The sequence below is a fragment of the Paenibacillus sp. GCM10027626 genome (genome assembly GCF_042676285.1).
In the GTDB taxonomy this organism is placed as follows: domain Bacteria; phylum Bacillota; class Bacilli; order Paenibacillales; family Paenibacillaceae; genus Paenibacillus_Z.
Window position 1 is genome coordinate 173015 of sequence record NZ_JBHTHC010000007.1, and the last position, 57671, is coordinate 230685.

The 57671-nt window shown below is 48.8% G+C and carries 46 protein-coding genes (1 of these 46 cut by a window edge); 13 read left to right on the top strand and 33 right to left on the bottom strand.

Features of this window, described 5'->3' with window-relative positions; genetic code table 11:
• From ACFQ0N_RS15505 to ACFQ0N_RS15530, 6 genes are all read left to right on the top strand, one after another.
• On the top strand, window positions 1–779 hold the 3' portion of the coding sequence (locus tag ACFQ0N_RS15505) for an endospore germination permease (protein ID WP_379327618.1). 322 nt of this gene lie to the left of the window's left edge; only the last 779 of its 1101 coding nucleotides appear in the window; its start codon lies beyond the left edge, outside the window; the stop codon is at window positions 777–779.
• The gene (locus ACFQ0N_RS15510) at window positions 769–2220 is read left to right on the top strand and encodes a spore germination protein (RefSeq protein WP_379327620.1); all 1452 of its coding nucleotides are present in this window, start codon (window positions 769–771) and stop codon (window positions 2218–2220) included. Before ACFQ0N_RS15505 ends, ACFQ0N_RS15510 begins: the two co-directional genes overlap by 11 nt.
• Window positions 2217–3368, top strand: a complete 1152-nt coding sequence (locus ACFQ0N_RS15515) for a Ger(x)C family spore germination protein (protein ID WP_379327622.1) — start codon at window positions 2217–2219, stop codon at window positions 3366–3368. Before ACFQ0N_RS15510 ends, ACFQ0N_RS15515 begins: the two co-directional genes overlap by 4 nt.
• A 179-nt stretch (window positions 3369–3547) precedes the next feature.
• Window positions 3548–3991, top strand: coding sequence for an aminoacyl-tRNA deacylase (locus ACFQ0N_RS15520; protein ID WP_379327624.1), 444 nt, complete (start codon window positions 3548–3550; stop codon window positions 3989–3991).
• 108 nt (window positions 3992–4099) lie between these two features.
• Window positions 4100–4816, top strand: a complete 717-nt coding sequence (locus ACFQ0N_RS15525; RefSeq protein WP_379327626.1) for an ABC transporter ATP-binding protein — start codon at window positions 4100–4102, stop codon at window positions 4814–4816.
• On the top strand, window positions 4800–6416 hold the full coding sequence (locus ACFQ0N_RS15530; RefSeq protein WP_379327628.1) for a hypothetical protein: 1617 nt from the start codon (window positions 4800–4802) through the stop codon (window positions 6414–6416). Before ACFQ0N_RS15525 ends, ACFQ0N_RS15530 begins: the two co-directional genes overlap by 17 nt.
• Window positions 6417–6479: 63 nt before the next feature.
• On the opposite strand, the gene ACFQ0N_RS15535 is transcribed toward ACFQ0N_RS15530, so the two are convergent.
• From ACFQ0N_RS15535 to ACFQ0N_RS15545, 3 genes are all read right to left on the bottom strand, one after another.
• Window positions 6480–7910 (bottom strand): PAS domain S-box protein, encoded by a 1431-nt coding sequence (locus tag ACFQ0N_RS15535; RefSeq protein WP_379327630.1) that lies wholly within the window; start codon window positions 7908–7910, stop codon window positions 6480–6482.
• 134 nt (window positions 7911–8044) lie between these two features.
• Complete coding sequence (locus tag ACFQ0N_RS15540; protein WP_379327632.1) at window positions 8045–9781, bottom strand: SulP family inorganic anion transporter; 1737 nt, start codon at window positions 9779–9781, stop codon at window positions 8045–8047.
• A 166-nt stretch (window positions 9782–9947) separates the two neighbouring features.
• On the bottom strand, window positions 9948–10274 hold the full coding sequence (locus tag ACFQ0N_RS15545; RefSeq protein WP_379327634.1) for an ArsR/SmtB family transcription factor: 327 nt from the start codon (window positions 10272–10274) through the stop codon (window positions 9948–9950).
• A gap of 136 nt (window positions 10275–10410) precedes the next feature.
• Between ACFQ0N_RS15545 and ACFQ0N_RS15550 the strand changes: the two genes are divergently transcribed.
• Complete coding sequence (locus tag ACFQ0N_RS15550; protein ID WP_379327636.1) at window positions 10411–10974, top strand: hypothetical protein; 564 nt, start codon at window positions 10411–10413, stop codon at window positions 10972–10974.
• Window positions 10975–11066: 92 nt separating this feature from the next.
• Window positions 11067–11846 (top strand): protein-glutamine gamma-glutamyltransferase, encoded by a 780-nt coding sequence (locus tag ACFQ0N_RS15555; protein ID WP_379327638.1) that lies wholly within the window; start codon window positions 11067–11069, stop codon window positions 11844–11846.
• A gap of 279 nt (window positions 11847–12125) precedes the next feature.
• On the opposite strand, the gene ACFQ0N_RS15560 is transcribed toward ACFQ0N_RS15555, so the two are convergent.
• The 7 genes from ACFQ0N_RS15560 to pcp all read right to left on the bottom strand — a co-directional run bounded on the left by ACFQ0N_RS15560 (window position 12126) and on the right by pcp (window position 17378).
• Window positions 12126–12746, bottom strand: coding sequence for a TVP38/TMEM64 family protein (locus tag ACFQ0N_RS15560; protein WP_379327640.1), 621 nt, complete (start codon window positions 12744–12746; stop codon window positions 12126–12128).
• Window positions 12747–12753: 7 nt separating this feature from the next.
• The gene (locus tag ACFQ0N_RS15565) at window positions 12754–14070 is read right to left on the bottom strand and encodes a hemolysin family protein (RefSeq protein ID WP_379327642.1); all 1317 of its coding nucleotides are present in this window, start codon (window positions 14068–14070) and stop codon (window positions 12754–12756) included.
• Window positions 14071–14221: 151 nt separating this feature from the next.
• Window positions 14222–14647, bottom strand: coding sequence for an Rrf2 family transcriptional regulator (locus ACFQ0N_RS15570; RefSeq protein ID WP_379327644.1), 426 nt, complete (start codon window positions 14645–14647; stop codon window positions 14222–14224).
• Window positions 14648–14714: 67 nt separating this feature from the next.
• Window positions 14715–15035, bottom strand: a complete 321-nt coding sequence (trxA, locus tag ACFQ0N_RS15575) for a thioredoxin (RefSeq protein WP_379327646.1) — start codon at window positions 15033–15035, stop codon at window positions 14715–14717.
• 24 nt (window positions 15036–15059) lie between these two features.
• Complete coding sequence (locus ACFQ0N_RS15580) at window positions 15060–15440, bottom strand: RrF2 family transcriptional regulator (RefSeq protein WP_379327648.1); 381 nt, start codon at window positions 15438–15440, stop codon at window positions 15060–15062.
• A 31-nt stretch (window positions 15441–15471) separates the two neighbouring features.
• Window positions 15472–16380: an NAD(P)/FAD-dependent oxidoreductase gene (locus tag ACFQ0N_RS15585; protein WP_379327650.1), complete on the bottom strand. Its 909-nt coding sequence runs from the start codon at window positions 16378–16380 to the stop codon at window positions 15472–15474.
• Window positions 16381–16730: 350 nt separating this feature from the next.
• Window positions 16731–17378: a pyroglutamyl-peptidase I gene (pcp, locus tag ACFQ0N_RS15590; RefSeq protein WP_379327652.1), complete on the bottom strand. Its 648-nt coding sequence runs from the start codon at window positions 17376–17378 to the stop codon at window positions 16731–16733.
• Window positions 17379–17997: 619 nt separating this feature from the next.
• On the opposite strand from pcp, the gene ACFQ0N_RS15595 reads away from it, so the two are divergent.
• Window positions 17998–18351, top strand: a complete 354-nt coding sequence (locus tag ACFQ0N_RS15595) for a helix-turn-helix domain-containing protein (protein ID WP_379327654.1) — start codon at window positions 17998–18000, stop codon at window positions 18349–18351.
• 270 nt (window positions 18352–18621) lie between these two features.
• On the opposite strand, the gene ACFQ0N_RS15600 is transcribed toward ACFQ0N_RS15595, so the two are convergent.
• From ACFQ0N_RS15600 to ACFQ0N_RS15610, 3 genes are all read right to left on the bottom strand, one after another.
• A complete protein-coding gene (locus ACFQ0N_RS15600) occupies window positions 18622–23976 on the bottom strand; it encodes a discoidin domain-containing protein (RefSeq protein ID WP_379327656.1) in 5355 nt (1784 codons plus the stop codon).
• 52 nt (window positions 23977–24028) lie between these two features.
• Entirely contained in the window at window positions 24029–25321 is a 1293-nt protein-coding gene (locus ACFQ0N_RS15605; protein WP_379327658.1) for an SGNH/GDSL hydrolase family protein, read from the bottom strand.
• Window positions 25322–25549: 228 nt separating this feature from the next.
• Window positions 25550–25771, bottom strand: a complete 222-nt coding sequence (locus ACFQ0N_RS15610; RefSeq protein ID WP_379327660.1) for a bacteriocin immunity protein — start codon at window positions 25769–25771, stop codon at window positions 25550–25552.
• A gap of 423 nt (window positions 25772–26194) precedes the next feature.
• Between ACFQ0N_RS15610 and ACFQ0N_RS15615 the strand changes: the two genes are divergently transcribed.
• Window positions 26195–31696, top strand: a complete 5502-nt coding sequence (locus ACFQ0N_RS15615; protein ID WP_379327662.1) for a discoidin domain-containing protein — start codon at window positions 26195–26197, stop codon at window positions 31694–31696.
• A 592-nt stretch (window positions 31697–32288) separates the two neighbouring features.
• Here ACFQ0N_RS15615 and ACFQ0N_RS15620 read toward each other — a convergent pair.
• The 8 genes from ACFQ0N_RS15620 to ACFQ0N_RS15655 all read right to left on the bottom strand — a co-directional run bounded on the left by ACFQ0N_RS15620 (window position 32289) and on the right by ACFQ0N_RS15655 (window position 42569).
• Window positions 32289–33266, bottom strand: a complete 978-nt coding sequence (locus ACFQ0N_RS15620) for a hypothetical protein (protein WP_379327664.1) — start codon at window positions 33264–33266, stop codon at window positions 32289–32291.
• Window positions 33263–34492, bottom strand: a complete 1230-nt coding sequence (locus tag ACFQ0N_RS15625) for an alpha/beta hydrolase family protein (RefSeq protein WP_379327666.1) — start codon at window positions 34490–34492, stop codon at window positions 33263–33265. The genes ACFQ0N_RS15620 and ACFQ0N_RS15625 overlap by 4 nt, the downstream gene beginning before the upstream one ends.
• A 105-nt stretch (window positions 34493–34597) precedes the next feature.
• Window positions 34598–36940 (bottom strand): family 78 glycoside hydrolase catalytic domain, encoded by a 2343-nt coding sequence (locus ACFQ0N_RS15630; RefSeq protein ID WP_379327668.1) that lies wholly within the window; start codon window positions 36938–36940, stop codon window positions 34598–34600.
• 30 nt (window positions 36941–36970) lie between these two features.
• Window positions 36971–37936 carry a zinc-dependent alcohol dehydrogenase gene (locus ACFQ0N_RS15635; protein WP_379327670.1) on the bottom strand — a complete coding sequence of 322 codons (966 nt, stop codon included), beginning with the start codon at window positions 37934–37936 and terminating at the stop codon, window positions 36971–36973.
• A gap of 54 nt (window positions 37937–37990) precedes the next feature.
• On the bottom strand, window positions 37991–38977 hold the full coding sequence (locus ACFQ0N_RS15640; RefSeq protein WP_379327672.1) for a hypothetical protein: 987 nt from the start codon (window positions 38975–38977) through the stop codon (window positions 37991–37993).
• Between the two features lie 22 nt (window positions 38978–38999).
• Entirely contained in the window at window positions 39000–40688 is a 1689-nt protein-coding gene (locus ACFQ0N_RS15645) for an ABC transporter substrate-binding protein (protein WP_379327674.1), read from the bottom strand.
• A gap of 29 nt (window positions 40689–40717) precedes the next feature.
• Window positions 40718–41623, bottom strand: coding sequence for a carbohydrate ABC transporter permease (locus ACFQ0N_RS15650; protein WP_379327676.1), 906 nt, complete (start codon window positions 41621–41623; stop codon window positions 40718–40720).
• Window positions 41624–41642: 19 nt separating this feature from the next.
• Window positions 41643–42569, bottom strand: coding sequence for an ABC transporter permease (locus ACFQ0N_RS15655; RefSeq protein WP_379327993.1), 927 nt, complete (start codon window positions 42567–42569; stop codon window positions 41643–41645).
• Window positions 42570–42793: 224 nt separating this feature from the next.
• Here ACFQ0N_RS15655 and ACFQ0N_RS15660 point away from each other — a divergent pair, with 224 nt between their 5' ends.
• A complete protein-coding gene (locus ACFQ0N_RS15660) occupies window positions 42794–43660 on the top strand; it encodes an AraC family transcriptional regulator (RefSeq protein WP_379327678.1) in 867 nt (288 codons plus the stop codon).
• Window positions 43661–43727: 67 nt separating this feature from the next.
• Here the strand turns inward: ACFQ0N_RS15660 and ACFQ0N_RS15665 are convergent, their stop codons facing one another.
• The 4 genes from ACFQ0N_RS15665 to ACFQ0N_RS15680 form a co-directional block, all read right to left on the bottom strand.
• Entirely contained in the window at window positions 43728–45764 is a 2037-nt protein-coding gene (locus tag ACFQ0N_RS15665) for a Na+/H+ antiporter (protein WP_379327680.1), read from the bottom strand.
• 210 nt (window positions 45765–45974) lie between these two features.
• Window positions 45975–46457 carry a hypothetical protein gene (locus ACFQ0N_RS15670; protein WP_379327682.1) on the bottom strand — a complete coding sequence of 161 codons (483 nt, stop codon included), beginning with the start codon at window positions 46455–46457 and terminating at the stop codon, window positions 45975–45977.
• Window positions 46450–47196 carry an SDR family NAD(P)-dependent oxidoreductase gene (locus ACFQ0N_RS15675; protein WP_379327684.1) on the bottom strand — a complete coding sequence of 249 codons (747 nt, stop codon included), beginning with the start codon at window positions 47194–47196 and terminating at the stop codon, window positions 46450–46452. The genes ACFQ0N_RS15670 and ACFQ0N_RS15675 overlap by 8 nt, the downstream gene beginning before the upstream one ends.
• Window position 47197: 1 nt before the next feature.
• Window positions 47198–47779 carry a GNAT family N-acetyltransferase gene (locus ACFQ0N_RS15680; RefSeq protein ID WP_379327686.1) on the bottom strand — a complete coding sequence of 194 codons (582 nt, stop codon included), beginning with the start codon at window positions 47777–47779 and terminating at the stop codon, window positions 47198–47200.
• 187 nt (window positions 47780–47966) lie between these two features.
• Here ACFQ0N_RS15680 and ACFQ0N_RS15685 point away from each other — a divergent pair, with 187 nt between their 5' ends.
• Together ACFQ0N_RS15685 and ACFQ0N_RS15690 are read left to right on the top strand one after the other, a co-directional pair.
• Entirely contained in the window at window positions 47967–48725 is a 759-nt protein-coding gene (locus ACFQ0N_RS15685; RefSeq protein ID WP_379327688.1) for a phytanoyl-CoA dioxygenase family protein, read from the top strand.
• Between the two features lie 33 nt (window positions 48726–48758).
• Window positions 48759–49568: a helix-turn-helix transcriptional regulator gene (locus tag ACFQ0N_RS15690; protein WP_379327690.1), complete on the top strand. Its 810-nt coding sequence runs from the start codon at window positions 48759–48761 to the stop codon at window positions 49566–49568.
• A gap of 36 nt (window positions 49569–49604) precedes the next feature.
• On the opposite strand, the gene coaW is transcribed toward ACFQ0N_RS15690, so the two are convergent.
• From coaW to ACFQ0N_RS15730, 8 genes are all read right to left on the bottom strand, one after another.
• Window positions 49605–50402 carry a type II pantothenate kinase gene (gene coaW, locus ACFQ0N_RS15695; protein ID WP_379327692.1) on the bottom strand — a complete coding sequence of 266 codons (798 nt, stop codon included), beginning with the start codon at window positions 50400–50402 and terminating at the stop codon, window positions 49605–49607.
• A 184-nt stretch (window positions 50403–50586) separates the two neighbouring features.
• The gene (locus ACFQ0N_RS15700) at window positions 50587–51273 is read right to left on the bottom strand and encodes an MIP/aquaporin family protein (protein ID WP_379327694.1); all 687 of its coding nucleotides are present in this window, start codon (window positions 51271–51273) and stop codon (window positions 50587–50589) included.
• 43 nt (window positions 51274–51316) lie between these two features.
• Entirely contained in the window at window positions 51317–52081 is a 765-nt protein-coding gene (locus tag ACFQ0N_RS15705; protein ID WP_379327696.1) for an alpha/beta fold hydrolase, read from the bottom strand.
• Between the two features lie 481 nt (window positions 52082–52562).
• Window positions 52563–53327, bottom strand: a complete 765-nt coding sequence (locus ACFQ0N_RS15710) for a class I SAM-dependent methyltransferase (protein ID WP_379327698.1) — start codon at window positions 53325–53327, stop codon at window positions 52563–52565.
• 27 nt (window positions 53328–53354) lie between these two features.
• A complete protein-coding gene (locus tag ACFQ0N_RS15715; RefSeq protein WP_379327700.1) occupies window positions 53355–54530 on the bottom strand; it encodes a chromate transporter in 1176 nt (391 codons plus the stop codon).
• 138 nt (window positions 54531–54668) lie between these two features.
• Window positions 54669–55547 (bottom strand): hypothetical protein, encoded by an 879-nt coding sequence (locus ACFQ0N_RS15720; RefSeq protein ID WP_379327702.1) that lies wholly within the window; start codon window positions 55545–55547, stop codon window positions 54669–54671.
• Between the two features lie 198 nt (window positions 55548–55745).
• Entirely contained in the window at window positions 55746–57227 is a 1482-nt protein-coding gene (locus ACFQ0N_RS15725) for a protein adenylyltransferase SelO (protein WP_379327704.1), read from the bottom strand.
• 111 nt (window positions 57228–57338) lie between these two features.
• On the bottom strand, window positions 57339–57488 hold the full coding sequence (locus tag ACFQ0N_RS15730) for a hypothetical protein (protein WP_379327706.1): 150 nt from the start codon (window positions 57486–57488) through the stop codon (window positions 57339–57341).
• Between the last annotated feature and the right edge of the window lie 183 nt (window positions 57489–57671).

Below are 57671 nucleotides of genomic sequence, written 5' to 3' on the forward strand. Positions count from 1 at the left end.
TCTGGACCATCTCCAATTATTTGCCTGCAACACCCCAATCTCTTTTAATTCTCGTTTTAGTTGCCGTCTGCTTTTATGCGGCCATAGCAGGGCTCAACACAATTACAGTAGGAGCGGGCATTCTGCTGCCTGTCGTTGTTGTCCTCGGGTACCTAGTCTCTTTTGCCAATATGCCGCACAAAGATTGGATGCTGTTGAAGCCCTTTTTGGAAAACGGCTGGAAGCCCGCCATTAACGGCATGGTCTATGCCGGCGGCGCCTTTGTTGAAATTTTTTTGTTGCTGCTGCTTCAGCACCGGGTAAAAAAGAAAATAAAAGCATGGCAGATCATACTGCTCGGGCTGGTGCTTGTCTATATTACGCTTGGCCCGATTGTTGGCGCAATTACAGAATTCGGCCCCAGTGAAGCGGCTAAACAAATGGTATCGCCATACGAGCAATGGCGGCTTGTCAAGCTGGGCAACCATATTGAGCATGTCGATTTTTTATCGGTGTTTCAATGGCTTGCCGGAGCGACGGTGCGCATCAGTCTGGCTCAATTTTTATTGGCTGATCTGTTTCCTTTCCGTAAGCGGCATTCGCGAAATTGGTTTATTTTCGCAGTAAGCATAAGCTATATCGTTTTAGCGATCAGCTCTATTTATTTCAACTCTTTTTACTTAGGAATATTTGAGAAGTATCTGACAATCTCTTTGTTCGTCACTTTAATTTTGACTTTCGTTTGGTTCGTAATCGCCTGTTTAGCAAAGCCCGCTAGGAGGGAGCATAATGAGCGTTAAATCGTGCAATGAGGAATGGACAGAACAAAAGCTGCGCCAATTGTTCGAAAAGTCCAGCGACGTGCAAATACATATGTTTCATTCTCTGATGCTGCTTTACGCTGAGGGACTCTGCGATAGCTCGCAGCTGTCAAAAGTTATTTATCCTGAGTTAAATCGCATCTTTCAGGAAAATAAAGTCGAGTCTATTGTGTGCGAGCAATTGCTCGGCCCTTTACCCATCCATCGTTTCGAGCAAGAAACCGAAGAAGAGATTATTAAATCCGTGTTTCAAGGTGATCTAGTCATTTTATGTACGACCGAAAATGTTCTTTTTAAACTTCACATCAACAATCGGCCAGAGAGATCGCCGGAGGAGTCAAGCATAGAAATATCCATTAAAGGACCTAGGGATGGCTTTGTTGAAGACATAGCTATTAATGTTGCTTTGATTCGGAAAAGAATTCGCAGCACCTCCCTTTGCTGTGAACCGTTCCTGCTGGGCAAAAGAACCCAGACGAAAGTACGCTTGCTGTATATCGATGATATTTTGGCTCCCGCCATTTTGCAAGAGGTCCGTACACGATTAAATAACATTGATGTCGATGGGCTATTCAGTATAAATCAGCTTGAAGAAGCGCTTGGTGATATCAAGTATCCATTGTTTCCGCTGCTCGATTCTACCGGCAGACCGGACTTTGCCGTCAACAGCTTGCTGGCTGGGCGTTTTGTAATCATCATCGACGGCAACCCATTAGTGCTGGTCGGACCCGCTACGCTTGGGCTTATTTTAAAATCTCCTGAAGATATTCATTTCAGTTTCCAATATATTTCCTTTGCCCGGCTCATTCGCTTGTTCAGCTTTTGGTTTGCTATACTGCTTCCGGGGCTGTGGGTAGCTTTAACCGCCTTTCACCAGGATCAAATTCCTTTCCGGCTCATGGCGACCATGGCAGTATCGCGATTAGGGCTCCCATTACCGGCACAATTAGAAATGTTTGTGCTGCTGCTGCTCTTGGAAATATTCAGGGAAGCTGGCGTCCGTCTGCCCAGTTCCATCGGACAAACGCTTACCGTTATCGGCGCTCTGGTAATCGGCGATGCCGCGATTCGCAGCGGCTTCATCTCTCCTTCGGTCGTCGTAGTCGGTGCTATCACTGCCGTTATGGGGGTCACACTGGTTAACCAAACGCTAAGTACGATCGTCAGTGTACTCCGCTTCTCCATCTTCCTTCTTTCATCTATTCTGGGGATGTATGGGCTAATACTTGGTTTAATTTTGCTCCTCTTTTATATGGCGAGGCTCCGCTCCTTTGGCGTTGCTTATTTCGTGCCGCTATCCCCTCTCAACATTAAAGAATTACCATGGGCATACTTGCGGCTGCCATGGAGTTGGCTCAAATATCGTCCGGAATCCCTGAATCCGACTGATCCGGATCATAAAGGGGATGAAGAGCATTGAAAAAAGTTCTGTTTCTACTTGGGAACATGATGCTGCTCTTATCGCTGACTGCCTGCTGGAATTCAAAGGATTTGCAAAATATGGCCTATGTTACTGCATTAGGTCTGGATTACGAAGATGGAAAGTACGTTACCTATGTTCAAGTGTTAAATTTCACCAATGTCGCCAAAGGGGAAAAGACAGAGGTCGGAAAAAACGTCCCTACCTGGATCGGCAGAGGGGAAGGTGTCACCTTGACGGAATCCTTCAATTCCATCTATGCTACTGCTCAGCTGCGCGTATTTTGGGGGCATGTCAAAGCAATCGTAGCAACTGAACGTTTCTTGCGTAACGGCCAGCGCTTTACGGAAGCATACGATAAAATAAATCGTACTCGCGAAATCCGTTATAATGTGCTCGTTTATGGAACCAAAGAGTCCATGCGCGACGTTTTCAGTCAAAAATCGAATTTGAATATGTCTCCGCTCGAAACATTACTGGATACACCGAGGCAGGCATATTCCCAACGCTCACATATCTTGCCTAGATATGGATTCAAGCTGATCGCCCAATTCCGTGAACCTGAAGGAACGACTCTGGTGCCTTCAATTGCGCTTGACAAGCACGCTTGGACCGAAGATAAAACTCCGAAGTCAATGTTTAAAATTAATGGCGTGTACTTTTATCACAAGCGGCAGTATCAAGGCTGGCTGCCAGAACACGATATGGAAGGCTATCGCTGGGTGCAAGAGAGTTTAGAAGAGTCGCCGATCGATATCAAGAACAACAATTCACCTGCCGCTGCAATTTCCCTTCTGAAACCAAAAGCGCGGATTCAGGTTGTGCCCCAAAACGGAAACGCCGTTTTCAATCTTAAAGTGTCCATGCAAGCGTACGTCTCCGAGCTCGTCAGCGACTTGAGCAAAAAGGAAATTGAACGGCTAGCGGCGCAAGCTGTCGAGAAACAAATTAGAGCAACCTACGAAAAGGGGGTAACGATTAAAGCAGATATTTTCAATCTTAGCAACCGGCTGTATCGGGATCATCCCAAGCTATGGCGCGATTTGCATAAAAAAGAGGATTTTATTTTGGATAAGGCTTCTTTGAACCGGATTGTTGTGAAGGTCAATTTGAAACATACCGGCAAATACAAGCTTAGAGTGGAATGAATCAGTTGAAAAAGCGGACTGCACCTTGAAATCGATGCGCAGTCCGCTGACAGTTATTTTGCTGAATATCCTCCATCGACTGGCAGCTCTATCCCCTGTTTATAATTTACACAAATTTGAAAACAATTATAATAAACATAGGGCTAATTATTTTTTATGTTCAAGGAGCGTAGTACTTAATGGATCTATTAAAAACAATTTTACTAGAAAAAGATATTCCATTTGAAATTATCCATCACGAAAAACCGATACGCACTGCACAGGAAGGCGCAGACTACTTTGGGATTGAATTAGGCCAGACCGCACCCACTCTAATTGTCAAGGCAGATGAAGGATATTTTGCAATTATTATTTCTGGACAACGCAAGCGTGTAAATTTAGAAGAAACGGCAGAAATATTAGGATGCAGTCAATTGACAATGGCAAGCCCAAAGGAAGTGCGGCAAGTAACTGGCTATGCCATTGGCAGTGTCGCTTTAGCCGTTTCTTTGCCTTGCATCGTGGACAGAGCCCTTTACAGCTATCCATTTATTTATGGCGGTACGGGAGAAGCGGCGTCGACATTGAAAATTTCTCCAGATGCTTTAGAAAAGCTGAATCAAGTTGTCGCTTACTTGGATTAGACAACGCTTTTCGGCTTCCAGAGCGCCCCTAACTTGGGTTATTGCTGCGACCTTTTCCGGCCAATTGCGTATCATACCTATGACGATTGCCTATGGGAGGGGTATAGTTTGCAGCTGATCTTGCAACAAATTACGAAGCAATTTGACTCTAAGCAGGTGCTGCAAGGCGCCGAATTTACATTTGAACAGGGGAAAATTTATGGACTGCTGGGGCGCAATGGAGCAGGCAAAACGACTTTATTTAATTGCCTCAGCGGGGAAATGAGCATGGATAGCGGCCAAGCACTTCTTGTGGAGAATGGAAAAACACGGTCGATACATACCACAGACGTTGGCTACGTATATTCTTTGCCAATTTTGCCGGAGTTTCTGACAGGCTACGAGTTTGTAAAGTTTTTTATTGACATCAATCAGGAATTGCTGAAAATCGACAGGTCGGCAGACGAATATTTCGACCTGATGAGCATGTCCAGGGAGGATCGGCATAAGCTCATTAAAGGCTACTCGCACGGCATGAAAAACAAGCTGCAAATGCTGCTTTTTCTAATTACAAAGCCGCCGGTTATTTTGCTGGATGAGCCTTTGACCTCCTTTGATGTGATCGTTGCGCTGGAGATGAAAAATTTGCTGCGCGAGATGAAATCCGATCATATTCTTATTTTCTCTACCCATATTTTGCAGCTGGCGTCCGATCTTTGCGACGAACTGGTCGTACTGAACAAAGGACTGCTCTCCGCTGTTCCATCAGATCTGCTGCGCAGTGCGGACTTTGAGCAGAGCGTCATACATTTGCTGAAGGATGATAGCCATGCTGAGAACGCTTAGTACACTGCAGTCGATCAAAACATCAACGGCCATCAATCTTTTCATTTACTATTTGCAAAATCTGCCGCTGCTCAATAAAATCATTACCGATGGGCTTTATTCTAATATCGCTATGAAAAAGGCTTTAGCTGTCGTTGTTCGTATCATTAGTATCGTATGGAGATTTATGCTTAGGGTGCTTTACATCGGAGCAGGCATATATTTGCCGGTCGTTTCGCTTGGGGATTCATTGTTGAAAGAAGAGCAGCTGCAGCATTTTATTCATATCTTTTTTATGTTCAGCTTTGTTGTCGGTGCTGTAAGCAGCGCTGCCATACTTGAACCGAAGCGGGAAAAATATGTGGCGATCAAGCTGTTCCGGATCGAGCCTAACCGTTATATGAGAACAACACTTACGATGCGTTATATAGCATTTTTTGTATACCTGCTGCCGGTACTGCTCTTTTTCGGCCTGCGGCTTGAAGCTTCAGCCGCACAAATGACCGTACTAGCCGTTTCTGTTACGCTTTGGCGCATATTTAGCGAATATTTGCATCTGAAGCTGTTCGAAAAAACAGAAATTATTTTAATAAAGCAACTCGTATTGGTATGGCTTGTCATTGGCGGCGGATGCATTGCAGCGTATGCACCTCTCGTGCTTAAATGGCTCCCTGCTACCAGCCAGCTTCTACTCAGTTTGCCAGCCGTAATTATTTGTTGTGCAGTTGGTCTGTTGGCGGCGCTTCAGCTTATGCGCTATCCCAGCTATAGAAACGTTGTAGATGCGGCAACAAAGCGCGATGATCCGCTGCTAGACCTGGGGCGCATGGTGTCCGAGGCGCAAAAAACAAGTGTGTCCATGAAGGATAGCGACTATGCCGTGCAAACTGACAGAGCAGCAAACGACGCAAAAGTTCAAGCCAAGCAAGGCTATGCTTATTTGAATGCTTTATTTTTCGCCAGACACCGGAGTATCATCAGGCAGCCATTTATAAAGCGGCTTGCCATGATTGCAATAGTCGGCGCACTGGGCACGGCTGCAGCTCTCATTTTTGAGTCGAAGCTGGCCAACATGAACTTGGCCTTCCGACATCTGCTGCCCTATCTGTTTATTTCAATGTACTTTCTGACAATGGGAGAAAAGTTATGCAGGGCGATGTTTTACAACTGTGACATTAGCTTAATGCGTTACAGCTTCTACCGCGGCGCCGCTTATAAGCATTTTCGTATCCGGCTAGTCAAAATAGTGGAACAAAATCTAGTGTTAGCAGCTTTGCTATGCGCTGTACTGAGTATGATCGGAGCCGCGGCGGGCATAACGATATGGAGCCAGGACAGCCTATTCTTATGGATCAGCGTGTTCTCGCTGTCGCTGTTCTTCTCGGTCCACCACTTATTTCTTTATTATATTTTTCAACCTTACTCGACAGAGCTTCATGTGAGAAACCCGCTTTATCATTTTGTGAATTCTGCTGTTTCAGCGCTAAGCGGCTTATCAATCTTCCTTCGCGTTCAACCGTTTATCTATGCAATTATCGCTTTATCCCTGACGGTCTTTTACTTTATACTGGCGGGCTATCTGGTAAAAAAGCATGGGCCGCGGACTTTTTGCGTGAAATAATCCCGGCATAGACGTGCAGCTACGCCAAGCCGCCGGCGATTTGGCGTAGCTTGCTTCCCTGCTTCAAGCCTTGCAGGGCAAAAGCACATCAAACGTTGTCCCTTGGCCTATGACGCTGCTAATATTGATGCTCCCTTTATGGTCGTCAATGATTTTATAGCACATCATCAGTCCTAGCCCTGTCCCTTCATCCTTTGTAGTGAAGAAGGGCTCGCCAAGCCTTGGGAAAAATTGTTTGTCGATCCCGATACCCTGATCAATAAAGCGAATGAGAATATTGTCCTTTTGAATAGCGGATACGATACGGATAATCCCCCCAGCAGGCATTGCTTCAATCGCATTTTTCAAAATATTTACAAAAACCTGCTTGATCTCCATTTCGGAACTTTGTACTAAAGGGAATCCCTCTTCTATTTCAAGCTCAATCTGGATATTTTTCAGCGCTGCCTGAGCCTCCAATAAAGTGACCACGCTGTGCAAAATGCTTGCCATATTGTTTTTCTGGAAGTTGGAAGCGTGCGGCTTCGCTATAAGCAAAAACTCATTGACGATGGCGCTGATCCGCGCCACTTCGGATAACATGATGCCGCAATACTCTGAATTTTTATTAGAATCGGAACGCATCAATTGCAGAAAACCGCGCAGAGAGGTTAACGGATTGCGGATTTCATGTGCAAGCCCTGCCGCTAATTGGCCGACGACATTCAATTTGTCCGCTTTTCTATAAAAGTCCTCCGACCGCTTCCGCTCAGAGATATCCCGGGAAATACTGGTCATGGCGACAACAGTGCCACCCGCGTCCTTTATTGGCGATACGGTTAAACTCACATCGATCATTTCGCCATCCTTTCTTTGTTCCGTCGTTTCAAAGCTTAACACCCTCATTCCGTTTTGCAGCTGATCATATATTCTGTTAAGGCCGTTTCTGGAGACTAATGAACAGATAGGCACCGGTTTACCGATAAGTTCCTCCTCCAGCCAGCCATATATTTTTTCAAACGCCAAATTAACCCGGATGACCTTACCTGCTATATCTGTCACGCATATGCCGTCAACCGAGTTTTCAATTAACGATTCCAGTAATTCTTTCGTTGCCCTTAATTCCTCTTCGGCTTTCTTCCGTTCCGTAATATCCACGCAGGAGGCGATGACCTCGATCACTTTGCCAAATCGTTTAATGGGCCTTAATGAGGCCACATAAAAAACGCCTTCCAGCTCCCCTTCATAGATAATCCCTTCCTTTCCTTGCCATGCCTCGCTATAATACGATTCCTTGTATTCCGCCAGCTCTAGGGGAAGAAAATCCTTTAGCTCGCTTCCGACGACCACTTGTGAGGACAATCCAATTTTTGAAATTAATTGCCCGGCACAAAATGTATGAATAAACCGCCCCTTTACTTTCTTGAATTTGAAAGTCATGCCTTGCTGTTCCTGCAAAGTCTCTTCAAGCTCTTGATGCGGGAATTTCAGGATTTCATTTGGCGGTCTCTTCATCTATATAATCACTCCTCTATCGGTCATCGAATTCTAACAATACATTCGACGCAGCGCCCTCCCTTCCTTCCATATTCAAGTCATGAAGAAAATGACGCCTGCTGTACACAGGCGCCATTTTTTTCATTCATTTATCATCCTTTGCTTGGAGCGTCAACCGCGACCTGCTGCTGCAGCGCCGCGCATTCACGAAAAGCAAACTGCTTGCAGCCTGCACATCTCATGTAGTCCAAATGGGCTAACGAATAGTGTATCGCTTCGCCGGTATGCTCGAAGAAATGCTCTGCTCCGATAAGCTGCTCCAACCCATTCTTCCTTAAGTGCGCCCGCGGCTGCGGCTGAATGCCCGAAATAAGAACTGTTCCATCGTTCTTGCGAACATGCTCTAGAATACTGGTCAGCGCTGCTTCGCCTGTCGTATCAATGAATGGAACCTTTCCCATTCGCAGCAGCACAATTTTCGGCTTTAGATGGCTCATTTCCATCATTTCTTGCTCAAACCGGTTAGCCGCGCCAAAAAAGAGAGCTCCTTCAATCGTATAAATACTAACTTGCGGACAGTCATGATTTTCTTTGACCATATAGGCTTTAACTTTTTCATTTTTTGTTGCCGGATCAGGCAATACTTTGGAAACTACAAGTGTATCCCGCATTTGTTTTACAAAAACTATACCTGCAAGAATCAAGCCTGCCTCGACCGCGATCGTCAAATTCGTAAACACCGTAAGCAGGAATGTAGTCAACAAAACAAGTGAATCGCTTGTTTTTGCTTTTAAAATATGGACGAACTGTTTCCGCTCACTCATGTTCCAGGCCACAATCATCAGGATCGGCGCCATACTGGCCAAAGGGATAGAAGAAGCTAGCGGCGCAAGCAGCAGAAGAACGAGCAGCACAACGCCTGCATGAATCATTCCCGAAAAAGGCGTAGCAGCCCCATTTTTGATATTAGTAGCTGTGCGTGCAATTGCTCCAGTGGCAGGAATACCTCCGAAAAGCGGTGTAACGATATTGGCAATCCCTTGCCCGATAAGCTCCCGGTTGCTGTTATGTCTGCTGCCTGTCATCCCGTCTGCGACTACCGCCGACAGCAGCGACTCAATCCCGCCAAGCATGGCGATTACGAAGGCTGGTTGAATCAGCTGCGCGATCGAATCCCATGAAAGCGACGGAAAAGAAAAAGCGGGCAGCGTGTGAGGAATCGCTCCGAAGGTCGATCCGATCGTAGCAACCTTCCCGTCAAAGAAGACAATCGCTGCAACACTAGAAAAGATAAGTCCGATTAATGTGGCAGGAAGCTTCGGAAAAGCTTTCGTGCATGCCAGCGTGACGGCCAGACAGATTATAGCCGTTATGACGCTGTATATATTCCAGGTCGCCAGATGGCTGCCGATTTCTTTCATCGTGGAAAGAAAATCCTCATGGCTCTTCATCTGCTGCAGACCTAAAAAATTGGCAATTTGACTCGAAAATATAATAATCGCGATGCCGGATGTAAAGCCGACCGTAACGGGACGAGGTATATATTGAATCAGTGCGCCGAGCCTTAATATTCCCATCAAGACGAGAATAATCCCCGCCATCATTCCTGCAAGGAGCAGCTTTTCATATCCGTACTGCAGAACAATCCCTAACAAAATAGGTACAAAAGCGCCGGTGGGTCCCCCAATTTGGAACCTGGAGCCGCCAAACAATGAAATGAGGAAGCCTGCGACAATGATCGTATAAATGCCAAACTGCGGCTTAACGCCAGATGCAATTGCGAAAGACATCCCTAACGGTATGGCCACAACTCCGACGATTAAGCCTGCTGTGAGATCTCGTCTTAGCTGCTCGATATTGTACCCTTCAAATCTCCCGGACCATTTCATAGCAATCCCTTCATTTCATATATTTGATTATTTGAATATATGGATAATATATGCCCAATATTCCGCTTTTGTCAACAAGATTAAACTGAGAGGAAACGGTTGACGCCGTCAAATCAAAAAAGCTCTGAGGCTTCCCCAGAACTTTTTTCATATTTTTGGCATGAACTTACTCATTCCTCATATTTTCCAACAATGAGATCGCATCCACCAAATGATTATCGAATATCTGTTTCGCGACGGCCAGCAAATCCTTAATAAGCGGATCGCGCAAGGAATATATAACGGATGTACCGTCTTTTGTGCCATTGACAACATTCTTATTGCGAAGAACGGCTAACTGTTGTGATACGGCAGAGCCTTCACTTCCTAGAATGGCCTGAAGCTCGTTCACGTTCCGCTCCCCTTCGCACAGCACTTCAAGAATGCGAATACGCATAGGATGAGCCAATGCTTTAAAAAATTCTGCTTTAAATTGCTGGATTTCACGATTCATCTACGTATTCCCCTTAAGATTTGAATATACCAAATATAATACCATATTCAAGTTAGACATTGTAAAACAAAAATCAAAGGGTATAATATCTTTATATTCAAATAATTAAAGATATGTGGGAGGGAATCAGCAGACAGTGAACGATTTGCGCCTGACATCAAAACAAGAAGTTATCAAGGCAGGACTTAATGTGCTCTATAACATAGGAGCTGATCAGATCTGCAAGCCCTGCATCGCCAGCGGCGGCTCTTGCTGTATAGATTGCCGTTTTCTACAACCCGGTGTCGGGTGCCAGCAACGAAATACAAGCTGTACAGCTTGGCTATGCGGCTTTTTGAAATATATTTTCTTTGAATCCGGGCTGCTGCTGCAATGGGAATTGTTTTGGGATCAAGTGCCCGGACAAGATTATAGGGAGGATTATACGCCTGACCATTTTGACGTTATTACTTGGCTGGACTCGCCAAATATTCGTTTTTTGTCGAAAGCATTTGCACAGGACTTGACAGAGCTGCTGCAAAATAGAGATCTTTTCTGGCTGCTCGAATTAAAGGAACAGCTTGATCGCTATGTTGATCTATGGCTGGATTATACGGACCCTGAAATCAAGAGAGCAATCGAGAAAAAAATGAATGCCCTGACGAACGAATTCAGGCACTTTCATTCGGTAAAGGAGCAATGGAAGAGAGGCCTTATATAATATGGCCTCCATCGGCATTCGCGGCACCAATCCCTCCATTCACCCATATACTGCAATTATATTATGATGCGCTTTGGTGAGGGAGGGACAAGATGATCCAGATTAATGGTTTGGCAGCAAATCAAATTAATCAATCCGCGCTTTCAAGAGCAGAGCGAGCGATATTGCAAGCATTGCAGGAAAGTCCGATTGTTTATCATTACGATTCGCTGAATGCACTGCTATTTGAATTGAGGATGCGGAGCCATATTGTGGCAGCCGCCAGGAAGCTGTATCAAAGCAATGCCGGGTTTGCCACATTTAAAAACACCCGCGGCAATAACAACTACTGGACGCGGACAGAGCAAGGCGGTTTGCGGCAAAATGAAGGCGTGCTTACTTCGGATGCCATTAATGATATATTCGAAAATGGTGAGCTCTACGCCTTCGAGTGCGCTACTGCAATGGTCATTATATTTTATAAAGCATTCCTCGATACGGTCGGTCCAGATGTATTTAATGCCTACTTTCGTCATTTGCTCCTATATGACTGGCAATATGACAACAACCTGCGCCTGATTAGCGTGAATAATCACAATCAAGCCATCCCGGGCGACATTTTCTACTTTAAAAATCCTGAGCATGACCCGCAGACGCCTGAATGGCAAGGAGAGAATGCAATTATGCTGGCAGAAAACCAGTTTTTCGGGCATGGCATCGGGATCAAAACAGCGGAGCAAATGATCGAGGAGCTTAATAGCAGGCGAATACCGGGCAGTCAAGTATCCGCCTATTTAACCGACGAAGTCGTATATCCGGACTTTGAATATTTGCGCAGTCTCAGGCAGCCAATTATAGCTAGAATTGGTGCGCGCTTTATATATTTGCGGTAGTGAATACGCAAGTCTAATTATCTTGCGTTTTACTGGCGCAATCGAAGCATAGTAACGTTTTATCCTCCAGCACAACGCCGTCGAGAAATCCTTCGTGACAATAAACTTCTTTCTGCATTCCTTGCATTCGCCGACAAGCTCCCGCATCTATTCTCCTCCCCGAATTGACAAGCATGATATGTTGTATTGTAGCTTAATTGTATTAAATTATTAGCAAAAGCAGAAGCCATCTCAAGCAGCAATTTACTGTTGCTGCTTGGAGATGGCTTCTTATCAAATTTACCTATGATTGGTTCGTCTATAAATTGCACTGAGCACCAAAAGAAATACGGCATAAATCAAGCAAGTCATACCTACTATGCCCCAGTCGAGCCCGCCGCTCAGTTGATTGCCAATGACCGTCGTAGTGAGGATGAAGGGGATTTTGCCTACAAGCGTTGCAGCGGCGAATATCCAAATCGGCATATTTGTCATCGCGGCATAGATATTAACAACCTGGGCGGGAACTACTGGCAGCATCCGTGCAGCAGCCACAACAATAAAGGGATTGCGCTCGGAAAAGTTCGAGACATGCGCTATTCCTTTTACTCCGGCAAGCTTGCTCCGCTGCCCAGGTGTTGTCACATAACGTACGATGATGAACAACGTTACCGCTGCCGCGCTGGATAAGGCCAGATTGAGCAGGCCGCCAAGCACGATACCGAACTTAGCTCCCAGCAAGACAGCAATGATCCCATAAGGTATCGCCGGAACTAGAGCAATGATGAATGCCAGCAGAAGCAGTATCGAAATCTGTTGCAGAGATGATTCGGTTTGCAGCCATTCCAGCAGTGGTGAGCGGTAGTACAACAGGCCCCCTGCCAGCAATAAATAGATCGCGATGACAGCCCCTTTTTTCAAAACCGGCCTACGGCTCCTTCCGGCTGCTCTGAAGCTCCAGCAAAACCTTCAAAATCTGATAGTTGTCTCTCTCAATGATTTTCCAGCGGCACTTTCCTTGCTCGACAACAGGAGAAACGCCGCCAAGCGCGATTTGCTGCACCTGCAGCCAACCTCCGAGCGTGTCGATGTTGGAGTTGCCGTCGAACTGGATGCCGAATCTTTTTTCTAAATCAATTAACAATACACGCCCATCAATCACGTATTGCGTATCACTCTGTTTAATAATATCCGGCTGCTCGTCCTCATCGAATTCATCGCGGATTTCGCCGACGATCTCCTCCAAAATATCCTCCATCGTGATCAAGCCGGCTGTTCCGCCATATTCATCGATAATCAGCGCCATATGGACGCCGTTTCGCTGCATTTTGACCAACGCTTCCTGCAGCGGGGTCGCTTCCTGAATAATATCAATGTCATGAATATGCTCCTGCAGCTGGAACGAACGCCCCATAGCAATATTCGTAACCAATTCCTTGGCATTAATGAAGCCGATAATTTTATCTTTATCGCCATCCTCAGTAACGGGATAACGGGTATAATGATATTCATCGATCATGCGGAGCAGCTCATCCTTCTCCATGCTCTGATCCATCACGATCATACGTGTGCGCGGCACCATCACATCCTTGGCGACACGCTCATCGAAATCAAAAATATTTTGCATATAGGATAGCTCGTTTTGATTAATTTCGCCGCTCTTAAAGCTTTGCAGCATAATAATTTTCAGTTCCTCTTCTGAATGAGCCTGTTCATGGCCGGCAGGCTGAACGCCGAAAATCCGCAGAAAGACGCGTGCCGAACCGTTCAATGCCCAAATCAGCGGGAACAATATTTTCCCGAACATGACTAACGGGCGCGCTAACATCAAGGTCATACGTTCCGCATATTGGATCGCTAAAGTCTTCGGGGCAAGCTCCCCGACTACGACATGAAGAAAGGTCATAATCGAAAGGGAAAGTGCATACGAGATAAAAGTCGACCACGCCAGAGGGATGCCTAGTTGATCAAAAACAGGATGCAAAATTTTTTCTACAGTAGGCTCGCCGAGCGTACCTAAACCTAATGCTGTAACCGTTATTCCGAGCTGACAAGCAGACAAATAATAGTCCAAATCGGTGACGAGTGTTTTCGCCGCGATTGCTTTTTTGTTGCCTTCCGCAATGAGCTGGTCGATTCGTGATAAGCGCACTTTGACTACAGCAAATTCAGAACCAACAAAAAAAGCGGTCAAAATGATCAAGATTGCTACTAAAAATAAGTTCGTAATAATGGCTATGTCCAACTAGTTCCCTCCGAATGAGGGATTCACCTCCGCGTATTTTGAGTATAATAACACTACGGTATGATGAATAACATGGTTTCACATCTTCAATAAAAAAATAAAGATGCCTCTGTTTAAAATAAATAGAAGCATCTCGCTCATAATGGAAATGTCACTCGGCAGCAAGTCGCCTCCGCTCCCGCAGCTCGGCATTTTTTCTCGCCAGCTCCGAAATTTTCTGACTGCTGAGGAACCGCTCCATCTGCTGCTCTCCCTCGACAATAATCTGCTGAATCAAGCATTCACTGCCATGATTAAAGCTGCACTCAAAAATCGAGGCCGTGCCTTCTATCGCATGAATGACATCCAGAAAAGAAATTTCATCCTGGTTTCGCTTCAGCCGGTAACCGCCATTCGCACCGGAAACGGAGTGGATTAGTCCCGCCTTGACCAGCTTTGTAAGCATTTTGGAAAGATACGTCTGGGACACGCCCATCTTTTCGGCTAAAAGCTGCACGCTCACGGGCTTGTCCGGTGCCTCTTCCACAAGATACAGCATCGCATGGAGCGCATAATCGGTTGCCTGTGAATACTTCATACAACACCTCTATTATAGGTTTATTAACTCTATAATAACGTTTATATGAAATCGAAGCAAGTACAGTTTATGGCGCGAGCCCTGCCAATACCTGCTGCAGTGAATCAAGGGAGACGATACCGTTCAGCTTTTGTACAGGCTCGCCATTTTTAAACAAAATCGTCGTTGGAATACTCATAATTCTAAATTTGGATGCCGTTTCCGGGTTTTCATCCACATTCACTTTTACAATTTTTACAGCCACATTATGCTGCTGGTCAAATTCCTCCAAAATAGGGGCAAAAGCACGGCACGGACCGCACCAAGGCGCCCAAAAGTTGACTAAAGTAATGCCTTCCTGTTTTATTTCAGCCGCAAATGCAGCATCTGTAGTGTTGTAAATGGCCATTTTATTCATCCTCCATTGATCGTTTTATTCAAGATCGCTGATCTTGTATTTTTTTAAATGGTTCATCATACAGGCATCGATATCATTCGTCACTTGTTTAAGCGTGCGCCAAGTTTGGTGCGGCTCGCATGTAGATTTTTTATCACCTTTTAAAGCCTCATAAGCATCGGCCAATGATATGGAGGCGGCGTCCATTTTGAGCCTGTATCCGCCAACCCGCCCTTCCTTCGCCTCCACCAGCCCAAGCTTCAGCAATTGTGAAATGATTTTTCGCAAATAGACGGCATGAATTTGGAGAAGCTTCGCCATTTCTGAACTGCTCATAAATCCCTCTTTCTTGGCAAGCAAGGACAGAACGCTAAGCGTAGTACGAAATTTGTACGCCCCTGGCGAATTGTCGAGCATAACGCGGCTTCACTCCTTCCCCTTTATCCGATTAGCCAAAATCCTCATCGGCCAGCTCGCCATTGATGGCCATCGCAGCCTTTGTGCCAGAAGCCGCAGCGTAAACAATTTGTGAAGGCGCTATATAAGCCGTGTCGCCTGCGACATACATGCCTGGAATACTGCTCTGCCCCGCTCCATTTGCTGCAATGCGTCCATCTCCTGTCCTCTCATACCCTAACCGGTCGGCGAATGCCTGCTTCGCGATAAACTTGGGCTTAATAAAAGCTGCGCTGCGAATCGCCTTCGCGCCATCCGAAAATTCCACCTGTTCCAGCATCCCGTCAGTGCCGTGAAAAGCTTTTATCGTTTGTTCAATCACCGCAATTCCTTTTTGCGCAAATTGCCCTTTCTGCTCTGCGGACAGCAGCTCCAGGCCGCTCGTGCATACGAGCAAATCTTTGCTCCAGCTGTATAACAGCTTTGTCATATGAACGATGCTGGCACTGTCCTCTGCGACGATCAGCAACGGTTGATCTCTTTGCTCCCAGCCATCGCAATATGGGCAATTGAATACACTTTTACCATAGAAGCTGTAGAAACCCGCTATATCAGGAAAAACCTCCTTCAACCCGGAGGATAGCAACAGCTTCCGGGCTTGAATGTCGTAACCGGATTTCACAATGACGCTAAATTCGCCATTCGCTGTTTTTCGGATTTCAGTTACTTCGTCCTGGCGATGCTGAACCGAAGGATACCCGAGCACCTCCTCGTAAGCAAGCCGCCGAAATTCCGTTGGCGTGACGCCATCTCTCGTCAAAAAACCGTGCGAGGCATGCGTGACCGCATTCCTTGGCTCATTATTGTCAATCAAGATCACAGCCCGACCAGCCCGGCCAAGCACTAAAGCTGCACTTAAACCGGCAGGTCCGCCGCCAACAATTGCACAGTCATACCGCATTCTTTTCCCTCCTCTAAAAAGATTTTATAGACATTTTATATCTATAATTATGACAAAAAATAAGGCGAGCTATTCGAATTCATTGACGCCTCATTTCAATTGAGGACTTTATGAGTCTATAATAACCTCGATGAGTCGAGGTGTCAAGACTTAACTTCACATCTTGCTGCACAAATTGTGTCATATTACATTTTGATCCTACCCTTTTTTGAAAAATGGCGGACCGAGATGCAAAAATGCAGTTCCCGGCCCGCCGCGGCCAATAGCACTGAAGTAAATCAAGTCACTTACTTCCGGATGGCGTACATTCCTCTCCAGCAGATCGATTAACCGGTCAAGTTCTTCTTCGTTCAGTTGATCTGCCCGCCTTCTTCCTCGATATCCTGCTCTACGCAGATGGTCGTCGCAACTGCAATCGCCAGCCCCTGCACGATGTCATCAAGCGGCATACTCGGTACATCCGGACGCCCTTCAGTCTGTTCGGAAATTAGAGGAATATGTATAAAGCCTCCGCGCATCTGCGGATATTTCGTTGCAATCAGATGAGCCAAACCATAAAACAGATGATTGCAAACAAATGTACCGGCCGTGTTTGAAACAGCTGCCGCAATACCCGCCTTGCGAATATCCCTCACGATGGCTTTGATCGGCAGCGTCGACCAGTAAGCGACAGGACCTTGCGGCACAATCGGCTTGTCAATCGGCGACTGCCCGGCATTGTCTGGAATGCGGGCATCGTCGACATTGATCGCAACTCGCTCCGGTGTGATGTTGGCTCGTCCTTCTGCCTGTCCGACACTGATCACCATGTCCGGCCGAACGTTCTGGACAGCCTGCCGAAGGCTTTCAATGGACCGGCCGAATTCGGTAGGCAGCTGTACGATCGTGATATTCGCTCCTTCCAGCTTAAAATCTGCCAACCGTTTGACAGCCTCCCAAGCAGCATTCGTCTCGGCCCCGCCAAACGGCTCGAAACCCGTGATCAACACATTTTTCATGATCCTTTTTTAGCCTCCCCCTCTACAAATCGCGAATCATAGCTAATACCAGTACCCACCTCGACTTTCCACAAGCCTCCTCAAGAAATCTGTAATCTAGCATGGTACATTATCGGTTTCCTAAGCAACTATCGCTCGACTATCACAAGTAACGCTTCCAAAATCAGAGTCAGGATTGTTAAAAAAGATAAGAATTTTTTTACGTTCTGAGTTTCATTCTTTAGTTGTTTATCGGTTACTTTCCCCTTTCTGTTCGCATTCTTTATTTGACTTATGTATATAATACTTGCTAAAAGGCAAAGAATGTACAATAAAAAACAGAATAATGCCCTCTGTCGCAAAAAAGACGATATGCCGGAAAAATCATTTATCACTCCAAGTAACATTCGGCTGAACTCCCTTTTAAAACTTTCATGATACTTCGGCCTTTTGAGTGCAAGTACAGTTTGAATAAAACAGCTTTTCAATCTGTTTCCTATTCAACAACCAAAGTTGAATAATTACTGTTCTTCCCCCCTTTAAATTATAGTGTATATATGCACTAATAACAACATAATTTTGAATATAATATTCTGTTTGTATCTATAACGCTTCTCTAAGCTTAAAGAGGGGTGAAACCGTGTTATTGCAACTCATCGGGGAAAGAATCCGACAAATACGGAAGGAAAAAGGCCTTACACAAGAAGAGTTGGCTGAGAAAGCTGGCATTAATGCTTCGTACATGGGGACTGTTGAACGTGGGGATCGAAATATCTCTATAGAGACACTTGAGAAAATAATCCAAGGGTTAGACATTACGCCTACTGATTTGTTTCAGTTTCATCAAATTGAAGATGAAGATGTGATGAATGAAATAAGTGAAATACTGGAAATGACAAAGTCACTTCTATATCATAGAACGTTGGAAGAGAATAAGCTCATATTCCGTGTAGTCAAAGATATATTGGCAACAATGGATAGTGTTAAGCAATAGTTGCTTTGAATTAAAAACATTATTTAAGAAAAGTCCAATCTCAATGTGAAACAGATGAAATAAGCTTCCGTTCTCGGGAAGCTTATTTCATCTGTTTTATTGACTGACCCAGATACTCTTGTGAAACACCGATCATCGTTACTCATTCCGGTTTCAGTTATGGTGTCAAAAAAGTAAGGAGGAAAAGTTTCGGTGATAAGCAATTGTCTGCCGCATTGCACCGGGCTTCCAGTTCGATGATATGCTTACAGTCTTCACCTCCTAAAATCTTTAAAACACCTTCACCTCGCGAATTTGCGAAGTGTCGTTCCAGCCGGACGTGATATTAATTTTAATATATCTGGCGTTTATAGGCGGGAATGTATAGGTGACGTCGTTCTCCCCATTATTTTTTGCTGTGTAGACCGTCGTCCATGCTGTGCCGTTTGTAGAGGTTTCGATCGTAAAGCTTTGCGGCCCCAATTTTTGTGCCAATGAGCTGTTTCGCGCAAAGATTTCTACGGCTTGAACCGTCTTCGCGCTTCCCAGGTCAAGCTGAAGCCATGCCGGCGCAGCACCAATGCTTACCCACATGTCCGTATCGGATTCAGTAATGCCGTCGATCGCTTTGTCTGCCGGGTAACCTACCGCTTCCGAAGATGCAGCAGCAGCCGCAATAGGCAATGGCGTCCTATTCTTTTTGAACGTCAGTTCTTTAATCATCACATTGCTGGCATAAGCGTCCGTAATGCTGAGCTTCACATAACGCGCTTCCGTTGGCGTCCATGAATAGTTTTCATACCGGTTGCCCTGATCGGCAACTGTGAGAACTGGCGTCCCCCAGTTTACGCCGTCGATTGAGGTGTGAACGGTAAAGCTTCTCGGCCCCGCTCCCCGCCAATTGATGTCATCTACGCCTAGCCATGAATCCGTTTCGCCGTCTACCGCCTGAAAGTATACTTTTGTTCCGATATAATCCGATACGTCCCACGTTTCCAGCACAAATGAATCACTTTGCGGCGGCTTGGCGCTGAACAAAATAGCATCGTCTGACGCTCTCCGCAAATAGAAGAAATTTTGATTATTTGTTCCCGCCGGGCCGTCGTAGCCTGCTTTGCGGAACGAGAAGATACCGTTCTCAACTATAAAGCTATCGCTTGTTATCGACCCAGTGGCTGCATTCCCATTGGAGTAAGATGCTGCATAATGTGTACCTCTATATCCGGACACACTCCCCGACGGGCTTTCTGCGGTCGGATTTGAACCGAACGCCGTCCCCGCCGTTGTCCACCCTGCCCAATTACCTGTTTCAAAGTCAAAGTTATTCAGCTGCATCAGATCATCGAACGCAATCCATCCGTCAATATCGTCCGAGGCGTTATTGTCCTCCACTTTAAAATAAACCTCTGTGCCGATAAAGTCGGAAACATCCCAATAATACTGAACGAACCTGCTATCCTGCGGAGGCTTGCCGACGATTAACGGCTTATCGTCCGAGGCGCGCATCAGCCAATAATAGTTTTGATTATTTGTCCCGTTCGGCCCGTCATAACCGGCACCGCGGAAAGAAAGGACGGGCTTTTCAATTACGAAGTTTTTGCTGACCAATGATCCGACAGCAGCGTTTCCGGCGACATGGGTGGTGGCATAGTATTTTCCGTCATAACCCGGGATCGGGATGATGTTCCGGCCCCATAGCAGCGTTTGATCCGTTTTCTGATACGTTGGTGCAGTCCCGAACCCCGTACCGTTCACCGTCCAGCCGGCATATGTGCCTCTTTCAAAGCCATAGTTGCTGCTTAGGGACACGTTATCTATACCAAGCCAGCCGTAGGAGCTGTCCGTGTTACCATCGACAACCTCCATATAAACGCTTACTCCCATATACGCAGTAACATCCCATGTTACATCCGTAAAAATGTCGCTTTGCGGCGGTTTGGCCGATAACAATATCGCGTTATCTGAAGTTCTCTTCAAATAAACGATATTTTTGCCGGCATTCCCAAGCGCACCGTCATACCCGGCAATCCGGAATGTCAGCAGTTCCTTTTCAGGTATAAAACTGTCAGAAGTAAGCGTTCCGGCAGCCGTATCCCCTCCAGTTTTCGAATCGGCCCAATACTTTCCTCTCCACCCCTTTACCAAGCCTCCGTGATCAGAGCTTACAGGAGCAGAACCGAAAGCAGTGCCGGAGACCGTCCAGCCGCTGTAAGTTCCCGTTTCGAAGGAAAAATCGGCGATTTCCTTGTTTTCCTTGTAACTGCTTAAGGAGACACTATCAATTCCCAGCCATCCATAGGAAGAGGCCGTGCAATTATCCGCCACTTGAAGATACACTTCCGTGCCGATATATTTCGCGACCTCCAGCCGTTGCACAGTCAAATGGTCACTTTGCGGCGGTTTGACCGAAATGAGAATGGCATTGTCCGAGGCGCGTTTTAAAAAGATGTAATTTTCATTATTCGTGCCGTTCGGCCCGTCATACCCCGCCATTCTAAAGCTTAGTACATCCTTGTCTATCATGAAATTCGGGCTTTGAAGCGTACTGGCGGAAGCATCGCCTCCCCAACGCGAATCGGCCCAGTACATCCCCTTGATTCCGGTAACCGTTTCGTCGTGCGTCCCCGAACTTGGCGCTGTTCCAAATGCGGCGCCAGAAATGGACCAACCGTCATAGCTGCCTGTTTCAAACGAGAACAATTCATTTTCATCATCGTCTGTGTAAGGATACAGCTCCATGCCGCTGACCGGATAGACGGCTCCAAGATCCGCCGTTATCGTTTGCGGATTGTTTGCCGAGGCGCTGCCTCCCTTCCAAAACCCGGCATCATCCTTGCTGCCGTCCGAAACATTGTTGGGTATATAGGGCTTCTCATACATGCCCGCCGTAACATTCGTAATCGGCAGCGAACCGTAAAGGAGCGCATGCAGGATCAAAGGCTGCGATGACGATGCGGTGTATTGAATTCGTTTTTGCGGCAAATCGAGCGAGCCCTCCTGGATGGTACCGCCGATGATGTTATTCCATGGTGCGGTTATATCCACTGTTATGGATGATCCGTTCAATGAAGGATAAGTCTGGATGGATAGCGTTTGTCCGTTCCCCATGTACTGCGGCTCGGCTGTCGCCCCTTTGGACAAATATTGCCCATTTGCCATATATTGCAAGTCGGCTGCAACAACCAGCTTGCTGTCATCCTTTTTATTCGTACCCATATAGGCCACGTGAAAACGGTCACCGTCGTAGCTTATCTTCCTTGTGACTCCGGCATAATCCGCAAAATCGCTTAAAATTTTGCCCATAAAACTGTCGTAAAACATTTCGCTGTCATTTACAGGAATTGTACAGAAAAGCACTTTACCGCTTCCGTAGGTATACTCCGCCATCAGCGTATTACCGTTGCCGTCTACCAGCACGGGCGTTGCTCCGCTCAGCAGCGACGTAAAAGCTTGCGCCTGACTGCTGTCAGAGACGGTAAACGCCGCTGTTTCCCCGGCTTTCAGCGATTTGAGCCAGGCCGGCTTATTCGCTGCCACGCTTGCTTTTCTGCTGGAAGTGGACGATGCAGCGCTTCCGCCGGAAATGCCCATCATCCAGCTCGATACACCGGTGCCTCCGGATACCGAACGAGACGATAAATTCAGTTTATAATTGAAACTGTCTTTGCCGAAGCCTACAATCGCGTTGCCCGAGCTTACCCAGTTAAGCAAATTGCTCTGCGCCGCATCCGACGTAAGTGTCAGGCTCGAATTTGCAGTCACAAGCAGCTTATAGCCTGCAAGCGCCCCGTCTTCGATCAGAAAATCGTCTATAATATCAGGCGTATCAAGATAATGGGCCCAGCTTGCGAACGGCCGGACATTGAAGCCGACACCGTGATCCCGGTCGTAAATATTCATATAGTCGTCGTAGCGGTATCCTTTCCGGTAATTGCTGGAATAAAACGAGTTATAGATCGCAACTTCGCTTTGCTCCGGAAGCGGGTCTACGGCCAGCAATCGCTCGCTCTTTCGGGCAAATTGCTGAAGCTCCGGCCCGGGCGTATACGATCCGGAAGGATCCCAGCCCGTTCCCGTCCAGCCGCTGCCGTTAAAGTCCTCCGCCATATTGCTGTTGTTGAATGTCCCGATACCTTTTGCCAACAAGCCGAACATCGTATCATCGCTAAGCTTGCGCGATTCGTAGTTCGCATTGTCCATGGCCGTATCGAATCCATGAAAACGCGCCGCGGCCGCTATTGCGGCCGGCCCGAATACTTCGTCCGCCGAACTGCTCGCGAGCACAAACGGCTTATAGTCGCTGACGGCTCTGGCGACCAAACCGACGTTCGCCTGACTTTCCATCGGGCTGAACATATGCGCGCCGTCGATCTCCACGTACAGAGGTTTATCAGTCGCAGATCTCACCTCAGAAACCGACTGCCGGATAAAATTCGTCATATAGTCGCGCAGCCAGAACATTAGATCCGACCAGCTTTGACGGTCATCGTACGCCAAGGGCATATTCGTCCGTTGCGGCAGAGGAGGCTGCACATCGCTCCAGCCATTATACGAGGTTCCCCATGCTGCATTCAGCGCTGCGATTCCGGCGTACTGCTTCTGGAGCCATTCACGAAACCTTGCTTTGGCTTGATCGTCATAGACATATAACGACGGATGGACGATATCCCCGCCGAAAATTTCCATGCCGCCAAAGTAGCCCGGACCCATTACTTGCTGAAGCCGAACATACGGATTATCACTGAAATGTTCAGCCATTTTTTTGTCGAAAGCACTGGAAAACGTTAAGTAATCGCTCGCAAAAGGATTTCCTCTCACTGTAACCGCAGTCTGGCTGCCATATTCGTCAATCAAGGGCGAATTTAATTGCGGCCATTTCGTCTCAACCAGTCCGATATTTTGCCCGATAAACATGTCAATACCATAATCGGTAAAGCGCTTGACCATCTCGTCTGTATATTCCCAATCATAATTCGCCTCCACTCTCGGGTCGCCTCCGTCCGGAAGCACCTGTACCTTATACCCGGGAGCGTAGCCCACAACGATGGCGTTAACCAATTGAATATTAGCCTTCTTCAGCGCATCGAACCCGGCATTCGTCAGCCGGGAAAAGTCGTAAAGATCGCCCGCTGATAATGAGGCAACCCGATGCGGCAAAATGTCTGAGAACAGGTAAACTTCTCTGAGCGCCGCCTGGCCGCCAAATCCTTCTGTCATCTTGATCTTTACATATCGGGCCTTGGCTGGGGTCCAGCTATGAAAAGTACGTTTATCCTCATCCAAGCCGACCGATTGGCGAACTGTATATGCCGCATCATCCTCGGACGTTTCAAACGTAAATGCCTTCGGTCCATAACCAGGGTCGGGATAAATCTCGATGGCTCCGACGTACTTGACACTGCCGAGATCAAGCTTGATCCATTGCGGATCGGCGCTTGACGGAGCTGCATTCGCCATCCATTTATTATCCGGGTGATCATACAATCGGTCTGAGGCTTTGGCCGGTTCATATCCGCTTTGATAGGATGAGGCGGTTACATCAGTGACAGGGATGGCATAATTGCTGGCACTGACCGTAAGGCATCCGGTCCATAATAAGGCAATACAGCCGCAAAATGCGCCAAAAGTAATCATTATTCGCTTCAAGTGCTCTTCATCTCCTCGTAATCCGCAGTGTCGGACCTTACCGTGTTGCCAATCAGGAAACGAGCATTCCAATCAAATATTGCGCATACCAGCGGATCAGAAAATCGTTCGGATGATTGATATTATTGCCCGTCATATCCACGAAGCTCTTGTGCAGGAGCAGTTCCTGATGAATGCCAGTCATATCAGCCACCGCTATCCCTTTCAATGCCAAACTATCAAGCGCCGGCTTGTAGTCGGCCTGCCGCTTGTAAAAATCCGTCTCCGGATTGGGCAAGCTCGGACTTACAAGAATGAACTCCGATTCGGGGTTGGTATGGCGAACCGTGTCCATGATATCCCGGATATTTTCCCGAAAAACCTCGGGCGATACGTCGAGGGTTCCATCATTCATACCGAACGCAATGATGACCAGATCCAGACGATGCGCCGCTACGCGCTTGGCCGCTTCCGCTTTGCCCCACGCGGAATCCTTGCCGCCAACCGACAGATTGCTGAAATCAATATCCGAACAATATGCTTTTCTCAGCTTATTTGCCAACAATTCACCCCACGTCGGCAGATAAGGGGCAGCACCGATTTTACCGCTCGTGTTCTGTCCTTCTGCAATGCTATCCCCGAATAGTACGAGCCGCAACGGCTGTCCCGCCCGCAGCTTGCCGATCGTCCGCGGCAGCGTCTGCCCGGCGAATTTCGGCACACTGCCTTGCCATTGACTGGTGTCATGCGTATAAGTGACGTTAATCTGGTTCTCGTGGAAAAAGGAACCTTCCCTGTATAGTACATTGCCTCCCCCTTTGCGCGGAAAATCCATTCCGGGGAGGTGTGTGGCTGGATACAGCTGCGATTTTTTCAAGACCGCTATTCTTGAGCCTTCCGGTACCTGCAGCAATCCATCCTCGTAAATCCAGTCCACGCCTTCCTCATACCGAATATCCTGTACCGAGTTCGTAACCGATACGATACGGTCTGGCTTGAAGAGCAGCTTTGCCGCCGGTCTTCCTTCCCCATCCGCCACCATTAGCAAAGTTTCGTCGTACATCGTCTTCCCATCCCAGAAAGGAACAAGCGCTCTTTCGATAGGGTCGGTGATTTCGACATATGAATCATTCATGCGTTCACCACTGACTTTTAGATAGAGCATCACTGCAGCCGCTAGTATGAAGATCAGCACCAGCATCGCTGCAGCCGTCAGTCGCCATCTTATTCGAACTTCCGGGCCGTCATATTTCCGCCCTGCTCGGATTTCATTAATCGCACAACACCTCTTCCCTATAATTTGCAGCAGTATCTGCTGCATTGTTCCATAATAGACCAAATGCCGGAATCTGTATTTGCCACCCATATTGAAGTTCAGCAAACTCGTAAAATTATTTTTCAAGCACGTAGTCGTTTTTCAAAGAAAGCGTTTGCATTTTATTGACATTGCTAAAACTGCCAGAAAATTTCTCTTGTTGTCCCCTAACAAAATCGAAAAATGGCGAACCTGGATGCAAAGATGCAATTCCTGGCCCGCCGCGGCTAACAGCACTGAAGTAAATACAGAATAGATCATTCATTTATTTTAATGTTCTTAATCAGGCAACATAATGGACTGGTAACTTAAAGCTTCATCCACCACTTCCTCCGGCGATAACTCTTTATCGTTCCAAAAAATCAAGTCACTCACTTCCGGATGGGGTACATTCCTCTCCAGCAGATTGATTAACCGGTCAAGTTCTTCCTCGGTCCCCTCCGCCTGCATAATCTTTTCAACTATTACTATTAGCTCCGATCTGCTTAATGACATTTTCATCCCTCCGAACATCTTAATCTTCTCTATCCCGCAGCATTGATTGTAATCTTGCTTAGTACATTATCGGCATATTGTTTGATTTTCCACAAGGCATTGAAAATTCCTGCCAGCAGAAGAAGCGCCCGAACACTCTTTAAGCAACTATCGCTCGACCTATTACAAGTAACGCTTCCAACAAGCACTTAATTAGCATAGAAAGAAAGGGATCGTCCCGACTCCTTCATCGTTCCCAGAAAACTGATGTCAATTACGTACAAATCCAGCTCGCAGTTCGATTGCCTTTTGCTGCTTTTATCCTCTTGTGCGCTCAGCAACATCAACATTCCAGCTAAATACAATTTGGATCTGCTCATCTATACTAGTCATAGCGCAATGTAAGCGCTTATATCAGGAAAACCAAGATGAACAGGAGGTAATGAAGAAATGTGCAAAAAAATGACAAATGGTCTTCTTGTGCTGCTCGGCGCGATAACGCTTGGCAGTGCAGCGGCCTATGCCAACAGCGCGCCGCCCCCTCCGGCCGAGACGGTCTCGCACTCGTCGGCGGAGCCGCGAATAGGATTGCTCGCCGCTATACCGGATATGTGGAACTTCCCGGATTCCGCAATTCAGGATTTGGCCGATGCCGGCGTTGAGGTGGTGGAACTGAAGGCAGTAGCGAACGATCCGGTTGCCCATCCGAACCCCGGAGGCGACGGAGTCATGAGCGCCAAGAACGTCTACGACTTCTCTCTGCTCGACGCCGAAATCGCCCGCTGGCAGGCAAAAAACATCCAGGTCGTCTTACAGGTAACGCTGAACGGCTCCTTTCGGCAAGACTGGTGGCCAGAGTATTATGCGGATTATGTAGCGGAGGACGGTTCAACCATTTCCGGCCGTTTTAACGTCTATTTGCCAGCATTGCAAACCGGTTTTAACAACTTTATCGGCCAGGTGGTCAGCCACTATTCCGGCAACGCCGGCGTCTACGGCTTCTATATCGACGGCCCCGGTTACTATGGCGAAGTGGAAATGTTGACCGATAACTATGCCCATCCGAAATTTTATAGCTATGACCCCTATGCCAAGAGCGCTTTTAGAGCTTATTTACAGACGATCTATTCCGATCTGGGCGCGCTCAATACAGCTTGGGGCCAGACCTACGCCAGCTGGAACGACGTTACTCCACCGCTGCCGGATGAAACGTTGTCGGTGGACAAGGTGGACCTGCGCCGAAGCTGGTCAGATTTCGTAACATGGAGGCACACGTTTCTGTACGACACGATGGCAAAATGGCTAACCACCGCCAAGAACGCAACCTCCAAGCCGATCGGCATCAAAATCGGCGGCGCCAAGATGGGCTCGAACTACCGTTCCGCTGCCTTCTCGGCCTCGACCGCCGATTTGCTGAAGCTGTTGTCCAGCGGCGGTCATCCTGCTTTCTTTGATGATACGAACAATGAAAATCTGTCTTCAATGCGCCACAGTACAACCATCGGCAATGAATACGGCATCCGCATCTGGGGTGAAGGAGACGGCGGTATTCCTGACGTTTCCTACAACCAGCAGCGGCAAAACGCGGCGAATATAATGCTCTCTGGTGCCGATACGATGCATTACGCCTACGTGGAATGGCTGTTTAAAGGCTTTGACTGGAATACGGCATCCTGGAAGGGAAATTTTGAAAAAACGAAGCACTTCTATTATTTGAAGAGCTTGAACGACACCGTGAAAAGCTACCGTCCGGCTTATGAGCCGAGCGATGTAGCTTTCTTCCAGTCGCATTACGCCTCTTGGTACAGGGGCGGAGACCGGACAAATCGCGATGTCAGCCTCGTCTACGATGCCGAGATGACGCATGGCGCCTACGGAAGCTATGCCTCCTGGAGCCGATATTTGTCCTTGCCCGATGTTGTTGATGAACAATTGATCCTCGATGACGTGCTGAGCCGGTATAAAGTACTGATTGTACCGAACACATCAAACACGGTCTCTCTGGAATCAGTGGGGAATAAAATCAAGACATGGGTTCAGAACGGAGGCAAGCTCGTTACATTCGGCCAAGGTTCGCTTACATATCAGATCGATAGCGACCGAAAACTGATCTCGCCCGATCCCGCGGATCCTGCCAACTGGAGCCTCGGTCTGAGCGGCGGAACCGCGGCGTCGGCTCCTGCCGGCAGCAGTTGGTACGTATCCGGCAGCAAGCCGGCATGGCTGACTTCCTTGCATGCAGCAGATCAGGGAACGATTCCTTCGATCGACCGCGTGTTCACTTCAGTGGCGCCGGGTGCCGTCCCGGTGATCGAAGACGGCGCCGGCAACGCGCTGGTTGTTGAATATCCCTTTGGCGCAGGGAGCGTTCTGTTCACCACGACGCCCGTTACTAATAACACATTCTTCACAGACATTATGCCGCTTATCGTCTCAGACTACGCAGACTCTGCCGGCATAGGCCGAAAAATCCGCTTCGAGCCGACATTCGTCGCAGGCTTTGTCGGCGTGAATACCAGTAACGGAAAGCCGCTGGCCGTCTCCTACAGCGGCAAAAATTTGATGGATTCCCAATACGACGAAGCCGGCGCATCCAATTTGCGTCTCGACTTCGACCCGTCGCTAGCCGGCGATGCCGAACTGCTGCAGTTCACTAAGTATTACGGCAATACGGCTTCCGTCGATAACGGCTACCGGGATACGATCACCGATGCGATTGTAACACCGGTCACCACGGATGGGATCAGTCTGTACCGAACGACCCGTCCAATACCAATATTCGATCTTCAAACGACCAATCAGAACGGCGACTATCCAAAAGAGAATATGATTGACGGCATGATCGGGGACGAAGAGCATGGATTCTGGGCAAGCACGCCCGTCCCCAATCAAACGATCATCGCCAATACGGGGAAGGAACATGTCTTACAGGCAGTGGTCATCGACCCCCGCCAGCACTTCGGTCCGAAGAATGTGACTGTATCCGTATCGTCTGATGGAATCTACTATACCGATACTTGGAGCGGAACACTGCCCGATAAGCACAGCGTCATTACGTTCAATCGTCCGTTACGAGCCCAGTTCGTCAAGCTGTACGTCACTTCCTCATACTCTTCTGACAGCACGATTCAGATTCGGGAGCTGCAGTTGTACGGACCAGAATCGGAGGACGATTCCATGAGGATCGCCCCTATGAGCGTGACCGCTATTTCGCAACACCCTGCGAATCCCTGGTCAAACGTTCATGATTTGAATGAAGCCACCTTCTGGAGGAGCGGCGCCTACCCGACAGAGCCGGCCCCTCAATCGCTAGTTTACGATCTTGGCGCGACCTATCGGGTAAACCGGGTAGAGATTCAACCTGTAGCAAACGAAGGCCCGAAAGATATCGATATTCTGGTATCGGAAAATGGCAACGATTACAGCTTTGCCTATACCGCAATAAGCGAGAAAGGCGGACAACTGCATACGTTTCGTCCTGTAGATGCCCGATTCGTCAAGCTTAACATCCGTTCCTCCTATTCATGGAGCGGTGTGGCGATAGCAGAGATGGCGGTCTATGCGACCGGAGCGAGGGCGCAGAGTGAAAAGGAATGGTTAGCACGGACCGTCCAGGCTTCCTCCTCACAGAGCTATTACGATTACAATCCGGCAAAAACGATGGACGGGGTTAAAGACTTGCCGGATGACAGCTTCTGGGTAAGCGGTAAACCGGCGACGGCCACAACGCCGCAATGGCTCGTGTACGATTTTGGCCAGATCCGCAAGCTCGGTCAGGTCCATATTTTTCCGAGGGTCGGTTACGGCAACAAAGAGACGGAAATCCAATTGTCCGCCGATGGCGTCCGGTATTTTACCGTAGCCAGCTACACGGCGCAGAATGCAGATCAAAACATATCTTTCGGTCAAGCGGAAGCGAGATTCGTCAAGCTGCTGTTCAAAAGCGGATACAATCCGGAAAACGTTCAGATTCGGGAGGCAACATTCTTCGAGCCGATTCGGGCGGGAAGCGACAACCGGCTGAGGATCGCTTCGGTTGATGTCTCTTCCGTCCTTCCCCCTAATGAAGCAGCCCATTTGACCGACGGCGTCTACAATCAGCTTGCCGGCTTCTATTCGGGAACAGAGCCTTCCGAGCGTTATCCGCAAACAATTACTGCCGATCTCGGCGAATCAAGACGCGTGCGGAAGCTCGTCGTCGACTCACGCATAGACGCTTATCCGCTCGGGCCTGCGGAAGTGATCGTGCTGATATCCAATGATGGTGAAAACTATGATCGTGTTTCTTCCGGCTTCCTTCCTCCTGGCCGGAACATCGTTGACATCGGCGAGACGACGGCCCAATATATAAAACTTTATATGAAATCGTCCTATAGCGGCGACGTTACGAATCAGTTGAACGAGATCGCAATATATGGCGAACCGGAAGCGTCCGCCCCGTCATCGGCGTACGTTTCCAACTTCAGTCCAGGCAATGCAGAAGGCTGGACTCTAATGCAGAGCTTGACAGGCTATATTTATTCCGGCACGTACTATCTCTCGATTACCGGGACCGACCCTTATCTGCAGTCGCCGGACGGCTTGCATATCGATGCCTCCAAATATGGCTACGTGAAAATCAGCATGAAAAATAACACGCCGGACGATACCGCCGAATTATACTGGCTGCGGGACGACGACACTACATGGGACTTGACGAAATATAAGTCGTTTGCCATCAAGCCGGTTGATAGCGGCTATTCGGAATATATCATCGATTTGTCTGCAGAACCAGAATGGAAGGGTGTCATCAGGCAATTGCGGCTGGCTCCCGCTAACAGCGCCGCCAGTGGCACGATCGAACTCGATTCTATCCGTGTAGACAGGGATGGCGCCGGCCGGGCGAGCTATGATATAACGGAAGCGATGACGCCGCTATGGCTGTCAAATACGATCTATAATGAATCCGTTCTGTTGATCTCGGAGAACGGGGGCGCTCCAGAGGCCAAACTCCATTATATGCCAGCCGCAATAATTTCGGTAAAAGACGCTGCATTAGGGACGGAATATCAGGAAGGAATCGACTGGCAATATGAAGCGACAACTGGCAAGTTGAAGTTGCTACCCGGCTCCAAGGCTGCTTTTATATCACATGATGAACTTTATCCCCAGACCTATCAGAACGGCTGGTCAATGTACAGACCCGGTTCCGGATACATTTTGTACCGTGAAGGCACTGATATTACGAGAAGGCAACTGGCCGTAACGTATACAAAGAATGAGTCCTGGGACGGTATCATCCCGCAATATGCCGGGACAGCGCTCACGCACACTGCGGCCAAACTGACTGCAGGGTCTCCACTCAAGGTCGTCCTGTTCGGTGACAGCATATCAGTTGGCAGCAATGCGAGTGGTTACTCCGGCGGCTTCCCTTATATGCCAAGCTGGGGCGAACTGTTCGTCCGCCAACTGCGCAGCGCATACAGCTCAGATATTGCCTTCGCGAATCATTCGCTCGGCGGCCAAACCTCCGCCTGGGGAGCGGCCAATGCGGGCCGGGTATCGGCGGAAAATCCCGATTTGGTCGTCATTGCATTCGGCATGAACGACGGTACCTTTGGCGTGACACCGGCGGACTTCGCTGATCATATCACTTCGATTATGGATGATGTGCTTGCAGTCAATCCGAATGCCGAATTCATTCTGGTCGCCACTACGCTCGCCAATGAAGGCGTATGCGGGGATGCAGCATGCAACCAGGTATTTGCGGGCAATCAGGCGGAATATAAGAACGCGCTCGATGATATTGCAAATCAGTATACCGGTAGTGTTATCATGAATATGACTGACATTCACAAGAAACTTTTGCAACACAAGCGATTTGAGGATATGACCGCCAACAATGTCAACCATCCCAATGACTACCTCATTAGATGGTACGCACAATACGCGGCTGCATTACTAATTCCGTAATGTTCAATCAATGGACCCGCGAGAGCTGCTTGTTCCCAGGTAGATTTCACTCGCGGTCCCCTGCCACTCTGCATCAAACAGATAGATGAAATAAGCTTCCGTTCTCGGGAGCTTATTTCATCTGTTTTATTGACTGACCCAAATACTCTTGTGAAACACCAATCATCGTTACTCATTCCGGTTTCAGTTATGGTGTCAAAAAAGTAAACCAAACCGCTTGACGAAACGTAACGCAGAGGCACAAAAATGCGGCATTGCTCTGTTTTACCCTTGACGACAAGCGGCTGGTCAGCTGCATAGCTGATATTCCGCATGATAGTGGATGCGGACAAAAGAAGCCCTAACACGGGCGCAAACATTTTTTTCACCGTACATCCTCCCTAGAAGAAAATCAAACAAGAGGCCACCACATTGTCATCCGCGATGACTTTCGGGATAGCCTCCTGAAATCTTCAAAACACCTTCACCTCGCAGATTTGCGAAGTGTCGTTCCAACCGGTTGCGATATGAATTTTAATATACCCTGCGTGGATGTGTCGATCGTAGTAGTAAAGTGCTTGCATTTTATTGACTTTGCAGAGCTGCCGATACACTAAGCCCCGCTGCCAGCAATTGTTACATCCCTGATTTGCATCTCGCTCTTGAACACGCCGGGAACCTCCCAGCCAATATAGATGGCATCGAGTCCTAAATCTTCGTATTCAGCGTCGGAAAAATAGCCATTCTGCTTGGCGATTTCCAGCGCTTTCTCTATATGCGGCTTTAACTGCAAATTGACCTTATGCCATTGCCCGTCGCCCGTAGGATGGTCGTAAATCAGCTTGCCGTCTACGGTATAGATCAGCTTATGCGTATCTCCTGCCAGATTAAAGCCGCTATCGATATGCCATTCGCCAGACGGAATATCTTCACGGTTATCGTAGATCGGTACACAGAAATTAATGAAGTCGCCGCTGCCCTTCTGGTCGCCTATAATTAAATAGAAGACAGCCATAGACGAATGAAGGCCGGGATTATATTCATCCGGCTTCATATACGAAAACGACTCCGTAATCCGCACTTCGAATTGCAGCGTAAGATCGTCAGCCTCACTGAGCCGATGCCGCTCTTTATAACGCTGTTCCAGATAAAGATGCAGCCATGGATCAGTCTGGCTGCTTCGCGGCTTCTTATATTCTTTCCCTGCATCCAAGCCGAGCGTAATCGTTCCGTCATCTGCTACGGCGATTGTTTTATACTCATTTTCATACAGATAGCGATCCCCGTCGCGCTTGCCGGTCATTTTGGCGGCATCGCTTTTGGAATTCCATTGCGTAACGATCCATTCTGTCTTTTTCCCTTCCAAGTTGCGGCCGAAGTCAAGCTTGCCGTTCACGCGGGCCGATCCGGGGATCGGGTTGAATACCATCGCCCCGCTTTCAAAAGCCGTATCCAATATCCAGTTATCCTGACCATGCAGCGCATCGCTTTTCTCAGGCTGACTATTGTTTGAGCAGCCTGCAGCAATGATAAGGGCAGCCGCTGCGCAGCACAGCAGCTGTCCTACCCTACCCTGGCGCTTTGTCGTCACTGCGCATTCGCCCCCTCTTGTACAGCATCGGTTAGTCCCGTGCTGACGATGTAGCCCCGCTCATCGATTAAATTAATATAGTAGGCTTTCGCTTTGTCAGGCAGGGCTGTCTCCAATGACAGCTTATACCGCGGCTCTTGATCTTGGTCTTGTTCCGGGAGCTGGATCACCTCCTTGCTCCAGACCGGGCTCAGCCGATCGGAAATATTAAGCATAAAATAAAGCTCTGCGGCTGTAATCGGCACATCTGATTCCGCTTCAACGATCACCCGGCGGTTTTCCAAGTCGGTTTCATGACGGACTACACGGGCAAGCGGCGGCTCTCCGCGGATAATATGATCGGCAAAAGCGTAAATTTCCGGCGGCTCCATTGCCGCTTCCTGATTATGGGGCATGCCGGGATGTATGCTCAAGATCGACTGTTTTTCCACAACCCGGTATGACTTCGTAAATACGGTTAATGGAAAATGCCCGTCATTATCGCCGTTTACCCACAGCATGGGTATGCGCGCTTCTTTCAAGTATGTTGAAGGCTCCCATAAACTCATAAATGCTGCTTGCGTTTCCGGTGCCCAGCTCCGGTAAGCATCGCCGAAATAACTTTCCGATTCGTGAACAAATCCGCTGCCATAAACCGGCACAGCAAATTTGAACCGCTCGTCAATCCCGCTCACGATTTCACTGAGTACAGCGCCCCAGGAAACGCCAACGATCCCAATCCGCTCCGCATCAATTTCCGGCAGCGAGCGAAGCAGCGAATGCCCCCTTATTACAGCAGCTACCGCGTGGTAGGTCCATTGTTCTTTCACCGGAGCTTCGATATCCTTCCATACGGCCTGATTAGCCGGCCCCGCCCATTCATGCGGCCGGAAGCTGCGCGCACCCTCATCCCATTGCGGAAGATGTCCTTCCAAATCCATGGCGATTGCCGCATAGCCTCTTGCATTCCAGACGCGAACCCAATCCGCGTAGGCTGTACCGGCCCCGCCGTGAACGAGAACCACTGCCGGCACCTTTTCTCCGGTTTCAGCCAGCCGCTTGGGCAGCCCGATATAAGCGAATACTTTGGTCGCCTTCCCCCAATAGAGCGGCCCCTCGTAAAAAAGCGCCTGCAAATCCGTGCCTTCATTATATTCAGGGGCATATTCGAAATGTGGAACCTCGCTTAATAGCTCGTTTTCCCAAGGAAGCATCGTCTGCTTCGCACCTCCCGTTCCTTGCAGCATAACAATCGCTGCAACTATTGCTATTGCTGCAGCAGCAAAGCCTGCCCCGCCAGCAACGATATAACGTGTTTTCGATCGTATGACAGCATCTCTCCTCCCGCCGGTTTATTTAACGGATGGCCACAGGCATTCCAGCCCGATACGTTCCTCTCGCTCTATCATTTTGCTTGTTCCGTCCGGTAGACGAACCTCCCCTATTAGTTCATCAAGTCCTGCAACTTGGAGCTTGAATGCACCGTCCGAGATTTGCCATGCTACTTCAATGACACGGCCATACATGACGACTTTGCCGCGAGCCCATCGAAGCTGTACCGGTTTCGGCTCGATGATGATCCGCTCGCAGCCGACGCCTCCCGGCTTCACACCTAAAATTTCACTCGTAAACTCATAGAGCGGTACGGCGCCCCATGCATGGCAATCGCTCCGCTGCGATACGGGATCTTCCAGCCATGTTGTTAAATTCAGCTTTACTTGTTCCCGCCATTGCTCCCACAGCTCAAAGCTTTGTTCATACTGACCCGCTTCCGACAACGCGCGGAACAGAAAAAAGGCCATCGAGTAGGAAACTTGTAGCAAGGAACGATCCTTCATCAGTCTGCCTGCAAGCTTACTGGCATGCTCTTCTTGTATGGCGCCAGATAAGATCGCCCATATTTGTGTATGCTGACTATACTGCTCCAGGCCGGCGCTATCCTGATAGAGCTGGCGCTCCTCCGACCAGCAATGCGTATTAACGGCACGAATGATCTGCTGTGCCCGCGTGCGATACTCGGCAGCCGTATCCGGCCGGCCAGTCACCTCATTGATCACTGCTGCCTTCTGCAATGCGTCGGCATACATCAAATTGTATACAGTAAGCGGGCCTGAGCTAACCGGAACACCTCGCGTCGTTTCCCATTCCTTTACCCAATCGACATAAGACCAGTATCCTCTAGGCATCTCGCCAACAAGTCCATCTGCACTCACACGCCGTCCGAACCAGTCCAGCACGGCATCTACAGTCGAGCGATAGCGGGCGGCATGCGCGGTATCCCCGAAATAAAGCAAATGATCATACAGCATCATAATCCAATATAGGGCAAATCCAGGAATGACTTGGGGTTGTATCGAAGGATAACGGCTCAGCAGCATACCGCTCGGCAGCATGGAACTATGAAACTCATAGATCGCTTTGCGGGCCAATCTGTCGTCTCCGGCTATGTTGTAGGTAAACAAAATTTGCAATCTGGTGTCCATACTATACTGCAACTGCTCATAATACGGGCAATCATAGTAGCCTTCATGCATACAGCGCTGCAGCGAGCGGACGCTAATATCCCATAACGGCTTCAGGCTGTCATCAGAGCTGGAAAATTCGCCCTTCACTTCCAGCGGATATCCCGTCTCCCGGTAATAGAAACGATGAAGCCTTAGCGGTTCCTCACTTGCGGTAATTTCCAGCTGTACGAATCGAAACGTCCGATAAAGGAAAGTTTCATACGTTTCCTTCTGTTCCCCAAGACCGGCAACGATATATTTTTCCCGGTAGCCGCGTAATACGTTGCCTTCCGCCTGATCCCGCACACCTTTAACGCCATCAGCCGATTCATAACATTCCGAGCACAAGAAGACAATTTCGCTATTTTGGCCGCCTTCCACAACCATTCGCAGATAGCCTGTCGTCAGTTCACCGGCATCCACTTCAACGGCAGCCTTTCCATGCGCGGGTACATAAATCCATGAGCGTTCAGCATCCGCTTGCCCAATTACAATCCCTTCGCCAGCATCAGTCCGCATCGTCCGGACAAATGAGCGATCCCGCTCAAACATTTCTGGTATGGTGCGTGCCGCAAGCTGCCAAGGCTGAAGAAAGCCGTCGTACAGCCAATAGGCTGGCCCGAGTTCTACTGCTTGTTCCCAGCCTGCTGATGCTGCATAATCAACCTCCTCCCAGCCGTGCGGAAGCAAGCTGCCCTGTACAAGCTCTCCGCCTCCTACACATGTAAAACTTTCCGGCAAAAAGGAAATCGCCTGATCTCTCCTGCATAGCCATGAGCTATCGGTATGGAGCTGTCCCAGCACCTCTCCTTGCCCGTCAAGCAGGCTTCCTTCAACAATAAGCGCTCCAGTATGGGCGCTAGGTACCGCTGAAGGACGCGGTTGCCCTTGTGCATAATGGAGCACCTTAATCGCCAGTACATTCGTACCTGTGTGCAAATAACCGCTCAAGTCAACCGTATCATAATAATGTGTCTGCAGATCGCCGCGTGCCGGACCTGTCGTGACAGATCTGCCATTCACATACAGACGGTAACGGCTATCTGCCGACAGATCGATAGTAAGCCGGGTCGAGCCCGGCTCTGTTACGTCGAAGGTTTTACGAAAATAGACAAGTTGATTGCCATGGTCATAGCCGTCCTCATGAGCGGCCCAAATCCAGCGTGCCTGCCACAATCTGTTTTCTTCCATCTTTGCTCCATACCTCCCGGCTTGCTTCCTCTATGGTACGAAGCAAATTTTGATCGCTTTTTGTTCTTTCAACATCGGTACAGCCTCGTTATAAGCTTCAAGAGGCAGCTCTGCCGTAATGAGCGGACGCAAATCAAGCTTGCCGGATACGATCAGTTGCAGCGCGTACTCGGCCGATTCGCGAAAATGCCCCGGATACCCGATGACGCTAAGTCCCGGATGATGGAGCTCATAGTCGTCGCGCTGAACGGCGAACAAGGCGACCGCTTCCTTCGTATGGTCCATCAAGTAGCGGACTGCTGACGGATAACCGACACAGTCGACGGATACATCGGGTGCATTGCCGCCGTAAACATGGCGCAAGTCAAGCCGTTCACTGCCTGCTTCAAACACATCCGCAGCGCCAAGCTGCAGCGCCATATCGCGCCGGGCAGCAAGCGGATCGATGCCGACGACTTCCGCAGCCCCTTCTGCCGCCAGCATTTGCAAGGCGATCAAGCCGGCAGGACCCAGGCCGTTCACGGCACACCGTTTGCCGGCAATGCCAACGGTTTCCTTCAACCGCAATATGGTGCCGGCTACACACATCGCCAGCTCCAGCGACACGACCTGGGTATAATGAAGCTCCGCCGGTACCTCGATCAAATCGCTTTCATTCATGAGGACATATTCGGCATAGCATCCGGGTGCGATTTGTCCCGGATCGCGCCATGCGCATACGGCAGCTCCTTCAGCCAGGCTGACATTATTGCCGACAGCAGCCACCGTGCCTGTCATTTCATGTCCCGGCTGGCCGGGCAAGTAAGGGAAGGGCACTTCCCCCTCCTGAATAAACATCGGCCTGCCATAGTAGATATGCAGATCCCACTGCGGGCAGGTCGTCACTGCCTTTACTTTAACTAACACCTGGCCAGGTCCTGGAGCCGGCACAGGAACCTCGATCACTTCGGCATGTTCCTTTTGCTGAATTACAACTGTTCTCATCATTTCATTCATCGGTATGGCTCCTCTATGTCTTCGTCTTCGTCTTCGTTTTCGTTTCGTCTTCTTCTACCAATCCAGCAGGACACCGAGACAGCTGTCCCGATTCGTGCGAATTTCTTCCCACGCTTCAGCTGCCGCTGCCGCCGAAAACCGGTGGGTGATTAGCGGCTTCGTCTTCAGCCATCCGTCATGGATGGCGGCAAGCGTCGCTTCCATCCGTTCATCCGTCCACCCTGACGGCGTATGAAGTGTAATTTCCTGCTCGCGCAGCTTTTGAATATCGATCAAGCCCTCCGTGCCAAGATAACCGGCCGATACCAGATGGCTGTCGCGCTTCATATAAAGCTGCAGTTGCCGAAATGTTTCCATTGCGCCTACCGTGTCTACGACCACTGCAATTTCATCACTCGTTAGGCAGCTGCCGGCAATTGATGCACGTTTCATATTGAACGTCCGGATCGGCTGCTCTGCCAGCCCCAGTCTCGCATCATGCCGTCCCAGCATAACTACATCGGCGCCGCGATGAGCGAGCGTTTGCGCAGCCCAATGGCCGACCAGGCCGTCGCCAATAACAACCGCTCGTTCGCCTGCGCGAAACGCTGACCTGGTTCCGCAATTGTAGCCTACCTGCGCAAGCACCAGCCCGGCGTAGACAGCTAAATCCTCCACATCATCCGGCAGCTTCCACACCTGATCCTGAGCGGATACCGACGGCTGGATATGTCCGGCCTCAGCAAAGAACAGGCCGGACACCTTGCTCATCGCTACAAATGCTTTGTCGCCAACCTTTAGGCCGGTTACTGCCCGCCCTACTTGTCTGACGATTCCGACCTTCTGGTAGCCGGCTGCGTGAGGGAAGGGCGAAGGATCGCCCTCCTTGCACGGCCGCTCTCCGGCGATCCGTTCCCCCCGGAGAAAGGAGCTTTCCGTTCCTGGACTAATCCAGGAATGCCGGACATCGACAACGACATCGTGATCGCCGGGCTCAGGAATATCAACCGTTTGATAAGCCACCTGATTTCGCTCCGTAAAAACTACTGCATTCCCTTTCACTGTTCATTCCCCTTTTGCCGCACTACTGTGCCCGTGTCTTGTCATACGCTTGTTGATAGAGCTCCAAATAACGCGCCAGATTCATATCTTCCAAGCTTTGTACGTATGCATCCCATTCCTTATCGATATCGACATCGCCGGTAATAGACCGCACAAGCATTTCATTGACCCGATTGTGCAGCGTCAGCTGCAAATCGGCTATTTCTGCCGAATCCTCATCCGATAAATATAGCGGAGGCATGATTTGCTCCAGTCCGGCCTTGTATGGATCATATTTTTCTTTCGTTTCCGTAAAGAGCATCTTTTCCAGCGGGTTCGTCGGATCATCGACCTGGCCCAGACGAAGGCTTGACGGGTTAAAGACCGGGCCGGAAAGCGACCAGTGCACATTTTGCACATTGCCCCATGATTTTAGCGCCTGCCATTTCGCTTGCTGTCCGTCTACGCCGATCTGCCCCTCCTTCGCCCAATCCCACTCTTCTCCAGGACGACCGTAAGTGCTGCGCAATGTCGTTTCCGTGTTGTACATGAAGTCAAGCAGCCGGAACGCCGCTTCCGGATTTTTCGCATCCTTCGTAATGACATAGGAACCTGCATTCAGTACCCCGTACGGATCATACGGTGTAACCTGCACCCCGCCCGGACCTTTAAGCGGCGGTACGGCCACATAATCCAGCCAACGGCCGCTCTCGCCGAAAAACTGGGTAAACTCGCCCATATGGAGCGTCGATACCGCCCCCAGAATCGGCACATCCGGATTTTCCCCAAGCTGCTTCAACTGGTTGCCGTCCTGCGACAATGCTTGCGGATCCATCAGGCCGTCTGCATACAGGCGGTGCAAGTAGTTCAGTCCCTCCTTCCATTCCGGCTTATTGTACGGAACGGCAACTTTGCCATCCTCAAGCACGAGCCAGGACAGCGGTGCATACGTAAAGGAATTCATCAGGAAGTTGTGCACCTGGGTAACATATCCGGTCGGCGAGCCGGAGAACGGAATTTCGTCCGCCTTGCCATTGCCGTTCGGATCCTGCGTCTTGAACGCCTTCAGAACGTTATAGAACTCCTCGGTCGTCGTCGGCATCGGCAAATTCAGCTTGTCGAGCCACGGCTTATAAATCCACATTTTTTGCATAAACATCCCATGGAAGCCCTCGTTCGGCGATGGCATCGCATAAATATTGCCGTCTGGAGTTGTAATCGCATCCTTCACATACGGCATCATGTCGAACATTGTCTTCGTCTCTTCACCGTATTGCTCAATCAAATCATTCAACGGCCGGAACAAGCCTTGACCGCCAAAAATCATTTGCTGCGCAGGAGAGATGCCCATCGTCATAATGACATCCGGCAAATCCTCGCCGCTGGCGAGTACCAGGTTCAGCTTCTCCGTCGCCGATTTTTCCGGCAAGATATCCCATTCAATATGAATATTCGTCTTTTCCTCCAAATACTTCGTAAATTCATTCGTCGCAAAATCTTCAACGAGCGAATTCGCATGGGTCATAATTCTGATCGTCGTTTTCTCTTCCGTAATCGGCATTTGCCCTGCCGGCGTTACAGCTGGCTTACCCTCAGGCTGCTCCGCCGCAGGCGGCGTATTATTTTTAACAGCCGGCTCCTGGCTGCCTCCTCCGTTATTTCCCGAACAAGCGCTTAATGCAAGCGAAAGCGCAAGCGGCATTGCAACCGTCATTCCGATCCTTTTCTTCAAACCTAACACCCCTTCTGTGAAATGAATGTTCATCCTTTCAAAGAACCAATCATGACTCCCTTAACAAAATGCTTTTGCACAAACGGATAAATGATCATAAGCGGCAAGGTGGCCACGACGATCAACGAATATTTAAGTAGATTGCTCAAGCCTTCTCGTTTCGCCGCATTTTGCACATCGACGACCGTAGTCAGCATATCCATATTGACATTGTTCTGGATTAAAATTTCCCGCAGCACGATTTGCAGCGGATATAAGTGCTGGCTTTTCAAAAAAATAAAGGCGCTAAAATATTGATTCCAATGACCGACCGCATAAAACAGCGTAATAACGGCGATGATTGGCATCGATAACGGCAGCACGATTTTACGGACAAAAGCAAAGTCGCTGCAGCCGTCAAGCTGCGCCGCCTCCAGCAATTCCTCGGGAATGGAAGTCTGGAAATAGGTGCGGGTTATGACGACGTTCCATACGCCGAGCGCGCCGGGGAGCAGCATCGCCCAGACCGTATCAAGCATCCCCAGGTTTTTGACCAAAATATAAAAAGGGATCAGCCCGCCTGAGAACATCGTCGTGAATACGAACAAAAACATGAAAAAATTGCGGCCATACAAATCTTTTCTCGCTAGCGGATAAGCGGCCAAAATCGTCATCGCGACATTGATCGCCGTACCAGCTGCCATATAAAATAATGAATTGCGGAACCCGGTCCAAATGAGCTTATGATGAAATACCGCCTCATAGCCATCCAGGGTAAAGCCGACCGGCCATAGCCATACCCGGCCTGATACAATCGCATCCGGGCTGCTGAAGGATGCACTGACAATATAAAGCAGCGGATAGATAACGGACAGCAAAAATAAGGTCAGCACAACATAATTGAAAACCGTAAACCAGCGGTCTCCGCGCGAATCGCGAATGAACGAATGGTCCATCCCTTCGCCTCCTTTCCCGTCACCATAAACTTGTCTGTTTCGTTTTGCGCGCAAGCTGATTGACGAGAATCAGCAATGTCAGATTAATGACCGATTTAAACAGTCCAATCATCGTAGAATAAGAATAGTTCATTCCCGGAGAATTAAGCGCTATTTTGTATACATAGGTGTCTATAACCTCCGACGTTCTCATATTGAGCGAATTTTGCATCAGCAATATTTTCTCGTAGCCGACATCGAGCATATGGCCCATATTAATGATGAGCAAAATGATGGCAATCGGCATAATGCCCGGCAAATCGATATGCCATATCCGTCTTAATTTGCTCGCCCCGTCAATGACAGCCGACTCATGCAAGGCCGGATCAATGCTGGACAGTGCAGCCAAATAAATGATGCAGCTGAACCCGACCATTTGCCAAATGCCTGACCATACATAGATCGACTGAAACCAGTCGGCTTTGGCCATAAAAGAAATCGGCTCAAATCCTAGCGCCTGTATGAAATGATTGACAACCCCTTTGCGCGGATCAAGCAGCTCGAAAATAATGCCGACCATCACGACAACGGAAATAAAATACGGCGCATACGTGATCATTTGCACACTCTTTTTAAAAAACAAATTTTTTACATAGTTCAAGCTCAGTGCAAGAATGATCGGAAACGGAAATCCGGCAAGCAAACTGTAAAAGCTGATCGAAATCGTGTTGCGTAAAATCCGCCAAAAATCATAGGAATGAATAAAACGGTCAAAATGTTTAAGTCCTGCCCACTCGCTCCCCCATATTCCTTTTGTCACTGTGTAATTTTTAAAAGCAATTTGCGCGCCGTACATCGGCACATAACTAAACACAATGATGAACAATACCGGCAGAGCCAGCATGAGGTACAACTGCCAGCCTTTGCGAATTTTTTGCCATCGCGTTTCTTTTGCCCTTACCGTCATGTTCACTTCTCACCCCCTCTCACTTTTGTGGCGATTTTTTGTAAGCCTTTACATTAGCGTAAATCTATTATACACTGGTGCTGTCATTTCGTATTTGGCTCTTATGTTGTTGTTCATCAAAATCTTATTCGTTTATTTAGTTTCTAACTGTGCATGAATGAGAATCTAGTTGTACAAAATCTACTTTTCGATTTTTCACACCTAATTTTGGAGGTTGCGGCAGCATGCATATTCGCAAATATGGCAACATCACGTTCACCTCGCCCCAGCGTTACGAGAGCGGCGGCATTCATCCTTATCATCACGAGATTTTATATATATCCTCGGGCGAGGTGCAGCTGAAATGGCTAAATGAGGTATATGAAGCAAAAGGGCCGGCGCTGTTCTTCATGACCCCTAATACGCCGCATCAATTGATCAAAATTTCGACTCAGTACAGCTTTCTGTTTATCGAAGCCGACATGGAGCATGATCCATTCCTCAGCCTATCGGAAATCATCCACTGGAACACCCTGCAAAGCAGCATGCAGTCGCCGTCCTATGCGCTGGCCGCTGTCATTCAGACGATGAACATCATTCGCAATCATTTCGAATCCGAGCTTGTCGGCCAGCCGCAGCTAATGGACCAGCTTGTATCTGCCGAAATGCAGAAGGTCGTCACCCTGGTCCGCCATCTCGTCTCCTTGTCCATGTACGCATCCAAAACAGACAAAAAAGACCGGACAGAGCTCGACCGGCTGAAAAGCGAAGAAGCGGTCGACATGCTGATGCACTTCTTGGAGTCCTACTATCGGGAAAATATTACGCTGCAGGATTTGACCGCCCAGGTCCATCTCAATCCTTCTTATTTAATCCGCGTCTTTAAACAAATGAAAGGGATGACGCCGTTCCAATATTTAAACAATTTACGCATGAATGCCGCCATCAGCCATTTGAAAATGAGTGATCTGTCCATTCAGGAGATCGTCAAGCTGACCGGCTACCAGAGCATTCACTATTTCAGCCGCGTGTTCAAAAATAGCTATGGCGTCAGTCCCTCGCAATGGCGGCAGCAATACCGGGAGAGCTCAGAGGACCATAGCAAGGCATGAGAACAGCAGCCCATGAGCAAGTGTACATGGTGTACCTTGCCCGCGGGCTGCTCAGTATCCGCGCACATTATTCCACGTGCTCATACAGCGTCACGCTTTCGACGGAATTGATCATTCGTCTCAATGCCTTAGCCTGTTCGCTGCTGATTTCCCCGTCTTCGTACATCCGGCGGATTTCGGCGCGCTCGGCATCGATTACGCGAATCCGCAGTTCATCTTTTTGCGCTTCGACCTTTTCGTTATATTCGGCTTGCGGACGGGTCAAGCGGGCGATCATTTTTTTATAATCCAAAATGACCGCGTAGACGGCTTCGGCTCTTTCATGCTCCTTCGCGTAGGACTCCAGACAGTCGAGTGCCGCTTGCAAGGCTTTTAGCTGAATGTCTCTTCCGATGTGCAGCCGTACCAATTTGTCCTTGTCGCGATTGCGGCGGTATTTGCCGGTCGAACGTTTCCAATCGCGGAAAGCGTTGCCGATAAGAAAAGCAAAGCGCGAACGGACGTTTTTGGACAGGGCTTCTTCGCGGAGCTCGAGCGATTTTTCGAACGCTGCGAATATTTCCTCGCTCATCCCCTCATTCGCCATCATATCGTGGATGTATTTCCGTTCCGCCTTTAAGGCCATTAACCGGACTTCCGCCATTTTTTGCTGGAATACGTTCCAGTCCCGCTCGTGCGGGCTTCGATCGAAATGCGTCCGCCGGAAAATCATCTTATACTCGCCAATCAGTTGGTAAGCCGCGGCTTCGGTGTCCTCGGTCAGTTCCGACCGGATCTTTTTCATCGCCGCCAGCAGCAGCCGGCTCTTGGCTGCATCCATGTCCAGAAAGTCGGCGGTCTTCCCTTCGGCCGCTTCCCCTTTGCTTAACAAAGGCAGAAACACGGTGGCCGCGATTAACGTAAAGAGGATGACGCCCCCGGCTAAAAAGAGAATGAGCGAACGTTCAGGAAATGGAGCACCGTTCGCAATAAGTAACGGAATCGACAACACACCGGCCATCGTCAGCGCGCCGCGAACGCCCGTTAGGCTGACCAGCAGTGTCATGCTCACGGCGGGTTTGTCGACGTCTTCCGCTTTTTTGAAGCGATACTCGTACAACGAATAGAAGTACGACCAAAGAAAGCGAATCACGAGGATCCCAGTCCCGATCACCAGAACGTATCCAATCGCCAGGACGTTGTTAATGTTGGGATTTTGGACCGTTGCGCTCATGGACGGAGGAATGATCACCCCAAGCAGCAGGAACACCGCCCCGTTCAAAGTGAATAGCACCGTCGACCATATATTTTCCGTCAAGACTTGCTCCTCGGCCAGCGCCGTTTCCGTCCGTTCCCGCAGCAAGGAATGCACGATTCCGCCTACGACAACCGCAATGACTCCGGAAGCGTGCAGTAACGCTTCGGTAATGATAAAAATAATGAACGGTGCGAGGATCTGGAGCAGCGAATGCAAGGTTGCATCGTTGATCCCTTGCTTGCGGAGCGTGAACCGGACCCACGTAATGAGCAGACTTAGCACGAGCCCGAGGACGGCCCCGGCAATAAACATGTAGATGAAATCAAATACCGCTTCGCGCAGCGAAAAGTAACCTGTTACGACCGCTGCAACCGCATAGTTGAAGGCAACCAGCCCGGAAGCGTCGTTGATCAGGGATTCCCCCCGAACGAGGTTCAATACTTTTTCTGGAAGGCGAATGCGCTTGGCGATGCCATTGACCGCAACCGGATCGGTAGGGGACAATATGGCGGCCAGCGCGAAGGCCGCTGGCAGCGGAACCTCGGGGATGATCCAATGAATAAAATAGCCCCCGCCGATGGTCGTGATCAGCACGAGAATGATGGCATTGCCGAAGATCGGAGCTCTCATCTGCCATAATTGCTCGCGCGGAAAATGCCGCCCGTCATTGTATAAGAGCGGGGCGACGAACAAGAGCAGGAACCATTCCGTTTCGACTTCCAGAGAAATTTGCGGAAACGCAAGCGCAATGACGATTCCGAAGGCAATTTGCGTCAAAGCTGTGGGAATAATAGGTATGTAATGGCTGATGATATTCGAAATGACGAGACACACAAGCAGCAAAATAACGGTCATCAATACATCCATGTCTTTTTCCTCCCGAGATATCCTTTAATAGGGCACCTCTTTATTGTTCCATGGCTTATCTGGAAATAAACGATAGGTTTTACGGCGCATTAAAATCGAAGCTTCTCCCTTTGGTGAAGTCAGGCGGATCTCCGATCCGGCGAAGGAAAAAGCACAAAAAAACACCCTGGCTCCCCTCCCAGTCAGGAAGGTGAACCAAAGGTGCAAGCGCTACTTTATCGGAATCTGATACAGCTTCATCGCTGTCGCAAGCTTCTGTGCAAGCTCGCGAACAATTGCAAAGGCCGGTTCTAATGTTTCCTCAATCTCGCCAACGAATAAATCGAAGTGGAACTTCAATGTCGTGCCAAGCTGCCGGCCATACGGAGTTTCTGGCGGCAAGGCAAACGGGCGCAACTGGAGCTTCGTCCCTCCCCGCGCGCAATCCCGCACGAACCATGCGATAAACTCAAGAGCTTGCAGTCCGGCCGCCGATGGCTCGATCGCAAACTCAAACTGGATGAGCACTTCATTTTTCAACCCGCCGCCTGTACGCCACAACGTAGCATGAGGCAAGTGAGCGCACGCGGCAAGCGGCAGCATCTCGGCATCGATCGGCTCCAAATTTTCTACGCCGCTTTCGATTGACGTTATGCCTTGCAATTGCAGTACCGTTTGTTGAAGATTGGCAATATCGACTGGATAATTACTCATAAGCTCCTCCTAAAAGATCTACTACAGCGCCATGTTCGAAATTTTCCTTAAACAAAAATTCGATAATTCGCTGTGCCGTATCCGCTGGTGCTGCCAGCATCCCCGCAGCTTTAGCCATTCCAAAAATGTCTGCAGAAGGAAAAGCCGCTTTATCCTGCTCGCGCGCCTCCTGCTGCAAGCGAGTATCGATCATGCCTGGCCAAACGGAAACAATGCCAACCGGGGCTTGATTATATTTTTGCTCTAAAGCGGCGCATTGAGAAAATACATCCAGCCCCGCCTTCGCCGCTGAATATAAGCTCATACCTGGATGATGATTTTTTACAGATGCGGAGGAAATGTTGATGACTCTTTTAGGAATTTTGCAATTATTCGTATGTTTGATAAATAACGACGTCAGCATGATTGGCGCCAGCAAATTTACATGGAAATTGTGTGCAATATCATTCACATTGACAGCATCGATAAAGGATACAGGAGCGATCATCGATGCATTGTTAATTAAGTAGATCCCTTCTGCCTTTGACAAATCAATCTCCGCAAAAATACGTTCCATTAACGCTTCCAACTGATCTACTAGCTTTAAATCGAATGCAATAGGTGCGATATTACCACTGCTGGCACTAAATTGCTGTTCCCCCCGCGAAATACAAAACAGATAATGATCGGGAGAAATCAGCTGCTCGGCAATCGCCTGCCCCAAACCTCTAGACGTCCCGGTAATAATAAAATATTTCATCTCAGTATCTCCCCCGTTCAATACTGATCAGATTTTCTTTCCGAAGCACATAGAGCAGCTCTCCGTTGCAGTCCTCATCATCTCCTGTCAGCCCCTCCAGCACATGATCGAAGACAAAGCCAAGCTTCTCCAAAACGTTTAAAGAAGCTGTATTCCGCGGATCTGCCTTGGCCAGCAGTTGATTAAGCCCGATCACATCAAAGGCATATGCAACTAGTGCAGCTGCAGCCTCTGTCGCATAGCCGCAGCCCCAATAATCGCGGCCGATTAAATAATATATCTCGCAGTCCGGAGCTTTAAAGTCAAGCACACCTAAACCGCACCAGCCAATTAATGCTCCAGTCATTTTGTCGCAAATCGCGAACGAATACTTGAACGGCTTATTAAACGGCGTGTCGTAGCTGCTTAATAACCAATTGAACAATCCGCGATAATCCGCTGCTGACATGACATCCATATGCATGTAGGTGAGCTGCTCCGGGTTTTGCATAAGCTGGAACGATGCCGCAAAATCATCTTCCGAGTATGGACGAATGATTAATCTTTCAGTTTCTAATTGCATCGCGGAAAGCTGCTTATTCATGGGAATTTCTCCTTTTTATTAGTCCCTGCCTGTTTATCTCAGCATATCCGGCGAATCAAATTGGCGCAAGGGATTATACAATTAAAATCAATTACAGACACAAAAAGAAGACAGCTCGTGCATTTCCTCTCCAGCCCTTATTGCTTACAATACAGGTATTAATCATGACGTTGGGAGGATTTAAGCTATGAGAATCGAACCGCAAGCAGAACGGCTTTATCCGTTAACTGAGGAGCAAGTAAAGGCTTATCGGGAGAATGGGTATGTCATTATAAAAGCTGGCTGCAGCAATGATCTGATTGACGCCTTTAACGCACACATTCATACGATCCGTTCCGCAGAAATCATTGAAGATTGGGCCAGGCCGCGCAAAGGGAAAGATCAGGTGGTCGACAAGGACCGCTTCTCTGTCCGTTTGTTCAATCCCCACCTGCATGACGGCTTTTCCTTGCAAATGATGAAGCTTCCGGTAGTACGCGGCGCACTTGCCCAGGTGTTGGGTGACGAAGCATGCGGCGTACAAAGTATGTATTTTTACAAGGAACCCGGTTCCCCTGGGCAAGCCGCCCATCAAGATTACTACTATATCCGCAATGAACCGAACACACTTACCGCCGCATGGGTCGCAATGGAATACACGAATGAAGACAATGGCTGCCTGTGGGTCATCCCCGGTACTAATCGGCTTGGCTTGCTGTCCCACGGCGCTGTGAAAAACCTGAAAGAGCATGAAGCGTGGACGGATGAGGTCGAAGGCGTCGACCTGACGCAAGAAATTCCTGTCGTGCTGGACAAAGGCGATATTCTAATCTTCGACAGCCTGCTCATTCATTCCTCCACACGCAATCGCTCCGAGCGGTGGCGGCGTTCCTACGTCTGCCATTATATCCGTCACGATTCAACGATTGAGCGGGAGGATTTAAAACGAAAAGTAGAGCTTGTATAATAGCGTTATTATGATACGAGAGTAGGCATGTACATGGGTGGACGGAAACCGGAGGAATACTTGTCGCTGCTTGATGTGACCAGCGCTTATGCCGGAACGGTTATTTACGGCCCGGGAGGAACGTTTGGCCCGCGTGTGCAGCAGGATCTGCAGTTGGTACTATTGCATACAGGCGCAATGATCGTGGAGATTAATGGCGAAAAGCATAACGTTCCTTGCGGGCATGTAGCATTGCTTAAGCCCGGCCGCAACGAACACTTCTTCTTCGACCCCAATCGTGAAACCTGGCATCGCTGGATTGCTGTTAGTGCTGGGGAGATTGATCCCGTGCTCATGCTGCAGCTTGATCACCTCCCTTTTTCTATCCCGATTAGCGACAAAATGAATATGCTGACCGATCTTATGTATTCACATTTGGGTAGCGGCGGGTCGTCTGCCGGAGAGCTCATGGCTGCACTGGGAAAATCCGCATTGCTGCTTTACACCCATGAATGCGAGCGCATGAATGAAAATGAGGCCAAGCATCCAGCTGTCATCCAGGCCAAAGATATCATTCATCGGCAATTTGCCGATGAGCTTTCCTTGAATGACATTGCGAGAGCGATCCGCAAAACGCCCGAACATTTGATTCGCTTGTTTCATCGGGATGAAGCACTGACGCCGATGCAATATTTATGGCAATATCGGGTGAAGCAAGGGATTGCCTTGCTCAAAAGCACCGGACTGAACATCGGAGAAGTTGCCGAGCAGGCCGGCTTCAAAACTTCCTACCATTTCGCTCGAACCATTAAGCATCATACTGGCCAGACGCCAAGCGAAATTCGCCGGGAGAGCTATCATTAATTTATTGTCGCAGGCAGCGTCCTCCCTGTTCGCGTGCTACAAAGCGGCGCCCATTGCGCCGCTATATTCACCATTAGCGATGAAAATAGGGATTGCTCCCCGCAGCTTCGTATAGGTTTGCACAACTTCTTTCAGCAAGCTGTTGTCAACAAATGATGAGCCGATGAATATGATCGAAGAAACGCCGCATGTAGCAGCGGCAAGAACACTCGTAGTTGCAACCGTCTCGCCAACAAGCCCTACTACCGCAGCCAGCAACTCTTCTTTTGTATATTGCTTTGCAGCCGCCGCTGACAGCACATTCCCGAAATTGCTCGCTGTTAAATCACCCGGTATTGGCGGCTCTTTTCCTTCATAGATATGGAACACCTTCAGATCCACCCGATCCCGCCGCCCCTTTGCAGCCAGCCGGATGATTTCCTCATATTCCTCTATGCCGGCAAGCAAGCGCGCCAGACCAACCAGCGTTCCGCCGCCGACCCCAGTACCGCCAAGCCGCTGCTGAATGTTCCGGTCCACATGATGAATTGAAGTACCTGTCCCTACATTTGTGACAACGTATGCTTGCTCCAACATGCCTTCTTGATCAAGCAAGTGTCTGACCCCGCGGCAGGTCGCTTCAAACTCCAACATTTCGGTTGCATGCTGCTTCATATACGATTGCAGCATTGCCGCACGCCCGCCTGTAATCCCGATTTCTGCGGCACCAAGCCGATTAACGAACGAAGCGGCTTCTTCCAGTCTGGAGGACAGAAACTTCCGATAACGGAAGGCTCCACCGTCTGAAATCGCTATTTTAATTAGCGTGCCTCCGGCATCAATCCCTATTTTCATACGTATCGTCACTCCGCTTCCATTTTCCTTCATCTCTGCAGGTTAATTTCATAGTATCGTCCGCCTGAACAGCTGTCAACGGATCCATAAAGCTTCCACTCTGGTCTGAGCCGGCAATGACAAAGAAGCTCCCCGTTATGAACGGAGAGCTTCCTGCTTCTGGTTGTTCTGATTCACTTACGCATTACGCCGCTTTGTGGGCATTCAACAGCCGGTAAGCAATAGCTGCCAGCGCCGCTCCGATGAAAGGAGCGACAAGAAATACCCATACTTGCGATAAGGCTTCCCCGCCCAATAAAATTGCCGGGCCGAAGCTTCTCGCGGGATTGACCGACGTGCCGGTTAGGCCGATGCCCAAAATATGAACGAGCACTAGCGACAAGCCGATCACGAGCCCTACAACATGGCTGTTGGCAGAATCGGAGGTGACGCCCAAAATGGCATAAATGAAGATGAACGTCAGCACGATTTCCACGATGAAAGCCATCGTAACAGTAATTCCGATTCCATACCCTTCGCCGAATCCGTTCTGCCCCAGGCTGGCTACTGACTGGCCGGTTGAATGGATAATGGCGTATAACAGCGCCGAACCTGCCACTGCTCCGGCAGTCTGAGCAATCACATAGCCGATAAAGTCCGTTCCGGACATTTTCCGGCGAATGAGCATCGCCAACGAAACTGCAGGGTTAATATGACATCCGGAAATAGGCCCGATTACATAAGCCATCGCCACGATGGACAAGCCAAACGCGAAAGCAATTCCAAGATACCCCAGTTGTCCCCCGGCAGTCGCTGCGCTCCCGCATCCTACCAGTACCAGCACTAATGTTCCGATAAATTCGGCTGCATACTTCTTCCAAGACGAATACATTTTTTCCCTCCCCTCTTTGACTTTACTACTATACAGGGAGTGACTAAACAAATAATAAACTTTCCGTAGTCCCCAAAAATTGCAATATTCGATCGTTGACTGCATCAGGGTACTCACGCACCATATGAGGCCTATGACTTCCGTCCGGAACAACAAAGTACTGCGACCCTTGGACAATACCAGACAGCCGCTGCACCTTCTGTTCCCCGACAAACGGATCATGCTCCCCGGTAATAAACAATGCCGGACAGGAAATACTGCCAAGCTGCTCCGGCGTCAGCTGGGGATAATGACGCCAATCCTGTGCGGATTGCCGCATATGCTCCTGCCAATTTCCTCGATGCGCATCCATATGGCGTTCCATCATTTGATTGATCGTGTCCTGCATCCCGTGTTCAACCAGCCATTCCGGCTCAAACTCATCAGCCCCCGTCGGATCGCAAAAACCGCTAGTACCGATCGTTGTCAATGTAGCAGCACGTTCAGGATGCAAAGCGGCTACATAAAGACCAACATTAGCGCCCAAGCTGTAACCGATCAAATGAGCGCGCGGAATGTCCTGCCGCTCCATAAAGGCGACAATATCTTCGGCAAGCTGTGGCGTCGACCAAGCCAGGCTTTCACAACGCGACCTGCCATGCCCTCTGAAATCCGGAAAATAGCAAGTATACCGCTTTTGAAAATCAAGCATTTGGCTGGCGAAAGCCAGTATGCCGCGGGAATATCCGCTGTGCAAAAAAATAACAGGGTCACCGACCCCCATCTTCTCATAGAAAATTTCCAAGTCATTAACCTGTGCATACGGCATTTGCTTTGGCCTCCTTGTTTCCCCAGCAACAAAGGATTAGACAGATGCCAGGTTATTTTTTACTCCATATATTTTTGTACAGGTCCGCTACCATTAAATGTACGATGCCTGTTTCTTTCAATGAAACTTCTTGCTTATCAAAGCGCTCCACAAATGGCAACAGCAACAATTGCTATAAACAACCATATTTTTCGGAGTTTCATTTATTATGACCCCCATTATTTAACCGAGTGGATTGAATCCGTTCAGCAAACCTTCGCCTTGCTTCCTCGGAATTATCGGCAATCAGAATGGAGTAGCCTGCGGCCGGAATAATGGGGCGGGCATTTTCCAGCAAATACAGCTTATACTTTCGCTTACGCGGCCGCTCGATCAGAAAAGCAACGTGTGCAGAAGCCGGGATCAGACCCAATTTTCTTAGCTTTTGTAAACATATTTGCCGGTACATTATGAGGGGAAAAATAATTCATGACGCATCTCCTCACTCCAATTTATCAGCGACTAATGTATAGAATACTGGAAGCTTCGGATTTTGGGCACTTGGTATTTCTTCAAAAGTTCGAATAAACAGGCCGATTTGACCGATTGCCGTAATAATATCACCAACCGTCCAGCTTCGTATGAGTACATTATGAAGTCCGGTACGTTCCTCCTCGGGAAACAGATCGGTATAAGCAATTGGGCCCTCTCTAAGTGAGTCATCAAAATAATTGCCAGTCGGCTCCTTCAAATTATCCGTTTGCAGCCAAGCACGGGCGAAGGGATGAAAATCGCTCAATAAAAACCTCCCTTGAGCAGCTAACCTGCGATGAACGATAGCAAATATATCACTCAAATTTGAAAAATAATGCAAAATGCCAAATTCCATCAACACGAAATCATATTCGCCAAGAGTCTCTTCATCAGGGATATTTAACGCATCTGCGCAAATATATTGCAGCTGCACGCCCGCGGCGGCAGCGGTTTCGGTCGCGTACATCCGATTTTCTTCCGAAATATCTACCACCGTCACTTCGGCGCCAAGCAAAGCTAAAGAAATCGCCTTTCGGCCATTCGATCCAAGCAAATTAAGCACGCGCTTGCCAGCAACATCCCCCATATACTTAAGCCAGTAACGCAGATGATGGCGGTGCGTCTGCTTCAACTCTAAAGCCATTTCTGCCGGTGTTCCGAACGTACGAACCCATGCCAGATAGGCTTTAGTTTCCCACGCCGCCTTGTTCGCTTTTGCCATTTGTTCTTGCATCGTCTCACCTCACCGATATTATACAAGTTACATTATAAAGACAAATTCAAGTGTTCCTCCGACGGCTCCTGCAATCACCACCATCCACGGCGGTGCTTTCCAGAACACAAGCATCATAAAAAGGATCAAGGCAAGCGCGAAATCCGCTGAGGACAGTACAGAGCTTGTCCAGATCGGATTGTAAAAGGCCGCGATTAACAGGCCAACCACTGCTGCATTTACACCAGCCAAAGCGCCTTGAATCTTAGGCAGTCTTCTGAGTGTATCCCAGTAGGGCAAGGCTCCAATAACTAACAGAAAAGCCGGCAAAAATATCGCGATCGTTGCGACCATAGCCCCTAACCAACCATTCATAACCGCTCCCAAGTAGGAAGCAAATGTAAATAACGGACCTGGAACCGCTTGGGCGGCTCCATAACCGGCAAGAAAATCCGCTTGGGACAGCCAGCCCGCAGGTACGACCTCTCTTTCAAGCAATGGAAGGACGACGTGCCCTCCGCCAAACACCAGCGATCCGGCTCTGTAGAAGCTGTCAAATAAAGCAAGTGATTCGGAGGAAGTTATTCCTCTTAACAGCGGCAGCAAAAACAATAAGCCGAAATAGACAATAAGACAGGCTGCGGCAAGCAGTCGACTTATAGGAATTTGAAGAGCGGGCCGTTCAGAAATACCGGTATTTTTGTAAAGCATCCAACCAACTATGCCTGACACAAAGATAATGGCAACCTGGCTGAATGCCGTCTGCCATAATAAAGCTGCCGCCGCAGCAAAGATTGCGATCGTTGCTCTGCCCCGATCAGGAGCCAGCTTTTGTCCCATTCCTAATATCGCCTGAGCGACAATCGCCACCGCGACTATTTTCAACCCATGAATCCATCCGGCGCTGCTAATATCAAACCCCTGCAGCAGGAAAGCAAACAGTACTAAGGCGATCACGGAAGGAAGGGTAAACCCAATCCATGCTGCGAGCCCGCCCAATAAGCCTGCGCGCATAACCCCAATGCCAATCCCGACCTGGCTGCTCGCAGGCCCGGGAAGAAACTGACAAAGCGCAACGAGATCAGCGTAGCTTTGCTCATCCATCCATTTTCTCCGCTTTATATACTCGTTGTGAAAATAACCTAGATGAGCGACCGGACCGCCGAATGAGGTCAACCCCAGCTTCATGGATACCATCAATACTTCTAACAGTTTAAAATTCATCGTTATCACGCGGATTCAGGCCGTGGGTTTCACGCTTGAGCAAAGCGGTCCTCCCCCTTACTCCCTACTCCCCTCCCCAATTCATATCGAGTATATTATAGAAGGAAAATGTTAACGCAATATCAATCGCCGCTCCTTTTAGCAGCGCTTGACGCGTCGTTTCATTCGCAGTTTGACGAGGCCCCATGTCCCCCCTGTTATCAACAATAACAATCCTACGAGCCCACTAGTCCACGGGTATAAAAGCGGAAAGAAAAGATTGGGCCAGCCTTGCAATATATTGGACCGGTAACCCAATGAAATTGGAGAGGTCGAGGAAAGATTGACGAAATTGACCCGTTTTGGAATTGCAGCGCGATCCTCATATGCGAATATATCCTCTTGCACACTCCCGTTTTTCTCTATTGTAAGAATTCGCCAGCCCAGCTCTTTTTCCTTTACGAAATCAGGGTCGGTACCAGTGACGCGTTGAATAAGCAGCAGCTTTTCAACCCCCTTCTCCTTCACAGCCAACATGCCGAAATAACCATGATACCGGTTTTCATCCAGAAAATATGGCCTAACATCTACGGAGCTGGCTGCCGACCAGTCGGCATCATTGATTGTAATCGATAGAGAAGCGGTTTGGCGGCTATCTTGCTGATGCAGCCCCGGTTCAATTTCGTCTTGAACACGAATTGTGTTGCCTTCCCAAGTATATTCTCTGGCATACTGAAGCGCCGTTTCGCCGGATTGACTTAAAATTTTGTAGTAGTCTTCCATAGTATGAAGATCTAACGATTTACCGCCAGACAGGATCGTATTCGTGACGGTCATATTCGGTACAGGTATCGTCGGGCCGTCGCCGAGTATCGACACCTGGTTCCATACGTCGTTAGCATAAATCCGGTCGATCTGCAGCTCTTGCCTGACACGGTCTCCAGTGCTCATCTCCTGCCACATAAGCAGCAGAGGCTGTGCTGACCATACGAGAAGCAATGCCCCTAATGCACTCAAAATAATAGCTGTATACCTCAATTCATTATGCGCTCCTTCCAATTTCATGATGCTGGATGTGATTTCGAACACAACGGTTGCCCGCTAAGTTCGGCTCACATTCATGTTATCGGATAACGCCTGAATCAGGTAGTTCTAACTTTTATAGTACTGCTTCCCAGCCCAAATAGGCTGCTCCAGTAATACATAGACAGCCTATTGCAAATATGGGCTCACATTCTACGTTCCGCAGTACGTTCGATATGGCCGCTCGGACGCTTCTGGCAAAGCAGCATATTCCTCTTGATCGGCCGTATAAGCGTAAGGATCGGACAACACCTTCAGCAATTTCATCATGATGCTGTAATCACCGCAATTTTCTGCCGCTTCCAAAGCTTCCTCTACCCGGTGGTTACGGGGAATAATAGCCGGATTGTGCTCTTTCATCACTTGCTGTGCAGCAGCCTTGTCCAGCGGCTGCCGTCCAAGTCTCTCCTGCCACTTCTCATGCCATTCATTAAACTCCGAGCTTCCAAAGAGAGCTGTATTTTCCAGCTTATTCAGCGTTAATGCACGAAATGTATTCGTATAATCCGCTTGATACTTTTGCATCAGCCCCAGCAGCTGCTCAACTAGAGACTCGTCTTCCAGCTCAATAGTAGTGAGCCCCAGCTTGGCTCTCATTCCCGACAGCCAATGACGGTGATACAGCTCAGCATAATCAGAAAGCTTTTCCTCGGCAATCGCAATGGCCTGCTCTTCTTGCTCATGGATCAAAGGCAGCAGCGATTCAGCCAATCTCGACAAATTCCACACACCAATACCCGGCTGATTGCCGTAAGCATAGCGGCCTTGGGAGTCGATGGAGCTGAATACAGTCGCTGGATCATATGTATCCATGAAAGCGCATGGACCATAATCAATCGTTTCTCCGCTAATCGCCATATTGTCTGTATTCATTACACCGTGAATGAAACCGGCAAGCTGCCACTTCGCAATCAAAGCAGCCTGGCGCTCGATAACCTTTTGCAGCAGCAATAAGTAACGGTTCTCACCAGTCTCGCCGGCAATTTCCGGGTAATGCCGCTCTATTGTGTAATCAGCTAACGCGCGAAGCTCTTCAACAGTCCCCCATTTCTCAGCATATTGAAATGTACCGACCCGAATATGACTGGCCGCTACGCGAGTCAAAATCGCTCCCTTCTGCACGGTTTCCCGGATGACGGGCTGACCGGTTCTGACAACAGCCAGACTGCGGGTTGTAGGTATACCGAGCGCATGCATCGCTTCGCTGATGATGTATTCGCGCAGCATAGGCCCCAGCGCCGCGCGCCCGTCGCCTTGACGGGAATACGGCGTTATTCCCGAACCTTTGTACTGGATATCCATTCGTTCACCTGCAGGTGTAATTTGCTCCCCGAGCAATAATGCCCGGCCATCCCCCAACATGGTGAAATAGCCGAATTGATGTCCGGCATATGCTTGTGCGAGAGGCTCGGCCCCTTCCGGAATTTTATTGCCCGCTAAAACGGCAGTTCCCTCTTCGCTCTGCAAAGCTGCAGCATTTAATCCGAGCGACGCGGCCAACGCTTCGTTCAGCACGATCAGCTTGGGCGAACGGGATGTCGCTGGCACGAGCTTGCTGAAAAAAAGTTCCGGCAAACGAGCGTAGCTATTGTCAAAATTCCAGCCGGCATCTGTCATCGCCTTGTTATCTGTCATAAGTTTTTCCTTCTCTCCGTTCGACATTGGCAGCTTATGTAATCTGCTCCTGCTATTTATTATAGCCTATTTCACAATGCCCACGCATTACGAAGAAAGAAATTGTGCGTGCTACTTTTCCTTGTCACTGTAAACCGCATACTTAATTAAATAACCCAATCCCAGTCCGACTAGCACTCCAGGAAATGCTTGTTTAAACAGCAATCCAATCCCTGCTCCTATAATGACACATGCGTAAATAATGATATCTCCTTTTTGCATAAACTAACTCCTCTTATGAAAATTTCTCTCCCTCCACGCCATAACGTCATAACTTCTGAGGAAGGGATTCAATGACTTTATTATAAAAAATGACGCGACGTCGCTTTCAAGTATTATTTTAGTCGGTAAAAAAAACTTGATATTGACGTCACGTAATCTTATATAATCATTTTCACAACAGTA

Coding starts and splice junctions, on each gene's coding strand:
- pcp (WP_379327652.1), bottom strand. CDS start 17,378: ATGAAAAATGTGTTGATCACGGGTTTCGAGCCGTTTGGCGGGGCCGAG.
- ACFQ0N_RS15655 (WP_379327993.1), bottom strand. CDS start 42,569: ATGACGGTAAGGGCAAAAGAAACGCGATGGCAAAAAATTCGCAAAGGC.
- ACFQ0N_RS15730 (WP_379327706.1), bottom strand. CDS start 57,488: ATGCAAAAAGGAGATATCATTATTTACGCATGTGTCATTATAGGAGCA.
- ACFQ0N_RS15580 (WP_379327648.1), bottom strand. CDS start 15,440: ATGCTCGACAATTCGCCAGGGGCGTACAAATTTCGTACTACGCTTAGC.
- ACFQ0N_RS15570 (WP_379327644.1), bottom strand. CDS start 14,647: ATGAAGTATTCACAGGCAACCGATTATGCGCTCCATGCGATGCTGTAT.
- trxA (WP_379327646.1), bottom strand. CDS start 15,035: ATGGCCATTTACAACACTACAGATGCTGCATTTGCGGCTGAAATAAAA.
- ACFQ0N_RS15540 (WP_379327632.1), bottom strand. CDS start 9,781: ATGAAATGGTCCGGGAGATTTGAAGGGTACAATATCGAGCAGCTAAGA.
- ACFQ0N_RS15650 (WP_379327676.1), bottom strand. CDS start 41,623: ATGGACCATTCGTTCATTCGCGATTCGCGCGGAGACCGCTGGTTTACG.
- ACFQ0N_RS15625 (WP_379327666.1), bottom strand. CDS start 34,492: ATGCTGCAAGGAACGGGAGGTGCGAAGCAGACGATGCTTCCTTGGGAA.
- ACFQ0N_RS15725 (WP_379327704.1), bottom strand. CDS start 57,227: ATGACAGATAACAAGGCGATGACAGATGCCGGCTGGAATTTTGACAAT.
- ACFQ0N_RS15670 (WP_379327682.1), bottom strand. CDS start 46,457: ATGAGTAATTATCCAGTCGATATTGCCAATCTTCAACAAACGGTACTG.
- ACFQ0N_RS15545 (WP_379327634.1), bottom strand. CDS start 10,274: ATGAATCGTGAAATCCAGCAATTTAAAGCAGAATTTTTTAAAGCATTG.
- ACFQ0N_RS15675 (WP_379327684.1), bottom strand. CDS start 47,196: ATGAAATATTTTATTATTACCGGGACGTCTAGAGGTTTGGGGCAGGCG.
- ACFQ0N_RS15700 (WP_379327694.1), bottom strand. CDS start 51,273: ATGTATTCGTCTTGGAAGAAGTATGCAGCCGAATTTATCGGAACATTA.
- ACFQ0N_RS15690 (WP_379327690.1), top strand. CDS start 48,759: ATGGGTGGACGGAAACCGGAGGAATACTTGTCGCTGCTTGATGTGACC.
- ACFQ0N_RS15635 (WP_379327670.1), bottom strand. CDS start 37,936: ATGAATGAAATGATGAGAACAGTTGTAATTCAGCAAAAGGAACATGCC.
- ACFQ0N_RS15680 (WP_379327686.1), bottom strand. CDS start 47,779: ATGAATAAGCAGCTTTCCGCGATGCAATTAGAAACTGAAAGATTAATC.
- ACFQ0N_RS15710 (WP_379327698.1), bottom strand. CDS start 53,327: ATGCAAGAACAAATGGCAAAAGCGAACAAGGCGGCGTGGGAAACTAAA.
- ACFQ0N_RS15520 (WP_379327624.1), top strand. CDS start 3,548: ATGGATCTATTAAAAACAATTTTACTAGAAAAAGATATTCCATTTGAA.
- ACFQ0N_RS15685 (WP_379327688.1), top strand. CDS start 47,967: ATGAGAATCGAACCGCAAGCAGAACGGCTTTATCCGTTAACTGAGGAG.
- coaW (WP_379327692.1), bottom strand. CDS start 50,402: ATGAAAATAGGGATTGATGCCGGAGGCACGCTAATTAAAATAGCGATT.
- ACFQ0N_RS15630 (WP_379327668.1), bottom strand. CDS start 36,940: ATGGAAGAAAACAGATTGTGGCAGGCACGCTGGATTTGGGCCGCTCAT.
- ACFQ0N_RS15510 (WP_379327620.1), top strand. CDS start 769: ATGAGCGTTAAATCGTGCAATGAGGAATGGACAGAACAAAAGCTGCGC.
- ACFQ0N_RS15530 (WP_379327628.1), top strand. CDS start 4,800: ATGCTGAGAACGCTTAGTACACTGCAGTCGATCAAAACATCAACGGCC.
- ACFQ0N_RS15610 (WP_379327660.1), bottom strand. CDS start 25,771: ATGAAAATGTCATTAAGCAGATCGGAGCTAATAGTAATAGTTGAAAAG.
- ACFQ0N_RS15535 (WP_379327630.1), bottom strand. CDS start 7,910: ATGAAGAGACCGCCAAATGAAATCCTGAAATTCCCGCATCAAGAGCTT.
- ACFQ0N_RS15665 (WP_379327680.1), bottom strand. CDS start 45,764: ATGGATGTATTGATGACCGTTATTTTGCTGCTTGTGTGTCTCGTCATT.
- ACFQ0N_RS15585 (WP_379327650.1), bottom strand. CDS start 16,380: ATGCGGTATGACTGTGCAATTGTTGGCGGCGGACCTGCCGGTTTAAGT.
- ACFQ0N_RS15715 (WP_379327700.1), bottom strand. CDS start 54,530: ATGAATTTTAAACTGTTAGAAGTATTGATGGTATCCATGAAGCTGGGG.
- ACFQ0N_RS15555 (WP_379327638.1), top strand. CDS start 11,067: ATGATCCAGATTAATGGTTTGGCAGCAAATCAAATTAATCAATCCGCG.
- ACFQ0N_RS15705 (WP_379327696.1), bottom strand. CDS start 52,081: ATGCCGTATGCACAGGTTAATGACTTGGAAATTTTCTATGAGAAGATG.
- ACFQ0N_RS15615 (WP_379327662.1), top strand. CDS start 26,195: ATGTGCAAAAAAATGACAAATGGTCTTCTTGTGCTGCTCGGCGCGATA.
- ACFQ0N_RS15660 (WP_379327678.1), top strand. CDS start 42,794: ATGCATATTCGCAAATATGGCAACATCACGTTCACCTCGCCCCAGCGT.
- ACFQ0N_RS15605 (WP_379327658.1), bottom strand. CDS start 25,321: ATGGGTGGCAAATACAGATTCCGGCATTTGGTCTATTATGGAACAATG.